This is a genomic window from Rhodoferax ferrireducens (assembly GCF_003347515.1).
In the GTDB taxonomy this organism is placed as follows: domain Bacteria; phylum Pseudomonadota; class Gammaproteobacteria; order Burkholderiales; family Burkholderiaceae_C; genus Rhodoferax.
Window position 1 is genome coordinate 1 of sequence record NZ_QEII01000259.1, and the last position, 57086, is coordinate 57086.

General features: G+C 61.9%; 50 protein-coding genes, 1 pseudogene and 2 riboswitches (1 of these 53 running past the window's edge). Of the genes and pseudogenes, 25 read left to right on the plus strand and 26 right to left on the minus strand.

Features of this window, described 5'->3' with window-relative positions; all coding sequences use genetic code 11:
- On the minus strand, positions 1-2488 hold a 2488-nt coding region (locus C5P05_RS34405; protein WP_232834415.1), incomplete at its 3' end, for a PAS domain S-box protein.
- Positions 2489-2922: 434 nt separating this feature from the next.
- Here C5P05_RS34405 and C5P05_RS35115 point away from each other — a divergent pair.
- Together C5P05_RS35115 and C5P05_RS09380 are read left to right on the plus strand one after the other, a co-directional pair.
- Positions 2923-3066, plus strand: coding sequence for a glycine zipper 2TM domain-containing protein (locus C5P05_RS35115; RefSeq protein WP_332871345.1), 144 nt, complete (start codon positions 2923-2925; stop codon positions 3064-3066).
- A gap of 90 nt (positions 3067-3156) precedes the next feature.
- The gene (locus tag C5P05_RS09380) at positions 3157-4035 is read left to right on the plus strand and encodes a transglutaminase family protein (protein WP_114969576.1); all 879 of its coding nucleotides are present in this window, start codon (positions 3157-3159) and stop codon (positions 4033-4035) included.
- 24 nt (positions 4036-4059) lie between these two features.
- On the opposite strand, the gene C5P05_RS09385 is transcribed toward C5P05_RS09380, so the two are convergent.
- Positions 4060-4635: a hypothetical protein gene (locus tag C5P05_RS09385; RefSeq protein WP_157979274.1), complete on the minus strand. Its 576-nt coding sequence runs from the start codon at positions 4633-4635 to the stop codon at positions 4060-4062.
- Between the two features lie 502 nt (positions 4636-5137).
- Here C5P05_RS09385 and C5P05_RS09390 point away from each other — a divergent pair.
- The 7 genes from C5P05_RS09390 (at position 5138) to C5P05_RS09415 (ending at position 18137) form a co-directional block, all read left to right on the plus strand.
- Positions 5138-6238, plus strand: coding sequence for an ice-binding family protein (locus C5P05_RS09390; protein ID WP_198674681.1), 1101 nt, complete (start codon positions 5138-5140; stop codon positions 6236-6238).
- Between the two features lie 141 nt (positions 6239-6379).
- On the plus strand, positions 6380-7534 hold the full coding sequence (locus C5P05_RS09395) for an outer membrane beta-barrel protein (RefSeq protein ID WP_114969579.1): 1155 nt from the start codon (positions 6380-6382) through the stop codon (positions 7532-7534).
- A gap of 271 nt (positions 7535-7805) precedes the next feature.
- Positions 7806-8048: a hypothetical protein gene (locus C5P05_RS33640; protein ID WP_157979275.1), complete on the plus strand. Its 243-nt coding sequence runs from the start codon at positions 7806-7808 to the stop codon at positions 8046-8048.
- Positions 8049-8050: 2 nt separating this feature from the next.
- On the plus strand, positions 8051-16744 hold the full coding sequence (locus C5P05_RS09400; protein WP_114969580.1) for a GH36-type glycosyl hydrolase domain-containing protein: 8694 nt from the start codon (positions 8051-8053) through the stop codon (positions 16742-16744).
- Between the two features lie 141 nt (positions 16745-16885).
- The gene (locus C5P05_RS09405) at positions 16886-17458 is read left to right on the plus strand and encodes a ferritin-like domain-containing protein (RefSeq protein WP_114969581.1); all 573 of its coding nucleotides are present in this window, start codon (positions 16886-16888) and stop codon (positions 17456-17458) included.
- An 88-nt stretch (positions 17459-17546) separates the two neighbouring features.
- On the plus strand, positions 17547-17861 hold the full coding sequence (locus C5P05_RS09410) for a BON domain-containing protein (protein ID WP_114969582.1): 315 nt from the start codon (positions 17547-17549) through the stop codon (positions 17859-17861).
- 54 nt (positions 17862-17915) lie between these two features.
- Complete coding sequence (locus C5P05_RS09415) at positions 17916-18137, plus strand: CsbD family protein (RefSeq protein ID WP_114969583.1); 222 nt, start codon at positions 17916-17918, stop codon at positions 18135-18137.
- Here the strand turns inward: C5P05_RS09415 and C5P05_RS09420 are convergent.
- From C5P05_RS09420 to C5P05_RS33645, 10 genes and pseudogenes are all read right to left on the minus strand, one after another.
- Complete coding sequence (locus C5P05_RS09420) at positions 18124-18771, minus strand: pseudouridine synthase (protein WP_114969584.1); 648 nt, start codon at positions 18769-18771, stop codon at positions 18124-18126. The genes C5P05_RS09415 and C5P05_RS09420 overlap by 14 nt on opposite strands.
- On the minus strand, positions 18758-20854 hold the full coding sequence (locus C5P05_RS09425; RefSeq protein ID WP_114969585.1) for a PAS domain-containing sensor histidine kinase: 2097 nt from the start codon (positions 20852-20854) through the stop codon (positions 18758-18760). Before C5P05_RS09425 ends, C5P05_RS09420 begins: the two co-directional genes overlap by 14 nt.
- Positions 20855-20900: 46 nt before the next feature.
- Positions 20901-21050, minus strand: coding sequence for a hypothetical protein (locus tag C5P05_RS34020; protein WP_198674682.1), 150 nt, complete (start codon positions 21048-21050; stop codon positions 20901-20903).
- A 54-nt stretch (positions 21051-21104) separates the two neighbouring features.
- Positions 21105-22742, minus strand: coding sequence for a bifunctional UDP-sugar hydrolase/5'-nucleotidase UshA (gene ushA, locus C5P05_RS09430; protein WP_114969586.1), 1638 nt, complete (start codon positions 22740-22742; stop codon positions 21105-21107).
- 43 nt (positions 22743-22785) lie between these two features.
- Positions 22786-24057 (minus strand): cytochrome c, encoded by a 1272-nt coding sequence (locus tag C5P05_RS35120; RefSeq protein ID WP_420130737.1) that lies wholly within the window; start codon positions 24055-24057, stop codon positions 22786-22788.
- Between the two features lie 48 nt (positions 24058-24105).
- Positions 24106-24714: pseudogene (locus C5P05_RS35265) on the minus strand (c-type cytochrome); the annotation flags it as partial.
- Between the two features lie 333 nt (positions 24715-25047).
- Complete coding sequence (ipdC, locus tag C5P05_RS09440) at positions 25048-26670, minus strand: indolepyruvate/phenylpyruvate decarboxylase (protein WP_114969587.1); 1623 nt, start codon at positions 26668-26670, stop codon at positions 25048-25050.
- 195 nt (positions 26671-26865) lie between these two features.
- Positions 26866-27231 (minus strand): ribbon-helix-helix domain-containing protein, encoded by a 366-nt coding sequence (locus C5P05_RS09445; RefSeq protein ID WP_114969588.1) that lies wholly within the window; start codon positions 27229-27231, stop codon positions 26866-26868.
- Between the two features lie 62 nt (positions 27232-27293).
- The gene (locus C5P05_RS09450) at positions 27294-27875 is read right to left on the minus strand and encodes a DJ-1/PfpI family protein (RefSeq protein ID WP_198674683.1); all 582 of its coding nucleotides are present in this window, start codon (positions 27873-27875) and stop codon (positions 27294-27296) included.
- 85 nt (positions 27876-27960) lie between these two features.
- A complete protein-coding gene (locus tag C5P05_RS33645; protein ID WP_157979276.1) occupies positions 27961-28110 on the minus strand; it encodes a hypothetical protein in 150 nt (49 codons plus the stop codon).
- 179 nt (positions 28111-28289) lie between these two features.
- Here C5P05_RS33645 and C5P05_RS09455 point away from each other — a divergent pair, with 179 nt between their 5' ends.
- The 4 genes from C5P05_RS09455 (at position 28290) to C5P05_RS09470 (ending at position 30940) form a co-directional block, all read left to right on the plus strand.
- On the plus strand, positions 28290-29303 hold the full coding sequence (locus C5P05_RS09455) for a M14 family zinc carboxypeptidase (protein ID WP_114969590.1): 1014 nt from the start codon (positions 28290-28292) through the stop codon (positions 29301-29303).
- A gap of 6 nt (positions 29304-29309) precedes the next feature.
- Positions 29310-30104, plus strand: a complete 795-nt coding sequence (locus C5P05_RS09460) for an alpha/beta fold hydrolase (RefSeq protein WP_114969591.1) — start codon at positions 29310-29312, stop codon at positions 30102-30104.
- The gene (locus tag C5P05_RS09465) at positions 30097-30342 is read left to right on the plus strand and encodes a hypothetical protein (RefSeq protein WP_114969592.1); all 246 of its coding nucleotides are present in this window, start codon (positions 30097-30099) and stop codon (positions 30340-30342) included. Before C5P05_RS09460 ends, C5P05_RS09465 begins: the two co-directional genes overlap by 8 nt.
- 70 nt (positions 30343-30412) lie before the next feature.
- On the plus strand, positions 30413-30940 hold the full coding sequence (locus tag C5P05_RS09470) for a GNAT family N-acetyltransferase (protein WP_114969628.1): 528 nt from the start codon (positions 30413-30415) through the stop codon (positions 30938-30940).
- On the opposite strand, the gene C5P05_RS09475 is transcribed toward C5P05_RS09470, so the two are convergent.
- On the minus strand, positions 30941-32059 hold the full coding sequence (locus tag C5P05_RS09475; protein ID WP_114969593.1) for a beta-ketoacyl-ACP synthase III: 1119 nt from the start codon (positions 32057-32059) through the stop codon (positions 30941-30943). It lies immediately after the preceding gene.
- A gap of 159 nt (positions 32060-32218) precedes the next feature.
- Here C5P05_RS09475 and C5P05_RS09480 point away from each other — a divergent pair, with 159 nt between their 5' ends.
- Both C5P05_RS09480 and C5P05_RS09485 read left to right on the plus strand, forming a co-directional pair.
- Positions 32219-33145, plus strand: coding sequence for a DUF808 domain-containing protein (locus tag C5P05_RS09480; protein ID WP_114969594.1), 927 nt, complete (start codon positions 32219-32221; stop codon positions 33143-33145).
- 142 nt (positions 33146-33287) lie between these two features.
- Complete coding sequence (locus C5P05_RS09485) at positions 33288-34463, plus strand: HD-GYP domain-containing protein (protein ID WP_114969595.1); 1176 nt, start codon at positions 33288-33290, stop codon at positions 34461-34463.
- Between the two features lie 35 nt (positions 34464-34498).
- Here the strand turns inward: C5P05_RS09485 and C5P05_RS09490 are convergent, their stop codons facing one another.
- Positions 34499-34969 carry an SRPBCC family protein gene (locus C5P05_RS09490; protein ID WP_114969596.1) on the minus strand — a complete coding sequence of 157 codons (471 nt, stop codon included), beginning with the start codon at positions 34967-34969 and terminating at the stop codon, positions 34499-34501.
- An 81-nt stretch (positions 34970-35050) separates the two neighbouring features.
- Between C5P05_RS09490 and C5P05_RS09495 the strand changes: the two genes are divergently transcribed.
- Positions 35051-35590, plus strand: coding sequence for a cyclic nucleotide-binding domain-containing protein (locus tag C5P05_RS09495; RefSeq protein WP_114969597.1), 540 nt, complete (start codon positions 35051-35053; stop codon positions 35588-35590).
- Here the strand turns inward: C5P05_RS09495 and C5P05_RS09500 are convergent.
- Entirely contained in the window at positions 35587-35973 is a 387-nt protein-coding gene (locus C5P05_RS09500) for a translational machinery protein (RefSeq protein ID WP_114969598.1), read from the minus strand. The two genes, C5P05_RS09495 and C5P05_RS09500, sit on opposite strands and share 4 nt — an antisense overlap.
- 113 nt (positions 35974-36086) lie before the next feature.
- On the opposite strand from C5P05_RS09500, the gene C5P05_RS09505 reads away from it, so the two are divergent.
- From C5P05_RS09505 to fghA, 3 genes are all read left to right on the plus strand, one after another.
- Positions 36087-37130, plus strand: a complete 1044-nt coding sequence (locus C5P05_RS09505; protein ID WP_114969599.1) for a tRNA dihydrouridine synthase — start codon at positions 36087-36089, stop codon at positions 37128-37130.
- A 169-nt stretch (positions 37131-37299) separates the two neighbouring features.
- The gene (locus tag C5P05_RS09510) at positions 37300-38418 is read left to right on the plus strand and encodes an S-(hydroxymethyl)glutathione dehydrogenase/class III alcohol dehydrogenase (RefSeq protein WP_114969600.1); all 1119 of its coding nucleotides are present in this window, start codon (positions 37300-37302) and stop codon (positions 38416-38418) included.
- 59 nt (positions 38419-38477) lie between these two features.
- Positions 38478-39353, plus strand: a complete 876-nt coding sequence (fghA, locus tag C5P05_RS09515; protein ID WP_114969601.1) for an S-formylglutathione hydrolase — start codon at positions 38478-38480, stop codon at positions 39351-39353.
- A gap of 118 nt (positions 39354-39471) precedes the next feature.
- On the opposite strand, the gene C5P05_RS09520 is transcribed toward fghA, so the two are convergent.
- From C5P05_RS09520 to C5P05_RS09540, 5 genes are all read right to left on the minus strand, one after another.
- Entirely contained in the window at positions 39472-39873 is a 402-nt protein-coding gene (locus C5P05_RS09520; RefSeq protein ID WP_114969602.1) for a phage holin family protein, read from the minus strand.
- 18 nt (positions 39874-39891) lie between these two features.
- Positions 39892-42798 carry an aminomethyl-transferring glycine dehydrogenase gene (gcvP, locus tag C5P05_RS09525; RefSeq protein WP_114969603.1) on the minus strand — a complete coding sequence of 969 codons (2907 nt, stop codon included), beginning with the start codon at positions 42796-42798 and terminating at the stop codon, positions 39892-39894.
- A gap of 87 nt (positions 42799-42885) precedes the next feature.
- On the minus strand, positions 42886-43257 hold the full coding sequence (gene gcvH / locus C5P05_RS09530; protein WP_114969604.1) for a glycine cleavage system protein GcvH: 372 nt from the start codon (positions 43255-43257) through the stop codon (positions 42886-42888).
- A gap of 42 nt (positions 43258-43299) precedes the next feature.
- Complete coding sequence (gene gcvT, locus C5P05_RS09535; RefSeq protein ID WP_114969605.1) at positions 43300-44457, minus strand: glycine cleavage system aminomethyltransferase GcvT; 1158 nt, start codon at positions 44455-44457, stop codon at positions 43300-43302.
- A gap of 81 nt (positions 44458-44538) precedes the next feature.
- Positions 44539-44674, minus strand: a riboswitch (glycine riboswitch).
- A 21-nt stretch (positions 44675-44695) separates the two neighbouring features.
- Positions 44696-44799, minus strand: a riboswitch (glycine riboswitch).
- Between the two features lie 52 nt (positions 44800-44851).
- Positions 44852-46546: an electron transfer flavoprotein-ubiquinone oxidoreductase gene (locus tag C5P05_RS09540; protein WP_114969606.1), complete on the minus strand. Its 1695-nt coding sequence runs from the start codon at positions 46544-46546 to the stop codon at positions 44852-44854.
- 150 nt (positions 46547-46696) lie between these two features.
- Between C5P05_RS09540 and C5P05_RS09545 the strand changes: the two genes are divergently transcribed.
- Genes C5P05_RS09545 through C5P05_RS09560 form a run of 4 tightly spaced genes read left to right on the plus strand, consistent with a single transcriptional unit; the run spans position 46697 to position 49391 of the window.
- Positions 46697-47479, plus strand: a complete 783-nt coding sequence (locus C5P05_RS09545; RefSeq protein WP_114969607.1) for an SDR family oxidoreductase — start codon at positions 46697-46699, stop codon at positions 47477-47479.
- Positions 47480-47485: 6 nt separating this feature from the next.
- Positions 47486-48385 (plus strand): DMT family transporter, encoded by a 900-nt coding sequence (locus C5P05_RS09550; RefSeq protein ID WP_114969608.1) that lies wholly within the window; start codon positions 47486-47488, stop codon positions 48383-48385.
- Positions 48386-48405: 20 nt separating this feature from the next.
- Positions 48406-48975: a chorismate--pyruvate lyase family protein gene (locus C5P05_RS09555; protein ID WP_157979277.1), complete on the plus strand. Its 570-nt coding sequence runs from the start codon at positions 48406-48408 to the stop codon at positions 48973-48975.
- Positions 48972-49391 carry an acyl-CoA thioesterase gene (locus C5P05_RS09560; RefSeq protein ID WP_114969610.1) on the plus strand — a complete coding sequence of 140 codons (420 nt, stop codon included), beginning with the start codon at positions 48972-48974 and terminating at the stop codon, positions 49389-49391. The genes C5P05_RS09555 and C5P05_RS09560 overlap by 4 nt, the downstream gene beginning before the upstream one ends.
- 19 nt (positions 49392-49410) lie before the next feature.
- On the opposite strand, the gene C5P05_RS09565 is transcribed toward C5P05_RS09560, so the two are convergent.
- The 3 genes from C5P05_RS09565 to C5P05_RS09575 are packed head-to-tail and all read right to left on the minus strand — an operon-like array spanning position 49411 to position 52216.
- Positions 49411-50403 (minus strand): Bug family tripartite tricarboxylate transporter substrate binding protein, encoded by a 993-nt coding sequence (locus tag C5P05_RS09565; RefSeq protein WP_114969611.1) that lies wholly within the window; start codon positions 50401-50403, stop codon positions 49411-49413.
- Positions 50400-51167: a DUF4286 family protein gene (locus tag C5P05_RS09570; protein ID WP_114969612.1), complete on the minus strand. Its 768-nt coding sequence runs from the start codon at positions 51165-51167 to the stop codon at positions 50400-50402. Before C5P05_RS09570 ends, C5P05_RS09565 begins: the two co-directional genes overlap by 4 nt.
- A complete protein-coding gene (locus tag C5P05_RS09575; RefSeq protein ID WP_114969613.1) occupies positions 51164-52216 on the minus strand; it encodes a zinc-dependent alcohol dehydrogenase in 1053 nt (350 codons plus the stop codon). The genes C5P05_RS09570 and C5P05_RS09575 overlap by 4 nt, the downstream gene beginning before the upstream one ends.
- Positions 52217-52339: 123 nt before the next feature.
- Here C5P05_RS09575 and C5P05_RS09580 point away from each other — a divergent pair, with 123 nt between their 5' ends.
- Positions 52340-53308, plus strand: coding sequence for a LysR substrate-binding domain-containing protein (locus tag C5P05_RS09580; RefSeq protein ID WP_114969614.1), 969 nt, complete (start codon positions 52340-52342; stop codon positions 53306-53308).
- A gap of 75 nt (positions 53309-53383) precedes the next feature.
- On the opposite strand, the gene C5P05_RS09585 is transcribed toward C5P05_RS09580, so the two are convergent.
- Positions 53384-53956 carry a peroxidase-related enzyme gene (locus tag C5P05_RS09585; protein ID WP_114969615.1) on the minus strand — a complete coding sequence of 191 codons (573 nt, stop codon included), beginning with the start codon at positions 53954-53956 and terminating at the stop codon, positions 53384-53386.
- A gap of 77 nt (positions 53957-54033) precedes the next feature.
- Here C5P05_RS09585 and C5P05_RS09590 point away from each other — a divergent pair, with 77 nt between their 5' ends.
- Positions 54034-54405, plus strand: a complete 372-nt coding sequence (locus tag C5P05_RS09590) for a carboxymuconolactone decarboxylase family protein (RefSeq protein WP_114969616.1) — start codon at positions 54034-54036, stop codon at positions 54403-54405.
- A 60-nt stretch (positions 54406-54465) separates the two neighbouring features.
- Here C5P05_RS09590 and C5P05_RS09595 read toward each other — a convergent pair whose 3' ends face one another.
- Complete coding sequence (locus tag C5P05_RS09595) at positions 54466-54831, minus strand: response regulator (RefSeq protein WP_114969617.1); 366 nt, start codon at positions 54829-54831, stop codon at positions 54466-54468.
- A 1-nt stretch (position 54832) separates the two neighbouring features.
- Positions 54833-57086 carry the 3' portion of a response regulator gene (locus C5P05_RS09600; RefSeq protein WP_114969618.1) on the minus strand. The gene runs 914 nt beyond the window's last position, so 2254 of the gene's 3168 nt are visible here — the last part of the coding sequence; its start codon lies off the right edge, out of view — the gene reads right to left on this strand; its stop codon occupies positions 54833-54835.

Consider the following 57086-nt stretch of genomic DNA (forward strand, 5'->3'; position numbering starts at 1 on the left):
AATCGAGCAGCACTTCGGGCAGCGATATGGGCTCCAGCGACAGCGACAGTTTGCCGGACTCGATCAGGGCCAGATCCAGGATCTCGTTAATCAACTCCAGCAGATACCAGCCGGCCTGCAGAATCTGCTCGATGCTGGCCCTCTGGCTGGGCGTGGGTGGGGGCGAACCCGACTCCATCAACTGGGCGAAGCCGAGGATGGCATTGAGCGGGGAGCGCAACTCATGGCTCATGCTGGAGAGGAAATCCGACTTCGCGAGGTTGGCTTTGTCCGCCACCTGCCGGGCACTCTCGAGTTCGACGTTCTTCTCCTGCAACACCTGATCCAGACGTCTGCGTTCCGTAACATCGCGCGCCGCAGCAAAAACACCTTGCAGCTTCCGATCGCGGTCATAGAAGGTGGTTGCGTTATAGGACACCACCGTTTCCTTGCCATCCCTGGCCCGCGCGGTGAGCTCGTAGTCAGTGACTTTCTTTTCACTCAGCACGAGCTTGATAGCGGCTTCGGCCCGCTCGGGATCGGTGAAGTAATTTTTGAATGGCGCACCGATTAACTCGTCACGCGTGCAACCCGTGAGCGCCTCCATTTGCTTGTTGACGTCGGTAATGATGCCGGACGGATCGGTGGTCATGATCGCATCGATGTTCGATTCGATCAGTGAGCGCGTGTAGAACTGCTGGTCGCGCAGACGCTGATCGAGCTTCTTCTGCTCGGCTTCAACCTGCTTGCGCGCCGTATTATCGGTGCCAATCAGCAGGTAGCCAATGATCGTGTTTTGAGCATCGCGCAAGGCCGTGACCGATACGACCGCCGGGAAACGGCTGCCGTCCTTGCGGATATACGTCAGTTCGTAGATGTCCTCGATGCCGCGCGAGGCCTTGAAGACCAAAGCCTCGAAGCCCGGTGTAATTGGCGTGGAGAGTTCCACGCTCAAAGCCTTGGCGCGTGCGATCACTTCCTGCGGGTCGGAAATGTCGGCCGGGGTGATTTTGTTCATCACGTCGGCGGCCGCGTATCCCAGCATGCGTTCCGCGCCAACGTTAAAGATCTGAATGACGCCTTTCGCGTCGGTGGCGATGCTTGAGAAATTGGCGCTGTTGAAAATCGCACTCTGCAACGCCCCGGCTTTGATCAGCGCCTCTTCGGCCTGCTTGCGCGCGGTGATATCACGCAAAATTCCGGTAAAGTAACGCTGGCCCCCCAGCCGCATCTCGCTGACCGCCATTTCCATCGGGAAAACGCTGCCGTCCTTGCGCCGACCCACGACCTCGCGGCCCAGTCCAATGGCCCGCGCCTCATCGCTGGCGCTGTAATATTCGAGCGAACCATTGCGCTGATCCTGATCAAGCTCGGGTATCAACAGACTGAAATTTTGGCCGACGACTTCTTCGGCGGTATAACCAAACATCCGCTCAGCGGCCGGATTGACCGTCTCGACGATGCCGCCGCGGGCATGCAAAGTGATGATTCCGTCCACCACGGTATTGAGAATCGTCTGGATGAGTGCCGCACTGTCGCGCAAGGCCTGCTGCGCGGCGTACTCTTCGGTGACATTGCGAAACACAAGCACAGCACCAACCACCCGACCATCGCGGTCACGAATCGGTGCGCAACTGTCGGCGATAGCGCACTCGCTGCCATCGCGCGCAATCAGTACGGTGTGGTTGGCCAGGCCCTGTATGGTGCCATGCGTCAAAGTTTCCATCACCGGGATGGCGGCGGGTTGACGGGTTTCCTGGTTGATAATTTGAAAAATTTCTTCCACCGGGCGACCGGTGGCTTGGGCCTGGGTCCAGCCGGTGAGTTTCTCGGCAAGGGGATTCAGCAGCGTCACACGTGCTTGCGCATCCGTGGCTATCACAGCATCGCCGATGGAGTTGAGCGTCACGGCAAGCTTTTCTTCGCTGTCCCGCAATGTGACATTGGCCTGTTGCAGTTGTTTATTGGTTTCCTTTTGAATCTCCAGCAAATGCTGGCGTTCTGCTTCGACCTGTTTGCGCGCGGTATTGTCGGTACCGATCAACAGGTAGCCAATGATGCCGCCTTGAGCATCGCGAAGCGCCGTGACGGACACGATGGCCGGGAAGCGGTGCCCGTCCTTGCGGATATAAGTCAACTCGTAGATGTCTTCGATGCCACGCGAGGCCTTGAACACCAGTGCTTCGAAGCCCGGCCTGATCGGCGTGGAAAGCTCGACGCTTAATGCCTTGGCACGCGCTATCACTTCCTGCGGATCGGAAATGTCGGCGGGGGTGATCTTGTTCAGTACATCGACGGCCGCGTAGCCGAGCATGCGTTCTGCGCCGACGTTAAAAATTTGAATAACGCCTTTTTCGTCGGTGGCAATACTCGAAAAATTAGCGCTATTGAGAATCGCATTTTGCAAGGCCCCGGTCTTGAGCAGGGCCTCCTGGCGCCGCACTTCGGTGATGCCATCCTCCTTGCCCGCATCATCGACATAAGTGCTGGCAGTTCCTGTTTCGGACATGAATAGTTTCCGTGAAAATCGTATATCGAACCGGAGGAGGGCTGCGCTGGTGAATCGGCAGCCGAAGATTGCACCTCCACAGTCGAGGTCGAGCGCACCTCTGTTCGTGAGTGTAGATCATCACCGCCTAATCGACGAGCGTCTGTGCGCTAACGAACATAAGCCGTTCGATGAGCATGTTTTTGCTTGAATCGATGGCTTGTCGGACTGGTCGATTCTTCTTGAAAATTTCGTCATGTGTGCGCCGACGCACAGAATGACTCGATCAAAGAGGCAAGAATGAGATCTCGCCCGTGCCTGCGCGAATTGCGCTCCACGCCTTGAATCTTAGTATTGATTTGGAGAAATTTATCATGAACCAACTTAAACACCTCATCTCGGTTTTTCCAACTACCATACTGGTGTCAGTCGTGGCTCTGGGTGGTTGCGCCGGGATGACCGCGCAGGAGAAAGGGACTGCCACTGGCGCGGTTATAGGGGGCGTTGCGGGCAATGTCGTTGGTGGCGGCGTGCTGGGTACCGCAGCCGGGGCAGCCGTGGGAGGTGTCATTGGTCACGAGGTCACCAAGCAAAAGTAATGCGCTGGCTGCGACGCAGCCGGCAGCGGCCGGCGTCGCCACTTTCCTTGGACTGGCGCCCGGTCTTGACCCATAGTATGGAGTAACACCGTGTCCATTTTCTTCGATATTACCCACACCACCCATTATCGTTACGCGCAAGCGGTGAAGGTTGGCGAGCACCGGGTGCTGTTTCGTCCCCGCGACAGCCATGACCTGAGGGTGCTGGCGACCAATATGCAGGTCATCCCCACGCCGGTGGGCATCCGATTGATCCAGGACGCCTATTCCAACTCGGTTGCCCTTGTGCAACCTCAGAGTCCGGCCAACGAATTGAAAGTGGTATGTTTGTTTTCGGTTGAACATGCTGGCACACGTACGCTTGAGCTTCCGTTGAGTCCTGAAGCGATGAACTATCCGTTCGACTATGACGCCGAAGAACGATTGGTGCTTGCGCACTACCTGATGCCCTATTACGACGACCCCAACGGCGTGCTGCAGGCTTGGGCAAATCAATTTATTCGCGTCAGCGGTCTGACCGGGACGCGCGAACTGCTGGTGGAAATGACGCAATTCATCCGCGACACCCTGCAATACCAGGTCCGATTTGAAGAGGGGGTGCAAACGCCGCATGAGACCCTTGCGTTGCAGAGCGGCACCTGCCGTGATTTTGCGACATTGATGATTGAGGCGATTCGTCTTCTTGGCTATGCGGCACGTTTTGTCTCGGGCTATCTGTACACACCGTGGCTGGACGACGGCATGCAGCAAGGTGTGGGCGCCACGCACGCCTGGGTTCAGGTCTATCTGCCCGGGGCTGGCTGGATTGCGTTCGACCCGACCAATAATCTCGTCGGAGGGACGAATCTGATTCGTGTCGGCGTGGCGCGGCACGCCAGCCTGGCGTCCCCTGTCAGCGGATCGTGGCACGGATCGGCGAGCGACTACCTCGGCATGACGGTCGATGTGCAGGTGCTTCGGCGCCGTTGATCACATTGGTTTTGACTTACGGTCTCATCCCACGGCAATGAGTCGTTCGGCACGTGCGGCATGTAGTACCGCTGTAGCATCCAGCATCAGTGTCTCGGCCGGAGTGCGGTCGGCCAGCCACGGGTTGGATTGCGAAAACCAGTCCGCCAGTTCCCAAGCATCGTAAACGGAGTTCAATTCCGCCAGCACTTGGGCGAGTCCCGTTTGCGGTGTCATGTCGATACGATTGAACTGGAACAAAGGAAGCCACAACTCCGACTGCCACTCGAAGCTGATCACGTTTCCTTTGACAATCCATCGAGCCAGCGTTGCGAGATCGGACCCACAGTGGCGCTTGAATAGCGCGAGCACCTCCTGCGCGCGTGCCAGACCACCGCTGCATCGATAGGCACCGAGCATGGCGACGAACTGATGGTTGGCGCGAGACTCCTGCGCCCATTGAGAGGCAGAGTCTGTTGCGCAGGATCCATGCCTGTGCATGGTTCTACCTTGCGACGACATAGGTCTGAGTTCGAGAACGTTTTGCATGAAAGCTCCAAAATCGTAAGAACACGAAGTAAACATACTGATAGGACCAATCTGGCCGGCGTAGTACAGCATGACACCGTCCATACGGTAGGGGATGCCGGGGTGGTGGTCTGTGCGTTCGCGTACCAAATGTGTGAATAACGATCACCCAGGACGCGATCAGCCGACTTTTCGGATCCGGGTCCCTGCATGTATGAAAGGGTAAAAATTGTCTTGTGTGTGTTCGATAGCGCACAGAGCTTCTTGTGGTGAAACGCGACACTTAAATTAGTTAGGCGCTGCGCGAAAGCGTTTGCGCACAACGACCGCGTAAGCACTGACAGGGCGTCGGTTGGTTACATCGACAGTTTTTTGAATCAGACATAAAGTGAAACAAATGAACAAAATCAATAGTTGTTCCAGGGTCCTGCCATGGTTGATGGCATCGCTGCTAAGCCTTGTGCTTGCGGGATGCGGTGGCGGCGGTGGGCAAGACCCCATCCTGGGAACCGGTGCCGGAGTCAGCTTCGCTGCGCCCACCGGCGCAATCATTCCAGGCGCTGTATGTCCCGTCGCGAGCGCCACAAGTCCTGCCGTGATTACGTCGGACCCCACTGGGGGCAACCAGTTTGTGGCGACCAGCACCACGGGTGTTGCCAGCAATGGAAAATTGATCTCGGCCACCTTCAGTCTGGCAATGAACGCCGCAACGATCAATGCGGCAACATTTACTCTAGCGCCCTTGGGCGGCGCTCTCCTCGTTCCTGCGACGGTAAGTTACGACGCCGCCACCAAGGTCGCAACGCTGACGACTTCATCGGCTCTTGTTGCCTCCACTTCTTACACCGCAGTCATCCACGCCGGCGCCACCAGCGCGACGGGTACCCCCGTTGGCTGCCCCTTCGCTTGGACCTTCAAGACTGCCACAGTCGCCGTTGCAAGCCCCGCAGTGATAGGTCTTGGATCCGCCTCGACTTTCGGAACGTTCGGCGGCACTGCCGGCATAACCAACGCGGGACTGCTCACGGTTGTCAATGGTGACATCGGCACAACCGCGGTCTCGACTGCGGTGACGGGATTCCACGATGCCGGGCCGGGATGTACCTATACGGAAACGACGCTTAACAGGGGAACGGTCAATGGTTTGATCTACACCGCTGCGCCACCGCCTACGGTTGCCTGCCCGACAGAAGGTACTGCCACTACTTTCGCGATTGCCACTCAGGCCCGTGCTGATGCGCTGGCCGCCTACAACGCACTGGCGGCCATGCCAGTTGGTGCAAATCCTGGCGCCAACCTAGCTGGTCTGACGCTCGCTCCCGGCGTCTATACCGCGCCGAATGGCTCGTTCATGATGCAGGGTGGCGACTTGACCCTCGACGCTCAAGGTGATGCGAATGCCGTCTGGGTGTTTCAGATGGCAACCACGCTCACCGTGGGCGGTCCGGGCGCAGCAGCGCCGCAAAGCGTCATCCTGACTGGCGGCGCCCAGGCCAAGAATGTGTTTTGGCAAGTGGGTAGTGCCGCCACGATCAATGCAGGTGGCGGCGGCACCATGGTGGGAACCATCATCGCCCAGGCCGGTGCTGCGTTCTCCACGGCTGGCAATGTTGCCATCGTGACGCTTCAGGGCCGTGCCTTGTCCCTGGGCGCGTCGGTGACCCTTGTGAATACCGTCGTTAACGTGCCCCAGTAAAGACCGAAGCATCCAGCCAAAGTCGGTGGCTACATCTCTGCCGGCCTTGAATGCGCAGTCCAAACAAATTCAAGTCATTGAAACCATTCACCGGCACTCCGTCAGGTTAGGAGCGCCGGTGACTCCTCCAGGAGAAAGAACATGAAATTAGCAAGCGCCAAATTAGCAAGAGCCTCAGGGACGTTGGGTCTGCTGGCACTGGCTGTCATTGCCAGTCCATTCGCGGTAGCGCAAGACGATTCCGGCTGGTACGGAGGGGCCAACATTGGCCAGTCACGAGCGACGATTGACGACGCGCGGATCACCAGCGGTTTGCTGGGAGGCGGGTTTAGCACAAGTTCGATCATCGATGAAGACCGTGACCGTGGTTACAAGATCTTTGGTGGCTACCAGTTCAACAAGAATTTCGCCCTTGAAGGCGGCTACTTCGATCTCGGCAAGTTCGGTTTCACGGCGACCACGGTACCGGCGGGAAGCCTGAGCGGCAATATCCGGCTTAGAGGTCTGAATCTGGACGTCGTGGGCACGCTGCCCGTCAACGAAAGATTTTCTGTTTTTGGCCGCATTGGTGCCAACCATGCCGAAGCCAGAGATACCTTCGCTGGAATCGGGGCAGTCAGTGTGCTCAATCCCAACCCCAGCAAGCGCGATACGAACCTCAAGCTAGGTCTGGGGCTGCAATACGCATTCACGCCATCTCTCGCCATGCGCGCCGAGGTGGAGCGCTACCGCATCAACGACGCGGTCGGCAACAAAGGCGACATTGACCTGGTCTCCGTCGGCCTGGTCTACCGATTCGGCGCCAAAACGCAAGCGCCCGTCGCGCGCATGGCAGAGCCGGCACCGGCAGCTGTGGCGCTTGCCCCCGCAGCGCAGCCGGTCGTCGTCACGCCGCCTGCGCCTGTGCCCATGCCGATGAAAGTGACCCTCGCGGCCGATTCGCTTTTCGATTTCGACAAGGCGGTTGTGCTGCCTTCGGGCAAACAGCATCTCGACAAGTTTGTGGCCGACTTGCAGGGCGTTGACTTTGATGTCATCGCGGTCACGGGACATACCGATCGGATCGGTACCCATGCCTACAACCTCAAGCTCTCGACGCGTCGAGCCGAGGCGGTCGGTGCCTATCTCGTGGAATCTGCGGGAGTCGCCGCCAACAAGATCGTGACCAAAGGCGTCAACGGCGCCGAGCCTGTGACCAAGCCTGGCGACTGCGTGGGCAGCAAGGTGAGCAAGCAACTGATTGCCTGCTTGCAGCCTGATCGCCGCGTCGAGCTCGAAGTCACCGGTACGCGCTGATGCAGGTGCGGCGCGAACTAGCGGTCAGACCCGTTCGCGCCTTAACTGAAACTGAAACGCATTCGAAAAGGCCCATTTCATTGAGCCAGTCGTACATCGCATGGAACTATTCCTACATGTGTCGGCGTGGTATCTGACATACATACAAACGCGTTTTTCGTAACATATTTTTATCTTGTTGCCGCTTGATTCACGAGATGAAAGCTGCAAGAAAAGTGGTGCATTTTTTTACTATTGCGATTGACTGTTGGGTTAATCATCTGGAGTTTTTATGAACACGCATGTTGTGACTTCCCCGTCTTGGAGCACCGCATCGTTTGGTGATGCGGCGGACACATTACCACTGGATCTATCGGCGCTGGGAGAACATCTGGACCTTTGCAGGAGATCACGCGGTCGCCTGTTCGCCCTGCATTGCGTCGCGCAATCCATGCACGGCTTTGTGGCCGGGCGCTTTGTGACGACGGTGGTGGCGATGTCGCTGGTCATCAGCCTTGTCTCCATGGTATTTTAGGTATGGAACAACCGGCGCTGCAGCATCTGATACCGGATGCGCCGCAGGCCTTGCTTGATATTCTGGACGCTTCCCGCGGCGCGGTGCAGCCACCGATTCGCTCGGAGATTTTCGGTCTTCAGCGTTTTGCGCAGCACGGCCGCAGCCTCGGTGAAACCCACCGCGCAGCGAGGGCGCGATCCCGCGCGGGGACATTCTTTCCCCGTCTGCGCAGCAATATTCAGACGCTGCGCGAAGCGCATCACTACATCGGCGTGCAATCGGCGACCGGCTACGACATCAGCCCGGCGGCCGAATGGCTGCTCGACAACTTTCACCTGATTGAAGCGCAGCTTGAGGAAATTCACGAAGGCTTGCCCAAAAGCTTCTTTCGTTCCCTGCCTGTCTTGCTAGACGAGCCCTTGGCGGGTCTGCCGCGCGTCTATGGCGTCGCCTGGGCCTTTGTGGCACACACCGATGGCGCGTTCGACGAAGACCTTCTGATGCATTTTCTGGGTGCCTATCAGGAGGCCCGGGAACTCAATCTCAATGAAATGTGGGCCTTGCCCACCACTTTGCGCGTGGTGCTGATCGAAAACCTGCGTCGCCTGGCCGAACGGCTGGCCACCAACAAGGCGGCACGCGAGGTGGCTAACCTTTGTTGCGATCACATTGAAGCCTTCACCTTGGGGACGCTCGACAAGTTACTTGCCTTGCTCAATCAGCGTGGCGTGGGTCGGGTTTTCCTGGCCCAGATGGCCCAACGCTTGCAGGACCGCCGAACGACTGAAAACGTCCAATACCATGACTGGCTGAATAACGCGCTGCCTGACCTGGCAGCGACCCAGAGCCAGCAAAGTGCCGACCGGGCCGCGGATAACCTGAGCGTTAGCAACGCGGTCACATCCTTGCGTGTCATTGGCGACGCCGACTGGCCCGAGATCGTCGCCCGCACCAGTGTGCTGATGCAACTGATGCTGACCTTGCCGGTGTTTGAAGCCGAACATGCGGTCACGCGCGACCAGACACTGCATGGCATCGAGCTGTTGGCCAGGCGCAGCGGCCGCAGCGAAGTGCTGGTGGCGCAAACGCTAATTGATCTGATGCACTCCGCCGAACCCGCTGACAGCGCCAGTGCGCTGGCCAGCCACTGGCTTCAGGGCGCCGGGCGGCCCGCATTGTTGCGCGCGCTGGGCTTGCACGAACGCGTGGCGATTTCCTGGCACACCGTCGCACGCCGCGCGGCCTTGCCCGTCTACCTGAGTTCGCTGCTACTGGGCACCTTGGGCATCGTGGCGTGGTTGCTGCCGGGCCACGGTTCCGGGCTGACCGATGCCGGCGCTAACCTGTGGTTGACCCTGGCCGGCGCGGCGTTGATGATGTTTCCTGCGTCCGAGGCGGTGGTGGCGGTGATCAACCGGCTGATCAGCGAGTCGGCACGGCCCCAACACCTGCCCCGCCTGGCGTTGGCGCATGGCATACCGCCGGAGCACCGGGTGCTGGTGGTCATCCCGGCCATGCTGACCAGCCTTGAGTCGACCCGCGAGCTGGTGCATCGCTTGCAGTTGCACTACCTCGCCAACCCGGAACGCCATGCGCAGTTTGCACTGCTCACCGACTGGGTTGACGCCGACACGCCGCATTGCGCTGCCGACGCCGCGTTACTGGCGAGCGCGAGGCAACAGATCCGCGAGCTGAATACGCGCTATCCCGCTGAAGCCGAAGAGGTGGCCGGTGCACCGCGCTTCATCCTGCTGCACCGGGAGCGCCGCTTCAGCGACACGGAACAGCGCTGGATCGGCTGGGAGCGCAAGCGTGGCAAATTGGAGTTGCTCGTTGCTGCGTTGGCGGAAGGTGCGTCGGCGGCGTTTCTCGACTTGGGCGCGGACTCCCGCCTCGCAGCGAACATCCCCTACATCGTCACCCTTGACAGTGATACTCACTTGCCGCCTGGACGACTGCGTGAACTGGTGGGCGTGGCGGCGCATCCTGACAACATACCGCGACTTGACACGACCGGGCACAAGGTCGTGGGTGGCTACGGCATCTTGCAGCCTCGCGTCGCTACACCGCTGCCAGCGTCCAAAGACTTCACGCTCTACCACTGGCTGTTTGCCGGGCAGTGCGGTATCGACTCCTACAGCGTGCCCAGTTCGGAGATCTATCAGGATCTGTTTGGCGAAGGCACTTATACCGGTAAGGGCTTGCTCAACGTGCGCGCGATGCACGCCGTGTTGTCCGGGCGCTTGCCGGAGGACCAGGTATTGAGCCACGATTTACTCGAAGGCTCGTTGGCCCGTTGCGCCGCAGTCAGCGACATCACCGTCATCGAGGATGCGCCGTTTCATTCCGATGTGGCCGCCATGCGCGTGCATCGCTGGACTCGTGGCGACTGGCAGCTGTTGCCCTTTCTCCTCCAGCCCTTGCGCTATCGGTTTCGCATCATCAACCGCTGGAAGATGTTCGACAATTTGCGCCGTTCGCTCGTGGCGCCCATCTCCCTGGCCTTGCTGTTGCTGGCTTTGTCCGGCGCCGTGGTGTCGCCCTGGACGGCCTTGGGGCTGGTGATAGCCGCCTTTTCGGCTGGCCCCCTGATGGGTGCCGTGGCGGGCTTTTCCCCCAGTCGCGACGACTTGGCAAAACGCTATTTCTACCGTCAGGCGGCGATGGACCTGGCGCGCGCACTTTGGGGTGGTTTGTGGAATTTGGCGATGCTGTTGCAGCACGCCCTGATGGCTTCGGATGCCATTGGGCGGGCGCTTTACCGCATGACCATCAGCCGGCGCCACCTGCTGCAGTGGACCACGGCAGCGATCGCCCAGGCCCAGGTGAAAACCGGCTTCGCAGCGCTGGTGCGTCAGCATTGGAGCCTGCCCGTGGTGGCGCTGATGCTGGTCGCGCTGCTCGCCGCCGCCGCGCCGCTGTCTGGACTGGCGTTGGTGCTGGGTCTGGTGTGGGCTGCATCGCCGGTCTGGACATGGTGGGTCAGCCGACCGAGCCCGGCGCGCAAGGATGGGATATTGGCGCCTGACGATCATGCGTATCTTGAGGGAATCGCGCGCGACACCTGGCGCTTTTTCGAGCGTTGCGTAGGCGCTGAAGATAATCACCTGCCGCCAGACAATTTGCAGGCGACCCCCCATGACATGGTGGCGCATCGCACCTCGCCGACCAACATCGGCCTGTACCTGTTGAGCGTGGCCTGCGCCCGGCAGTTCGGCTGGATCGGCACGCAGGAGTTGTTGACGAGGATGGAGGCGACGCTCGCCACGCTGGCCACCTTGCAGCGCCATCGCGGCCACTTCCTGAACTGGTACGACACGCAAAGCCGGGAACCGCTGCTGCCGATGTATGTGTCTGCCGTAGACAGCGGCAATCTCAGTGGCCACCTGCTCGCGGTGGCCCAGGCCTGTCTGGAGTTGGCAGGCAATCCGTATGACAGGGGCGCGGCGAAGCGTGCCATCCAGGCGTCAAGTCTACGGCTCGCCCCCATGCTTGCGCAGTGGGCCGACTTGCTGCCGACCTTGCTGAATGACTCGGCACTGGCGCGCCTGCTGGCCTTGTCGGATCCGCTCGCCGAAGGCCACCGAAATCCGGTGCCGTTCGGGCGCCTCTTGCGCGAGGCCGCCGAAGAGTTGGACGCGTTGTCGTCCAACCCGATGGACGCTGGGCCGCCCGGCCGGCCAACACCCCGGGATGAACTGATAGGGTGCCTGTTCGATCACGAGGCGACACTGCGCTCCGCCTGGCTGGACACGCAAGCGGTAACCCTGATTCCCGCATCCGGAAAGTATGAAGCGACGCCGCGATTGCAGACGCTGGCCCATGACTTCAAAAAACTGGCTTGGCAGGCGGAATTCAGTTTTCTGTACCACCGCAAGCGGCACCTCTTTCACATCGGCTACCGGGTAGCCGAACAGGAGCTCGATGCGGGTTTTTATGACTTGCTGGCGTCGGAATCGCGGTTGACCAGCCTGCTGGCGGTTGCCAGGGGCGATGTGCCCGTGCGCCATTGGACATCCCTGGGCCGGCTGTTCTATGCCGTCGGCGCAACCGTGGGCTTGCGTTCGTGGTCGGGTTCTATGTTCGAATACCTGATGCCCAGTCTGGTGCTCGATGAGCCGTATGGCAGCGTGTTGCGTGAGGCCTGCAATGCCGCACTGCGGGAGCAGATTGCGTTCGCACGGGGGCTGGACGTGCCTTGGGGCATTTCGGAGTCGGCCTACGCGGGCAGCGACCACACGCTGGCCTACCAATACGCGCCCCAAGGGGTGCCGAGGCTGGCGTTGCGCCGCACGCCACCCGATGAACTGGTGATCGCGCCCTACGCCACGGCACTGGCGGCACAGATCGAGCCCCACCGCGCGCTGGTCAATTTCGCGGCGCTTGAAAAGCTCGGGGCGCGCGGCCGTTATGGTTTCATCGAAGCGCTTGACTTCTCCCCGGCGCGGCAGGCGAGTGGAGAGCTGTTCACACCGGTGAATACCTTCATGTCGCACCACCAGGGGATGAGCATTGTGGCGCTGGCCAATGTGCTGCTGGGTGGCCCGGCGCAGCGCTGGGGCATGGCCAATGCGCACATCGAAGCGGTCGCCTCGTTGTTGCACGAACGAGCGCCACGCGAGGTGTCGCTGCTGTATTCGCCCCCGGCGTTTCCATCGCTGCAGGCACGGCAAAGACGGCGTGTGCCGGGGCTGCTGCGCGAAGTATTGCCGGGCTCGACCGCGCTGGAGCCGACGCATGTGCTCTCAAACGGCCGCTATAGCGTGGCATTGCGCGCCAATGGTGCCGGCTCGAGCCGCTGGGGTCAGACCGGTATCACGCGCTCGCGCGACGACGCCTTGCGCGATGCCCATGGGAGTTTCTTCTACTTGCGTTGGAATCCACTGCAGCGGCCGGTCTCCATCACCCAGCATCCGGCACCCGACCCGGCCGCGCAGTACCAGGCGACCTACCATGCCGATCGCGCGTGTTTTGACGCAGCCTGGCCCGAGTTGCAGGCCCACGTCACGGTGTGGGTCAGTCCCGAAGATGACATCGAGTTCCGGCGGGTCGAGTTGCGCAACCTGAGTGATCGCCCGCTCGACATTGAACTGATCTCGGCCTTCGAAGTGACGCTGGCTGATCCGCGCGCGGATGAAGCACACCCTGCGTTTACAAATCTCTTCGTACGTGCCGAGTGGTTGGGAACGCACCAGGCGCTGTTGTTTGAACGCATGCCCCGCCTGCCGTCCGAGCAGCATTTGCAGGCCGCGCATTTCCTGGCCGAAACCGACGCCCAGGTGCTGGGGCTGCGTTTGTGCACGGACCGGCAGCAGTGGGGCGGGCGCAACCATGGCGCCAGCCAGCCGCTGGCCGCGTTCGCCCCTTTGCCGCAGACACCCCTTGATCAGTCTGCAAGACTGGATACCGGCCTCGACCCGGTTTGTGCCCTGGCGGTCCAGCTGCGCATTGCGCCCAACGCGAAAGCCCTGTTGACTTTCGCCACGGTGGCGTCAGATAACGGCGCTACCTTGCGTGCCGTGATCGACAAGTACCGGCAACACAGCCACATTCAACGTGCCTCGTTGATGTCCGCCACGCTGACCGGCATTCGGTTGCGCGCTCTGCGTATCAGCGGCGAGAATTTCGCGGCCATCCAGACGCTGACGACGGCGCTGGTGCTGAGCCTGACACGCCCGCATGTGAGCGACGCCCGCGTCGAAGGCGCACCGCCCGAGGTTTGTGACCGGCGCCTGCTTTGGCGTTTCGGCATTTCAGGTGATCGTCCGCTCATCCTGGTCAAGGCCGGCGTGATGGAGGGTTTGGGCTTGCTGCGCTCCATGGCGCAGGCCCTGAGCCTGTGGTCGTGGGGCGGCGTCGCCTGCGACCTGGTCATCGTGAATGCCGAGCCCACGTCCTACCTGATGGCGCTGCACCGAGAGATTGCGGCCTTGCGCGAGCGCCATGTGGCCGACAGCGGCGTGCCCGCCGGCCCGGCTGTCACCGGCTTTCATATGCTGCGCGCTGAGGAGCTCTCGCCGGATGAACTGAGCACGCTGCAAGCCCATGCGCGCATCCGGCTTCATGCTGACGGGCGCCCGCTGGTACGCCATGTGCAGGAATGGATTGCGTTGCATGAGCAGGCCTTCGAGCAACGCCACGACCAATCCACCACGGCAGTCACCGTCGCGTCGGGCGCTGTCGCAGCCGCTGCTGCACCGAGCGGCGAGTTTGATGCCGCCACGGGTGAATTTTATTTTGATGTCAGCGCCCATGTGCGTCCGACGCGGCCCTGGATCAATGTGCTGGCCAACCCGGCTTTCGGCGCCCAGATTTCGGAAGCTGGTGGTGGCTACACCTGGGCGCTGAACAGCCGTTTGAACCAGTTGACCACGTGGTCGAACGACCCGGTGGCCGACCCGTTGTCCGAATGGTTCCTGTTGCAGGATCGCAAGACCATGGAGGTGTGGAGCGTGGCGCCAAACGCCTGCGGCGACGACGGCGCAAGCTACCGCGTGTCGCACGGGCAGGGCTACAGTGCCATCAGCCACCGCCGGGGGGATGTCGAGGTCACGGCGTCGTGGTGTGTGGACGCACAGACATCCGTCAAGCAAGTCCAGCTGCAGCTGGTGAATCGCGGCTCCAGGACGCTGCAGTTGCGCGTGGTCGGCATCGCCGAATGGATGATGGGCGCGAACCGTGCCGACCGCAGCACGGTCCATACGGCCTTGTACCGTCAGCGCCTGCCCGACGTGCAGGATCCGATGATGAAGCCCGGTGTCATGCGCGGGCAGAAACTCACCGCGCTCCTTTGCACACAGCGGGAACGCTCGGCTGGCTTCGGCGACGGAACCGCATTTTTCGGCCTCGCCGGTGCAGCCGGCGAGACCGAGGACTGGACTTGCGACCGGCGCGAGTGTTTTGACGCACGCGGCCGCCTGGTTCTGCCAGACCACTTTGACCAGCGCAGCGGCAAGGGGCTCGATCCGTGCGCGGCGCTCTCGACGCGCATTGATTTGATCGCCGGCGAGTCGGCCGAGTGCGTGTTCCTGCTGGGTTATGCCGAAAATGAGCTCGCGGCCCGCCAGCTAGCCACCATGGCCGCGGTAACAGCCGCCGATCAGCGGGTGGAGCAGTTGCGCCGCACTTGGGATCAATTGCTGGGCGCCACCACCGTGAAGACCCCGGACCCCTTGTTCGATGCGATGGTCAACCGCTGGCTGCTGTACCAGACGGTGTCATGCCGCTTGTGGGCCAAGGCTGGTTTCTACCAAGCCGGGGGGGCCACCGGTTTTCGGGACCAGCTGCAGGATGCGATGGCCCTGGCCTGGGCTGCACCCGAGATGCTGCGCCAGCAGATCATGGTGGGCGCGTCACGTCAGTTCGCCGAGGGCGATGTCCAGCATTGGTGGCACGCGCCCTTGGGCGCCGGGGTGCGTACCCATTTTTCCGATGACCTGCTGTGGCTGGCGCACGCCTGTGTGCACTACCTGCGAGTGACCGGCGACGCTACGCTGCTCGATCAGCGGGTGCCTTTCATCGAAGGGGCGGCTATTCCCGAAGGCGCCGAGGATGCGTACTACACGCCGACCGTCAGTGCCCAGGAGGCCTCGGTTTTTGAACATGCCGCATTGGCCATCGATCGGAGCTTGCGTGTGGGTGCGCATGGCTTGCCCCTGATGGGCACGGGTGACTGGAACGACGGCATGAACCGCGTAGGCAGTGAGGGGCGCGGCGAGTCGGTATGGCTGGGCTGGTTCCTGGTTCAGTTGGTCGCTGACTTTGCGCCGCTGGCGCGCGCACGCGGCGAGGAGGAGCGCGCGCTTCGCTGGGAGCTTGCTGCCCAAGGCTGGAAGGCGGCATTGAATGGCGTTGCCTGGGACGGGCAATGGTTCAAGCGTGCGTTTTTCGACGACGGTCAAGCGCTGGGTTCGCAGGTCAATCCGGAGGCCCGTATCGACTTGATCGCGCAGGCCTGGGCGGTGCTGTCCAAGGCGGCACCCCCCGACTTGCAAGGCATGGCGCTGGCGGCGGTGGAGACGCATCTGGTGGACCATGAGGCTGGGTTGATCAAGCTGCTCGACCCGCCACTGGCGCATGCGGTCCCGAGTGCCGGCTATATCCAGGCTTACCCGCCGGGTGTGCGGGAAAACGGGGGGCAGTATTCGCACGCCGGCGTTTGGGCGCTGATGGCCCAGGCCCAGTCCGACCCGGCGATCAATGGCGCAGGTTTATCCCACGGTTGCGAGGTCGCCTACCGCTACTTCACCTACCTGAGCCCGGCGCATCGTGCCCAACACCCCACGCATGGCGCGGCGTATGGCATCGAACCCTACGTGATGGCTGGCGATGTGTACACCCAGCCACCCTATGTCGGACGGGGCGGTTGGAGCTGGTACACGGGTGCTGCGGCATGGATGCACCGCGCGGCCATCGAGTCGATTTTTGGCTTGCGGCAAGGTCCGCAAGCCTTGAGTTTTGTGCCTTGCCTGCCGTCGCATTGGCCCCAGGCCGAACTGACACTGGAGCGCGAGGGTCGCACCATGCGTTTCATCCTGATCCGCGCCGGCACAACGGCGGCGCTGGCAGCAACTGCCCACTTGCAAGCCCGGCTATTGCACTCCGGCCAAGCCTTGCATTGGCTTGATCTTGCATCGGACACCTGCTTCGTGATTCCCCTGTTGAATGAAGTCGCCTCGCCGGATGTGGGCGCTACCGCTGCCGTGCCCGCATGACCTTCCGACAAGGCCGCGCGGCGCCGTCCTACATTGGAAGGCGGTGGGCTCCGATAGGGGCCGGGATGCCGTGCTTTTACAGTTGTTACATCAGCTTGATGCGCCAGCGCAGCAGGCAAGTCACATTAACGAGGAAACCCCATGGTCGCGAAAAATGAACCCACCAACATCAAGCACCTTGCAGCGAACGACACTAAGCGCATGGTGTTGAATGATGCGGCTATCGATGCCGCAAAACGCAGCCTGGACCAGGGCGCCGTGACACCCAGCTACGGTCCGTGGCGTGAGGACATCATCAAGCTACTCAACGATTCTCTGGCCACTGAGCTGGTGTGCGTGCTGCGCTACAAGCGGCATCATTTCACCGCGCAAGGCTTGGCGTCAGCGAAGATCGCCGAAGAGTTTCTCGTTCATGCGAACGATGAGTCGGCCCATGCGGACCGGCTGGCCCAACGCATCGTGCAGCTCGGTGGTGAACCTGACTTCTCGCCGGACTCGCTGACCAAGCGCAGTCACGCCGCCTACGACGATTCGCCGGACTTGAAAGCAATGATCAAAGCCAATCTGATTGCCGAGCGCGTGGCCATTGAGAGCTACAGCCAGATCATTGCTTTGATCGGCGACAAGGACTCCACGACCCGACGCCTGCTCGAAGACATTCTGAGCGTTGAACAAGAACATGCCGAAGAGCTGAAGGACTGGCTTGCCGACTGAAGCTCTCGCAACTTTCCGCCCAGGGGTGGTGGGGTCCTTCACCATCCGCTTGAATTCAAGCAACTATCAACTTTAACTGGAGATTTTTATGTACATCCGAACCACACTTGCCGCCGCCATGACTGCCGTCGTTTTGCTTACCGCCGCCGGCTGCGCCGTCACGCGCGGCCAGGAAACCGTTGGTGCGTACGTTGACGACACCACCATCACAACGCGCGTCAAGGCGCGTTTTGTCGAAAACACCTACGTTGACGCATCCAGCATCCGGGTCGAAACCCTCAATGGCACGGTCATGCTGTCGGGCTTTGCCAAGAGCCTGACTGAGAAAAATTCCGCCGAGGGCCTCGCGCGTGGCGTTCCCGGCGTGAAGGCGATCAAGAACGAAATCGCGATCCGCCCTTAAAGTTTTCGCGCCATCCAAGCCGTAATTCTTGATACATCCTCGAAGGAGATCTATATGAACTGGGACCAAATACAAGGTAACTGGAAACAAGTCATTGGCCAGGCCAAGGAGCAATGGGGCAAGCTGACTGACGATGACTTTGACGTCGTCGCCGGTCGCCGCGACCAACTCGCTGGCAAGATCCAGGAACGCTACGGCGTGGCCAAGGACGAGGCCGAAAAACAGGTTACCGAGTGGCAACGCAAGGCGAGCGATTCGTGGTTCAAAAAGGACTAGAACTGACGAAGCGCATGGGCTGGGCCGTCACCGGGTGACTCAGTTCAATTGAGCACGCATGCAGCAGCAAGCGGTCCGCCATGGCGTGGACTTGCTGGCTGCCGTACAGTGCATCCCCGAGAATCGCATGTCCCATGGCCAGCAAGTGCACGCGCAGCTGGTGGGACCGTCCCGTCACGGGTTCCAGTTCGACCCGGGTGGTATTCAGGGCCGTGTCATGTGACAGCACGCACCAGCGTGTCATGCTGGGCTTGCCGGTCTGGTGGTCAATCACACGGCGTGGCCGGTTGGGCCAATCCACGATGATGGGCAAGTCAATCACTCCCCAGGTTTCAGGGGGCGCAGCCAGATGCCCCTCCACAATGGCGATGTAGCGTTTGGTCACGGCACGGCTGGCAAAAGCATGATTCAAGATGCGTTGTACCGCCGCTCCACGCGCCAGCACCATCACACCCGAGGTCGCCATGTCGAGCCGGTGCACGATTAGCGCATCTGGGTGAAGACCCTGTGCCCGTGCACTCAGGCAGTCTTGTTTGTCCTCACCGCGACCAGGCACCGACAGCAGACCCGCGGGCTTGTCCAGCACCAGCATGGCGTCGTCGGCGTACAGGACCGTGAGCTCAGCAGGGTGCATCGCTGATTTGCAGGAGCCGCTGCAAGGTCTCACACATCTCGTCCACGTCGTTGGGTTTGTGAATCAGTGCCCGCGCACCTTCTGCCAGCGCGCTTTGCTCAATCTCGGGGGTGACATAGCCGGAAGCCAGTGCCACCGGAAGCTCGGGGCGAATCAGGCGCGCCTCGCGTAAGAGTTCGACGCCGCTGTAGCCCGGCATGTTGTAGTCGGTCACCACCAGGTCGAAGTCCAGCGGGTGAGCCCGCAACGCGGCGACCGCGAGTCGGGGGTCCGTGAAGGTGCTCACCTCGAAGCCCCGTCGCGTGAGTGTGCGGTCCACCAGAAACACCAGCGCCTCGTCGTCATCAACATACATGACGTGTTTGCCCATGCCATCCACGGTCTTCGGCTTCGGTGTTTCCACTGGAACGGGTAGGACAGCGTCGCTGGCGACAGGAAAATAAAGGGTAAAAACGCTACCTGTATCGGGTGTGCTCTGCACGTCAACCGTGCCCTGGTGGGTGCGCATGACACCGTGAACCACGGCCAGACCCAAGCCCGTTCCCTGTCCCACGGGCTTGGTGGTGAAGAAGGGCTCGAAAACACGTTGCAGCGTATCGGCGTCGATGCCGCTGCCGGTGTCACGAACCGACAACCTGACATGCGGGCCCCGGGCTCCGCCCCGGCGCTCGACTGCCCCGGCACCCGTCGGCAGGTAGTAGCCGAGCTCGATGCTGACCGTGCCCCGGTGGGCGCCAATCGCGTGGATGGCGTTGGTACAAAGATTGAGCAGCGCCTGTTCCACCTGCGTGGCATCGGCCAGTACCGGCGGCGTGTCCGGGTCAATACTGACCAGCATTTCCACCGTCGGTGGTAGGGCAACCTTCATTAAATTGACAGTTTCTGCCACGACATCCGCCAATTGAATCGGAACCCGTTTCGGTGACTCATTGCGGCTGAAGGTCAGAATTTGCCGCACCAGATCGCGTGCCCGCCGACCGGCCTTGTCGATCTCGTTAAGGCTGACAAGCGCTGGTGACTGCGCTCCGGCGTCCTGCCGGGCGAGTTCCACGTTGCCAAGAATGGCGCTGATGATGTTGTTGAAATCGTGCGCGATGCCGCCCGCCATGGTTCCCACGGCCTGCATCTTGTGGGACTCCCGTAGCTGGGATTCCAGGGCATTGCGATGCGCCTCAATTTTTTTGCGGGCGGTGAGATCGCGGGCAAAAATGGTGGTGGTGTCGCCCTCCGGGTGATGCTCGAACGACACACTGGCTTCAATGGTGACTGTTCTTCCGCCCGCCGTGAGGGCCGTCATTTCGCCCAGCTGCGCATGGGTGGTGAGTTGGGCGTAGGTCAGTGTTCGAGGCGCGTCCGGCAGGAATCGTTCAAGTTGACTGCCCAGCGCTTCGGCGGGCGTGCACTGGAACAGCGCCGCAGCGGTGGGGTTGAAGATGGTGATGCAGTTTTCCTGGTCCACGCAAATGATCGCGTCGAGAGAGGAATTGATGATGGACGCCAAGCGGTTTTTGCTGAGCTGGAGTTCCTCATTGCGTTCCTGCAACTCTACTGCGCTGGTCTGCAAGGCGCGCCGCTGGGTCAGCAAGGGTCCCTGGTCAATGATGGCGCAAATAAAGTGCGCCAGTTCGTCTTGCGCATTTTCGATTCGGGCGATATGCAGGTCCCCGGTGAAAACACCGCCAGAACCACACGAAAATACCACTTCGGTGGTTTCACTGGTTCCCGCATCTTTGGCACTGGAGAAAGCCTGTGCGACATTGTCGACTTGCTCGGCGCTGACCAGTGGCAACAGGAAATTCAGCGGCGGATCATGCTCGAGAGGGCGAAAAAGACGCAACGCCATGGCATTGCTCTCCAGTACCAAGCCGTTTTCGTCCACCACCATCAGGGCCAGAGGCACGTTGGAAAAAAGGGTCAAGAAGCGTTCGGATGCGCCTTCTGCTGCGACCTGGCTGTACCGCAGTGCCTTGTTTTGTGACTCCAGTTCGGCCTGGTAGCTGCGCAGATCCTGAACGATTTGCGGCAGTGGCGACTTTCTACCCTTGGCCGGACTCCTCTTGGATGCAATCGCTTTCGGTTTCAAGCCTTAAACCTCAAACCGACTGCATTCAATTGACCGCTTGCTGCTTTTAGCGGGTTGGGGCATTTTTCAGCTTCCCGCGCACCGGCACCACCGTGGTAACAGTGGGGCGCACCGCGTCAGGCGACACCGGTTTGGGCGGGGCAGTGTCCTTTTTTGGCTTTTTGACCATCTTGTTGCTTTGCTGACCTTTTGCCATTTTGGGCTCCTAAGTTACATGCCCAGCCATTCGAATTGAGACTGGAACACATGATTATCTACGCACGACGGCGTCGCCTGGTTCCAGGTCAGATGCCTTTAGCGGACTGTTGGCCGTGACGTAGGCACGCAGCACATCGGCATCCACGAAGCCGCTGTTCACAAAGCTCGGGTGACCTGTCAGCTTGGGGTAACCGTCACCACCTGCTGCCTGGAAGTTGTTGACCGCCATGCGGTAGGTCTTTGTCGCCTCTAGGGGGGCATTCCTGATACTGGCGCTGCTGACGGCGCCAGCCGTGATGACCAGTTTGATGCCTGCGAACTGGGGGAAGGCCCCCGAGCCGGCTGACATTTTGGCGGCTGCGTTCAGATAGTCCATCACCTCGGCGCCGGACAAGTCGACGGTGACCACGGTGTTGCCGAAGGGCTGCACCTTGAGCACATCCTTGTAGGTGATCTTGCCCGCCGCCAGCGAGTCACGCACGCCGCCGGCGTTCAGCACGGCAAAGTCGGCCCTGGTTTTATCCATCATGGCGCGAGCAATCAAGACCCCCATCGCGGCAGGCTTGGCGCGCACCACGGCGCGGTCGCCTTCCAGTCGGGCGTCGGTGGCGCCGATTTCCATGCCGAGCTTTTCCTGACCAAAGGACTGGTAGGGCGACAGCAGCGCCAGCATCTCCTTGTCTTCGACAATTTCCTGGGCATAGGGCAGCAAGCTGGTCTTGCCGTCCGCCGCCTTGACCGGTTTTTTCAGGTTGATGGGGATGAGCGCGTATTTCACCAGTTTGAACTCGCCATTGCGGTATTCAAAGTCGGCCCGACCCACATACTTTCCCCATTCATGGGCCTGCACAATCCAGGTCCCATTCTGGCGGTCAGGCTGGCAGGGCGTGCCCGGTACATAGGCCCGGTCCAGCACATTCTCGGCCTTCATGCAGGCCGGATTCTGGGTGTGGCCACCGACCACCAGGTCGATGCCCTTGACGGTGCGCGCCATCTCCACGTCGCCAGCGGACTGGGTGCCATGCCTGCCGTCTTCATAGTGGCCCATGTGCGTGGCGGCAATCACCACATCGGCCTGGCGGCGCAGCTCCGGCATCACCTTGGTGGCTTCGGCAATCGCGCTGCGAAACTCGATGTTTTTCACGTTGTCCGGGTGCACCAGCTTGTAAGTGTCTTCGGTGGTCAGGCCCATCACACCGACGCGCACGCCGCCCAGTGAGAAGACCTTGTAGGGCGCAAACATGCGTTCGCCGCGCTCGTAGATGTTGGCCGACAGCATGGGGAACTGGGCCAGGTCGCGCTGCATCTTCAGCACCGGCAGCGGTTTGTCGAACTCATGGTTGCCGACAGCCATGGCCTGGTAACCGAGCAGGTTCATGCCCTTGAAGTCGGGCACGGCGTTTTGCAGGTCCGACTCGGGCACGCCGGTGTTGACATCGCCACCATCGAGCAGCAGGCTGTACCCGCCACTGGCGGCAACTTCATTTCGAATGCCGTCAATCACCGTTTTGCGCGCCGACATGCCATATTCGCCATCGCTGTTTCTCCAGAAGCGGCCATGGTGATCATTGGTGTGCATCACGGTGATGCGGTAGGTTTTGTCTTTCTCCGGGCCCGCAGTGGGGGAGATGGCACAGCCTGCCACGGAGGCAGCAATGAGCAGATAGACGGCGGGCCGGGAGAAGTTCATGGAGCATCCTGTTGTCGGTGGGGGTGGGACGGGGTGAGGACGATTATGGCTGCCCACGCGCACGATTAACGTTGAGTTCTGTCACCTGCGGCGCGGTATTGCCCCAGGCGTTGCGGATGTAAGTCAACACGGCGGCCGTCTCTTTGTCGTTCAGTTTCAGAACAAAAGGCGGCATGCCAAAGGGGCGTGGGTTGCCCGCCGTGGCAGGCGCATAGCCGCCAAACAAGAGCATCTGCACCAGGTTGGATGTATCGGCCAGGGTCACGGCGCGGTTGTTAGCCAGCGGCGGGTAGGCGCCATTGACCCCTTCTCCCTGCGCGCCGTGGCATTGCACGCAATGGGTCTCGTAAAGCTTGGCGCCATTGCCCGGCACCGGCCTGGCCGTCTCGCTGTGGGGCGCCGCCGGCCTCGTGTCTTGAAGCGAGGGAGTTACCAAGGACTTCAGATAGACTGTCATCGCGCTCAGGTCACTGTTGGACAGGTATTGCGTGCTGTTGCGCACCACCTCCGCCATGGGTCCCGTGGCCGATCCATTTGGCGACAGCCCCGTCTTGAGCAGGGCCACGACATGCTGCGTGTTCCCGCCCGCCACGCCGGCTTCAAGCGGGGAGCGCAATGAAGGGGCATAGCCGTTTTGCATCGGCATCATGCCGCCCGCCAGATCAAACCCACTCTTGGCGGCCCCCAATGCGTTTCGCGGGGTGTGGCAGGCACCGCAATGGCCCAAACCGCGCACCAGGTAGGCGCCCCGGTTCCAGCTGGCGGGCTTGGCGGTGTTGGCCTGGTAAACCCCCGGCGTGAAGTAGAGGGCGCGCCATATGACCAAGGCTGTCTGCGTCCCAAATGGCCAGCGCAACGCGTGGTCGGCATTGGGTTGCCGGCTGGGCGGCAGCGATTGCAGGTAGGCGAAGAGGGCGTCCGAGTCCGCCCGCGTGACTTGGGTGAAGCTGGCGTAGGGAAAAGCCGGATTCAGCAAACGCCCATCTTTGGCGCGGCCGTCGTGCATGGCCTGCCAGAAATCATTCGACGACCAACTGCCAAGGCCCGTGCTTGTGTCGGATGTCAGGTTGCTGGAATACACCGTGCCAAAGGGTGTCTCGATGCCGCGCCCGCCCGCAAATGGAGTCCCGCCCCGCGCCGTGTGGCAGGCCATGCAGTTGCCGGCCCGGGCCAGGTAGGCACCCTGGGCGACCTGCGCAGCCGCCGGGCCGACCCGGTTTGCTGGTATGGGCGTTGTCGCTGTTTTGTTCGTCGCCACAGGGACGGGGGCGCTGCCGCAACTCTGGCGCTGTGCGCCCGGAGGCACGGGTGGCAGGCTGGAGGCCGGTTTGGTGTTGGCCGGCAAGGCTTGCGAGGCCAGCCAGTGCGCCACGGCCGCCACGTCCTGGGGCGTGAGTTGCCCCGCGATGTGCGCCATGCAGTCGGGTGCCTGCGCGCGGCGCTGTCGGGTTTGCCAGGCCCCGAGCTGGGCGTTCAGGTAGTCGCGCGACAGCCCCAGCAGGCCGGGGATGTTGGGCGTCACGCCCGTCAGTGCCTGGCCATGGCACTGGCTGCAGGCGGGTATTTTTTTGCCCGCGTCGCCCTGCGTCACCAGCAGCTGGCCCCGCGCCAGCAGCTCTTTCGGCGCCAGGGCGGGCTGGGGCGGCGGATAGGGCAGGTCCAGCCGGGAGAAGTGCTGTGCGATCTCCATCAGATAGGCATCCGTCAGCGGATCGACCAGGCCCGTCATCAAGCCATAGTGGCGCCTGCCATCCCGAAAATTGAGCAACTGGTTATAGAGGTAGCCGGCCGGCTTGCCCGCCAGTCGCGGGTAGTAGCCGTCCGGGCCGGCCCGACCTTCTTTGCCGTGACAGGCGACACAGGCGAGGGTGCGCTGGGCCATGGTGTCTTCAAACTGCGGAGCCGCCGAGGTGTGTAAAGGCAGCCAGCCGAACAGGGCGATGGTCAGGAGGCGAGCGAAAAATGGAAACATGGGCAGGACGTGAATGCTAAAGGGGCACGTTCCGCAGCATAAAGAATGACGGGGGGCTGTTAAACGCGATTCTGGAATCGAAGGATTATGAGCGACGTGCAGCCACCCAGTCCTGGCCTCACCTGAGGCTCGACAACAACTTCTCCCTCGTTCCCCGCAACACTGTCCCTGCGTTTGAATTTATTCAATAATTTGAACAAAACAAGCCTCTAGCCCTCGTGGCATAAGCGCATGAAGCTATTTAATATATAGCAAATAAATGCGCTGTCCATGAGGGACAGCGATCCGGTCTGGCGATTCAGGCGCTTTTGAATGTGTCTGCGTGGCATCGCGTCATTTGACGGCGTTGAGCCGTTTGACACCCGCAACAAAACGCACCAGCGTCGCCGAGAGTACGCCGCGCGGGATTGTCGCCTCGATCAGCTGGAAACGCCCCCTCGTGACCCTGGCCTTGTCCAGCGCTGCCTTCAGTTCGGTCCGCGTTCCCACCCGAATGCCATCGCCACCCAGGCCTGCCGCCATCTCGGCAAAGCCCCAATGCCCCAGGTCGGTGAACGTGGACTCCGGCTGGAAGGTGCGCAGCATCTCCCAGCTGGCGTTGTTGAACACCAGCACGATTGGGTCCCAGCCGTAGCGCTTGCAGTTGCCCAGCTCCCAGCCAGTCATCTGAAATGCGCCGTCACCCACCAGAATCAGCGGGCGCTGACCGGTGGCGGCCTGCAGACCCAGGCCGGCCGGCACGCCAAAGCCCATGGTCGCGTAGTAGCCCGGTGCCACCAGCGCCGTGTGCTCGATCTCCATCGCCGTGAACAGGCAGTCGCCCATGTCCGAGGCAATCGGCATCTTGCCGTGTTCGAGCATCAAGTCATTGACCGCGGTGGCGATGTCGGTTGGCGTGATCGTTGCCGAATCGGCCACCATGCCATACGCAAAAGCCTGGCGCTTCACGGAAAACACCTTTTCTTCGGTACCAAGACACAGCAGCAGGCGATCAACCACCGCGGCCAGCGGCAATTGCGAGTAGGTGTGATAACCGATGGAGACCCGGCCATCGAGCGCCTGAATCGTCTTGCGCATGTCGATCTTGGTTTCGGACACGGCGAAATTGGTGTCGCAAATAATCTCGCCGAGCAGGAACAGCCCATCCGAGCTTTCGACCAGTTGGGTCACTTCCGGAAAACCGGCGACACCCATGTAGGTGCCAAGCAGTGGCGCATCCTGGTCGGCCAGCAAACCGCGGCCCATGAAGCTGGTCACCACCGGAATGCCGAGGCGTCGTGACAACACCGCGACTTTGTCTTCGAGTCCGTAACGGCGCACTTCGACGCCCGCCATCAATACCGGTGACTTGGCCTGGGCCAGTCGTTGAAGAATCTCATCCACGCAGGCATTGAGCGCGTCCTGATCAACCGGCAGGGCGAGCTCGGCTAGCACTGGCTGACAGGGCACAGCCACCATATCGCGGGGAATCTCGATGTAGACCGGTTCGGATTTACGCAGGCAACTGGCCAGTACGCGGGCGATGTCCGCGGGCGCGCGCTCGGCGTCATCGAGTCGCACCTGATCGCAGGTGATTTCCTTGAAGATCTGAAACTGCGAATCGAGTGTCTTGGCCTGATGGTGTAGCAGCAGGCCGGAACGCGACTCGCCCTTGCCGGGTCCGCCGGAGAGCACGACCAGCGGGGACTTCTCGGCAAAGGCCGCAGCCACCGCGTTGACCATGTTCAGCGCACCGGCGCCGTAGGTCACAGCGGCCACACCGAGACCGCAGTTGATGCGCGCCGATGCGTCGGCGGCAAAACCAACACCGGGTTCGTGCGACAGGGTGTAGAGCGGCAGAATCTGCGATTCTTCGATGACGCGGAAATAAGGCAGCGCGAAGTCACCGGGGATGCCAAAGATTTGGCGCGCGCCGTGCGCCTTGAGGGCGTGCAGCAAGGATTCAGTGAGATTCATGCGCGGGTGCTCCGGGTTCATGTGATGAAAAAATTATGGAGCGAACCCGTCGCACGAAGCCGTCGAAATTCAGCCTGTCACGGCCCCGCTGCACACGTTTCGTGCGCTTTCCCGGCGCGGGTGCCGGCACACCCCGAAAACCCTGACCACGCAGCAGACCTCAAGGTCGCGCGATATTCTCTCGGGCGGAGAAGGCTAGCCAGCGTTGGCGTCGACCAGGCCAGGTCGCAGCCCCCGCAACACGGCATGTGCGTTGAGTGAGCGGATCGGGATGCTGACATCGCTGGGGATGCGCTGCTCCACCTGCAAGGTCCGGTAACGTAGGCAGGACACGCGCAAGAAACTTGAAAAATTGGGGATATCGCCGCGGTGTTCCAGCAGTTCATCGTAGAGCCTGGAGAGCAGTTGCGGCACCGTCATGCCGTCGCGGGCGCCGATTTCCTCCAGCGTGTCCCAAAACAGGTTTTCCAGCCGGACACTGGTGACCACGCCGTGCAGGCGGATGCTGCGCGTGGTGGCTTCATAGCTTTGCGGATTGGCGCGGACAAAAATTTGACACATGCCGGTCTCCTTCGCGTATCAAAAAAGTAGCCCCAAAGCATAAGCGCCGGGGCTGCTTGTGGCTAGTGGGTAATTTTCGTACCCAGCAAGGCCATGAACTGCGACAGCCAGGCGGGGTGCGCCGGCCAGGCGGGCGCGGTGACGTATTGACCGTCGGTGACGGCGGCGTCGATGGCAATCTCGGCAAAGATGGCGCCCGCCAGCTCTACCTCCGGCCGGCAGGCCGGGTAGGCGCTGATGCGCTTGCCCCGGATGATGCCGGGCACGGCGGCCAGCAGTTGGGCGCCGTGGCACACGGCCGCAATCGGCTTGCCGGCGTCGGCAAACTCTTTGGTGATCGCCAGCACACGGGGGTTGAGCCGCAAATACTCGGGGCCGCGTCCGCCGGGGATCAGCAGCGCGTCATAGTTGGCGGTGTTGACCTCGGCAAAGCTGAAGTTCAGGCCAAAGTGGTGGCCCGGTTTTTCGCTGTAGGTCTGCGCCCCTTCGAAGTCGTGAATTGCGGTCATGACGTAGTCGCCGGCTTTCTTGTCCGGACACACCGCGTGCACGGTGTGGCCGACGGCGAGCAGGGTCTGGAAGGGCACCATGGTTTCGTAGTCTTCACCATAGTCGCCGCACAGCATCAGAATTTTCTTGGCCATCACAGTCTCCTTGAAAGTTGGAGCGGCCAGTGTGCGGCGTCGGCTCCCCGTATGGGTAACAGCGCATTACTACGGCACTAAGCGTTTACCCCAGTAGCACGCTGTGGGCTTCGCTTTTGGCGTTTGTGCGCCGGCCCAGCAAGCGGGAGCGCTGCAGGGCGAAGAATTCGAGCACACCCCAGACCAGGCAGGCCGGAATGGCGAGTGCGCGAAAAAAAGCGGCTTTGTGCAACATGGTGTGAGAGCCTGAAGGCCCGTAGTTGGATGAACAGACAAGTTAGTCGCATCCTGTGACAGCTTCGTGTCAGTGCCGAATTACGACGCCGGCATACGCACGAGTTGCGCTTGCGGTGTTACCGACGGTATGCTTGCCCGCGATGCTTTTAGCCCTGCAACCACCGCCCCAAGGTCGTCGTGACCGCACTTAAGTTGCCCGAACTGGACGCGCTGGAGCGCATCATTGAATTGGGCGCCGGCCGGTTGGAGTCGCGCGTGGTCTGTGAAGTGAATTTGCCGGGCGGCGGCGCCTACCCGGTGCATGTGATCACGCTGGGCAACCCGGCGCGCGAGGTGCCGGCCGTGGGTTATTTTGGCGGTGTTCATGGCCTGGAGCGCATCGGTGCCGGTGTGGTGATTGCCTACCTGCAAAGCCTGGTCATGCGCCTGCAATGGGACAGCACGCTGCACAAACAGCTCGAATCGGTGCGGCTGGTGTTCATGCCCATTGTCAACCCCGGCGGCATGGCGCTCGGCACGCGGGCCAATCCCCACGGCGTGGACCTGATGCGCAACGCGCCCGTGGAGGCAAGCGATCCCGTGCCTTTTCTGGTGGGCGGTCAGCGCCTCAGCGCCGGCTTGCCCTGGTACCGCGGCCCCAAGTCCAAACCGATGGAAATCGAGAACCAGGCGGTGTGTGATGTGGTGAACACCGAACTGCTGTCGCGTGACTTCAGCCTGTCGGTGGACTGCCATTCGGGCTTCGGCGCCCGCGACCGTATCTGGTTTCCCTATGCGCACAAGCGTGCGCCCATCACGCACCTGGCCGAGATGCATGCGCTGAAGAGCATTTTTGTCCAGTCGAACAGCCACCACCGCTACATCATCGAGCCGCAAAGCCTGCAGTACCTGGCGCATGGCGATATTTGGGACTATTTGTACCTGCAATCCTGTGTCCAGCCGCAGCGCGTGTTTTTGCCGCTCACGCTGGAGATGGGCTCCTGGCTCTGGGTCAAGAAGAATCCGCGTCAGCTGTTCACGCGCCACGGCATTTTTAACCCCTTGATTGAACACCGGCAGCAGCGCGTGTTGCGCCAGCATCAGCTCTTGCTGGATTTCCTGTCGCGCGCCGCCTGCGGCCACCCGCTTTGGTTGCCGGGGAGCGAAACCCGCGCCCAGCACCATGCGCAGGCGCTGCAAGACTGGTACTGAGGTCGCATGAACGCCGATAGTTACACCTCATTCACCTGGATTTTCCTGCGCGGCTTGACACGCGAGAGCCGGCACTGGGGCGACTTTGTCGGGCAATTTCAGCAGGCGCTGCCGGACAGCCGGGTCGTGACGCTGGACCTGCCCGGCAACGGCCAGCTGAACCAGCAACGCAGCCCGCTGCGCGTGCAGGACATGGTGGCCCACTGTCGCGCCCAGCTCGCCGCACGCCAGATCGCGCCGCCCTACCATGTGCTGGCCATGTCGCTCGGTGCCATGGTGGCCGCGGCCTGGGCGCAAGCATATCCGCAAGAGTTGGCTGCCAACGTGCTCATCAATACCAGCATGCGACCCTTCAACCCGATTTGGCAGCGCCTTCGTCCCTCCAACTATGGCGTTTTGGCGAAACTGGTTCTGTTGGGCGGAACGCCCGAGGTGTGGGAGCGCAGCATCCTGCGCATTACGAGCAACCACGCCATCGACGACGTATTGCCACGCTGGCTGGCGCTGCGACGAGACCGGCCCGTGTCACGCGGCAATGCGCTGCGGCAACTGGTCGCCGCCGCCGGTTTTCGTGCGTCCGGCGTCAAGCCGCTGGTCCCCACACTGCTGCTGGCCAGCGCGCAGGATCATCTGGTTTCGGTTGAATGCTCCAAAACGCTGGCTCGGCACTGGCAGTGCGATCTGCGCCTGCACCCCAGCGCGGGTCACGATCTGCCGCTGGACGACGGTCCGTGGGTGGCGGCGCAGGTTCGGGTCTGGCTGTTTGACAGCGCCGCGTACACTGCCAGCGCCCATGAATGAACTCAAGTCTCTGGAAACCCTCGGCATCACCCTGCCAGGCCCGATGTATATGCTGGGCGCCATCGTCTTTGGCATCGTGGGTTATGCGGCGTACCGGTACGGCAAGAAAGCCGCGCTGCCCGCACCCAAATGGATAGGGGTCGCACTCATGCTCTACCCGTATGCCATTTCAGCGACCTGGTTGCTGTATGCCGTCGGGGCTGCCCTGTGCCTTGGGCTCTACGTTTACCGGAAATAAAGGGCATGGGGATTGCGGCGACAATCTAGCTCCAATTTTCACTATTCGTTTGGCCCACCAAACATTTTTCATGTCCAGTACGTCCAACTTTGAGGTCCGGCCCGCAACACTGCGCGATGCCAAGGCAATTGCCGAAATTCATGTCAGTGCCAGCCAGGCTGCATTCAAGAGCGTCGTTCCCGGTGAACAGATGCCTGCCATCCCCGTCGACAAAAGCCAGGCCTACTGGCGCGACGCCATTGAGTTCAACGAACCCCAGGTTTATGTAGCGGTCGATGAGGGGCAAGTCGTCGGCTTTGTCGGTTTCGACCGTTCGCGTGACAAGGGCACGCCCAACACCATGGGTGAAATCTGGGCGATCTATGCCGCCACGTCGCATTGGGGACAGGGCGTTGGCCTGGCACTGTGGGACGCCGCCCGCGACGGTTTGCTGGAAGAGGGCTGCACCAAAGTCACGCTGTGGGTCCCCTTGGGTAACGAGCGCGCCCTGCGTTTTCACGATCTGGCCGGCTTCAAACGGGAGATGACCAGCATCAAGACCGTGGCCATCGGCACCGTCAAAGTGGAAGAAATCCGGATGAAACGCGACCTGAGCTGATCAAGTGCGGCGCAGCACCACGCTGCCTATCGAATAGCCGGCCCCGAAGGAGCAGATCACGCCCACTTCGCCGGCCTGGATGTCATCGTGGTGGCGGTGAAAGGCGATGATCGAGCCCGCTGAGGCCGTGTTGGCAAATTCGTCCAGAATCACCGGTGCGTCGTCGCGCGAAGCATCGCGTCCCAGCAGTTTTCGGCCAATCAGCTGGTTCATGGCCAAGTTGGCCTGATGCAACCAGAAGCGGCGTACCCCGGCGGGCGTCAGACCATGTTCCGCGAGGTGATGGGTGATGTGCTCGGCCGCCATCGGACACACTTCCTTGAAGACTTTGCGGCCCTCCTGGTAGAACAGCTGATCGCGGTCCTCTGGATTCCGGTCTTCACTGCGCGACATATAGCCTGCGTTGTTGCGAATGTTGTTGGAGAACGTGGTGAGCAAGCGTGTGCCGATGATCTCAAACGCGCCGGCGGGCGCGTTCTCCAATCGCTCAACCAGGATGGCGGTACAGACATCGCCAAAGATGAAATGGCAGTCCCGGTCTTTCCAGGCCAGATGGGGCGAGGTGATTTCCGGATCAACCACCAAAATGGCGCGGGCCGAGCCGGTCTTGACGGCGTTGACCGCCATCTCAATGGCAAAGGTGGCCGATGAACAGGCCACATTCATGTCAAAGCCGAAGCCCTTGATGCCCAGCGCCGTCTGGATTTCCACCGCCATGGCCGGGTAGGCCCGCTGCATATTGGCGCAAGCGCAAATCACGCCGTCAATATCCTCGGCCTGTTTGCCAGCGCGTGCCAGCGCATCCCGCGCCGCAGCCACGCCAATTTCAGCCATCAGGGAAATTTCGGTATCGGGGCGGGCTTGCAGGCGCGGCCGCATGCGCTTGGGATCGAGTACACCGGTTTTTTCCATCACGTAGCGTTGCTTGATGCCCGAGGCTTTCTCGATGAACTCGACGCTTGAGGGCGGGATGGCGCGGCGCGTGCCTGCTTCAATGTCGCCCGCATGGCTGGCGTTTTCCAGCTCGGCGAAGCTGTTGAAGGCTGCAACCAGCTCTTCATTGCTGATGACCTCAGGCGGGGTATAAAGTCCGGTACTGCTGATGGCGACACGATGCATAGCGATTGTCCTGAAAAGTAGGGGGTTGGAGCGGTCCAACAAAGCGGCGATTATCGGCCGAGTCGCCCTGGCTTCCCGGCCATGGATGTTCGACCCGCCTGGACTGCGGCGACAATCTCGCTTTGCCCGATGGCACCCAACCCCAGAAAGCTCCAACCTATGGCCAGCAGCCTGCTCGCACTGATTGACGACATTGCCACCGTACTGGACGACGTGGCCCTTTTGACCAAAGTGGCCGCCAAGAAAACCGCCGGTGTACTGGGGGATGATCTGGCCCTGAACGCCCAGCAGGTCGCGGGTGTCAAAGCCGACCGTGAGCTACCGGTGGTCTGGGCGGTGTGCAAAGGCTCATTCGTCAACAAGGCGATTCTGGTGCCGTCGGCGATTGCCATCAGCGCGCTGGCGCCCTGGGCGGTGACGCCGCTGTTGATGGTGGGTGGCGCTTATTTGTGCTTTGAGGGTTTCGAAAAACTGGCGCACAAGTTCTTGAGCAACAGCGCCGAGGAGGCGCGTCACCGTGCCCAACTGGTGCAGGCGCTGGCCAACCCGTCGATCGACCTGGTGGCGCTGGAGAAGGAAAAAATCAAGGGCGCCGTACGAACCGATTTCATCCTGTCGGCCGAGATCATTGCCATCACGCTGGGCACGGTGCAGAGCAGCCCGCTGGCCACGCAAGTAAGCGTCCTGAGTGGCATCGCCGTGCTAATGACGGTCGGCGTCTATGGCCTGGTGGCGTGCATTGTCAAGCTGGACGATGGCGGGCTCTACCTCAGTCAACAAGCGGGTGACGATGTCGCGGCTCGGATTCGGCGCCGTGTGGGGCGGGGCATTCTCAGGTTTGCACCTTACCTCATGAAGGGCTTGTCTATTGCCGGAACCGCGGCCATGTTTCTGGTTGGGGGAGGCATCTTGACGCATGGTATTCCCGCGGTGCATCATGCGATTGAGCAATGGAGCTCGGGCGTGGGCACAGCCCTGCAATCGCTTGTTCCCTTGCTGCTGGATGCGGTCGCCGGCATTTTGGCCGGCGCGGCGGTATTGGCCTGCGTGGCAGTGGTGAAACGGGTGAGGCAAGGTTTTTCTTGATTATTCTGGCCACTAGCCCATATGGAATAAGCGCTTTAAGCTATTGAATATATAGCAAATTGAATGTACTGACGGAAGTGGATTGTTCTTGTTTCACAGCATCACATGAACGCCCTGAGACCCGATTGGAGGCGGATTGATTATGAAAATGTTGAGACTGCCGCGCTCGAAAGTCCAGATCGGTACGCCCTTGCCATGGAACGTGCGTGACGCCGAGGGCCTGCTGTTGCTGTCGAGGGGGCATGTCGTCGAGAGCGAGCATCAGCTTGAACTCCTGCTCCAGCGTGGCGCCTTTGTGGATGCGGAAGAAGTCAGGCTGGTAGAGCGCAATGCCGAGCCAGAACAAGCCAAGGCCCCCGTAGCACCGCCCAATCTTTTTGGTTTGTGGGAGCAGACGGCGGAAGGTTTGAAAAAACTGCTGACTGACGTGACCCAACAGCCTGATTTTGCCGAACGTGTGGATCAGTTTGCGCATCACGTTCTGGAACTTGTCGACCTCAACCCGGACGTCGGCATTTACCGCAGTGTGCGCCAGGACAATGCCAAGAATTTTTATTACGGTTACAGCCATTCGGTGCATACCGCCGTGCTGTGCATTTTGATGTCCCGTCATCTGCGCTGGCCCACGGAGCGCGTGATGAGCCTGGTCAAGGCGGCGCTCACCATGAACATAACGATTCTGGACCTGCAGGGACAAATGGCGGGGCAGGATGTACCCATGAAGGACAAACAGCGGGCCGCCATTCAAGCGCATCCCGCTCAATCCGTTGAATTGCTGGAGAAGGCCGGTGTGACCGATAGCGACTGGCTGGCCGCCGTCGCGCAGCACCATGAGCGACCCGATGGAAGCGGCTATCCGCTTGGGCGCGAGGATGTCTGCGAGATGGCCGTCGCGCTGCGGGTGGCGGATGTGTTCATGGCAAAAATAAGCCCTCGTGCCCTGCGCGCGGCATTGTCACCGCAAGAGGCGGTTCGTGAGCTCTATCGCGAGGACAAGGGCGGTGTCCTGTCGACAACCGTCATCAAAGAGTTTGGAATCTATCCGCCCGGTGATTTTGTCAAACTCGCCTCAGGCGAGCTGGGCGTCGTGGTTCAGCGGACCGGGAACGCACGGGCACCCATCGTGGCCGCCATCACGGACACCGCCGGGCGTCCCGTCGCCCGGACCGTACGTCATGACACGGGACAAGCTGCCTTTGCAATTGTGGGCAATGTGGCTGACAAAGCGATGCTGATGCGTTTGCCGCCTGAACGTTTGTACGGCTTCTCCGCCGCACCGCCTGCCCAGGAGACGCCGCCTACCGCCCAGTCGCATTGAGCCGTAAGCGCTGGCGCCCTGCAGTCGCTGCCGGATCAGGCCTCGCCACCAAAGCGCTGGGTCAGATTGTCGATGTACTGCTCAATCATTTTTTCGAACTCCGACTCCACCACGGGCGCCACCACCATTTTCATCAGGCCGGGCAGGGGAATGCTGAGGTCACCCGTGATTTGCAGCACGATGTGTGTGGATTTCTTCTTGTCGCTAATCTTCCAGCTGCCCGACACCAGTGCGTTTCCTTCGCCTTTGACCGGTGTCCAGACGACCGTGCCTTTGGCGCTGTCGGACACATACTTCGACGCGTAGATGGTTTGCAGGTGGATCTGCGCGATCCCGATTTTTGCCATTTCCCAACGATAAGTGCCGTCCCCGAGGTCGACCAGTTTGTCCACCTTGGGAAAGAAGCTGGCCGAGGTGGGGACATCAGAAAGAACGTCAAAGACGTCTTTGGCACTGGCTTTGACTTCAAATTCGTAGCCAAGATCGATGTTTACGTTGATGGTCATGGGCAGCTCGCGTGAGTTATTGATGGGCAGTCGCGAGGCAATGGTACACGCCTGAAATCAAGCCGTGTACCATCCGCTGTCATGAAAGTTGATCCCGCCATTGTTCAAATTTTTGCCGAAAACGTTCGGGCAGAAATTATTGTGCGTCCGACAGGTATCAAGCTTGACCCGGCCATCATTCAAAAAATCAAGCAACAGGTTCCGATTTTCAAGGGCATGACGCCCGACTGCCTGATGCGAACCCTGGCGGTCGCCGAATACTATCCGGTCAAGGCTGGGGAGGTCGTTTTCAACGAGCGGGACATTGGTGATTCTTTTTTTGTCCTGATCGCCGGTGAGGTGCTGGTTGAAAAACTCAGGAATGGCCAGGTGGTTGAACTGGCCCGGCTCAGCGCGGGCCACTGTTTTGGCGAGATGGCGCTGGTCGGCAACCACCTGCGATCTGCCACAGTGCGCGCGACGCGTGACGCCATGACCATGCGCTTTTACAGGGAACTCATTGATGCGCACCCCGAAAGTGCGCATGTCATCTACCGCAATATTGCCAGCATTCTCGCCAATCGTCTGGACGAGTCCAGCGTGATGCTGGCCGACCTGGTCGGGCAGACGAGGGTCACTTAGGTCAGCATGCGGTCTTTTGCGACGAAATATTTGCGTGCGTAGGCGACCAGTTGTCCATCACTCGGATGGTCCACGGTTTCCACGCCGACCACCTTGTCCGACATGGCGGGGTCGTGCGTGTGAATATGTTTGACTAGCTGCAATTTTGCCTGCGCCGGGCCGACCACCAGAATCTCTTGTGCGCCTTTCAATGCCTCGACGACGGCGTGATAATAGTCTTTGTCTTCGGGTTGGCGTCCAGAGCCTATGCTGCCACTTTTGGCGTGCAAATGAGCATGCGGCTTGGTGGGGAGAACAAGCGATTTCTCCACCTCTCCCGCTGTGATGTGCATGACATGGGCTTCAGATTGGTCGAGCCAGACAACAGCGTGATAGTGCGACATGTTTTCCTTTTGGGTTTGTTAAGCCATCAGCTTATGCTCTTGCCTAAGGGCATATATTGATGAAGGTCAAAATTGCCTGATTCACACCCGCCATTGCTTTTGCCGCATTTTTCATGACCATTCTTCTCGCGCCCATGGAGGGCCTGCTGGACTTTGTGCTGCGCGACATTCTGACCCGGGTGGGCGGGGTGGACCGCTGCGTCTCGGAGTTCATCCGCGTCACCAATACCTTGTTGCCTGATCGGGTTTTTTTCCGTGTCGTGCCTGAGTTGCTCAATGGCGGGCGCACTTTCGCCGGCGTCCCGGTGCGGGGGCAGTTGCTGGGTTCAGACCCGGTCTGCCTCGCGGAAAACGCCGCCTGCCTGGCGGCCCTGGGGCCCACCGGCGTTGACCTGAATTTTGGCTGCCCGGCCAAGGTGGTGAATCGCCATGGCGGCGGCGCCGCCTTGCTGGACGACCCCGAGCTTCTTTTGACCATCGTGTCGGCGGTACGCCGCGCCGTGCCGGCCCACCTGCCGGTGTCGGCCAAGATGCGCCTGGGCTTTAACGACGATTCGCGTGCCGTGGAATGTGCGCTGGCCATTGAAGGCGGTGGCGCGACCGAGCTGGTGGTGCACGCTCGTACCAAGGCAGATGCTTACCGCCCTCCGGCCTACTGGGAACGCATTGTGGATATTCGTGCGGCGGTGCGCATTCCGGTGGTGGCCAATGGCGAGATATGGACAGTGCAGGACGCCTTGCGTTGTCGCGAGGTGTCAGGCTGCGACACGCTGATGCTGGGTCGCGGTATGGTCACCGACCCGGGACTGGCGTTGGCGATCAAGGCGGCCATCGCCCACCCTGAGCGCCAGCCGTGGGGGACTTCACTGCTGGATTCGCCGTCCAGTGCCGGTGCGTCCATGCATCCTGCCGTGTCCTGGCAGACGCTGCTGCCGCTGATTTCCGATTTCTGGCGCCTGGTGTGTGCCCGGCTGGAGCGCCGCCAGCAGGCCGGGCGACTCAAGCAGTGGCTCAATTTTTTGCGTCGCAGTTACCCGGAAGCCGAGCTGGCCTATATGGCCTTGCGCACCCTCAACGAACCGGCGGCCATTGACCAATGGTTGGCCTGCGCCGGCTTTTGTGCCGATGTCCGCGTCGACTTATGGGAACCTCTGTAAATTCACATTTTTGTCATTGCGAGCGCAGCGCGGCAATCCAGGGGACTTGGATTGCCGCGCTGCGCTCGCAATGACGAACTTATAGTCATGTCCTTATGCTTCGAATCGGGCGACTCCAATAGCTGCTCTCAGCGTTACAGTATTTTTATTTTTGATCGAGGAAACTTCCATGAAAACCAAAGCCGCCGTCGCCTGGAAAGCAGGCCAACCCCTGACCATCGAAACCGTGGACCTGCAAGGCCCCAAGTTTGGTGAAGTGCTGGTCGAGATCAAGGCCACCGGCATTTGCCACACCGACTACTACACGCTCTCCGGCGCCGACCCGGAAGGCATCTTCCCGGCCATCCTGGGCCATGAAGGCGCCGGCATCGTGGTCGACGTCGGTCCCGGCGTCACCACGCTGCAAAAAGGCGACCACGTCATCCCGCTCTACACGCCCGAATGCCGGCAATGCAAGTTCTGCCTGTCGCGCAAGACCAATTTGTGCCAGCTGATCCGCGGCACCCAGGGCAAGGGCCTGATGCCCGACGCCACCAGCCGCTTCAGCCTGAATGGCGAGCCGATCTTTCATTACATGGGCACCAGCACCTTCAGCAACTACACCGTGGCGCCCGAGATTTCGCTGGCCAAGATCCGCAAGGACGCGCCGTTTGACAAGGTCTGCTACATCGGCTGCGGCGTCACCACCGGTATCGGCGCCGTGCTGTTCACGGCCAAGGTCGAGGCCGGCGCCAACGTCGTGGTGTTCGGCCTGGGCGGCATCGGCTTGAACGTGATCCAGGGCGCGAAGATGGTGGGCGCCGACAAGATCATCGGCGTCGACCTGAACCCGGCGCGCGAAGCGATGGCGCGCAAGTTCGGCATGACGCACTTCCTGAACCCGAAAGACATCGAGGCGGCGGGCGGCAACATCGTGGACGCTATTCAGCAGCTCACCGACGGCGGCGCCGACTACAGCTTTGAGTGCATCGGCAACACCCGGGTCATGCGCCAGGCGCTGGAGTGCACGCACAAAGGCTGGGGCCGCTCCATCATCATCGGCGTGGCCGAAGCCGGCGCCGAGATCAGTACCCGGCCGTTCCAGTTGGTGACCGGGCGCAAATGGGAAGGCTCGGCCTTCGGCGGTGCGCGCGGGCGCACCGATGTGCCAAAAATCGTGGACTGGTACATGGAAGGCAAGATCAACATCGACGACCTGATCACCCACACCATGCCGCTGGAAGACATCAACAAGGGCTTCGAACTGATGAAGAGCGGCGAATCCATTCGTGGTGTCGTGATTTATTGATGAAATTGGCCTCTATCGCTCTAGGAATAAGCGCTAATAGCTATCAAATAAGTAGCTAAATGAACACTGCTTCCCTTGAAATTCTGAGCGAGCATGCCTGCTTTGGCGGTGTGCAGCGCTTTTACCAGCACGCCTCCGTCGAGATCGGGCTGCCGATGCGCTTCTCGGTTTACCTGCCACCGCGGGCGGCGATCGACCGGGCTGGCGGTAAAGTGCCGGCCCTGCTGTATCTGGCCGGGCTGACCTGCAATGAAGAAACCTTCATGGCCAAGGCCGGGGCGCAACGCATGGCGGCCGAGCTCGGCCTGGCGCTGATTGCCCCCGACACCAGCCCGCGCGGCGCCGGTGTACCCGGCGAGACCGAGAGTTGGGACTTTGGTGTCGGCGCCGGTTTTTATCTGGATGCGACGCAAGCGCCCTGGTCACAGCACTACCGCATGGAGAGTTACATCGTCTTGGAGCTGGTGCCGCTGCTGGCGAAAACCTTACCCGTTGACGTAGAGCGGCTGGGCATTTTGGGTCATTCCATGGGCGGCCATGGCACCTTGACGCTGGCGCTCAGGCATCCCCGCCTGTTCAAGTCAGTGTCCGCGTTTGCGCCGATCTGTGCGCCCACCCAATGTCCGTGGGGGCACAAGGCGTTCTCGGGTTACCTGGGCGCCGACACGGCGCAGTGGGCGATCCACGATGCCAGCGCACTGATGGGCAAATGCGCCAACGCGCCGTACCCGGCCGGCATCCTGATCGACCAGGGACTGGCCGACAAGTTCTTGCCCACGCAACTGAATCCGCAGCTGTTTGAAGCCGCCTGCGCCCAGGCAGGGCAGCCATTGACGCTGCGCCGCCATGCCGGTTACGACCACGGGTATTACTTCATCTCGACCTTCATGGCCGACCATCTGGCGCATCACGCGCAAACGCTGCTGGCCGGTTGAACCCCAAGCCAGGGCGCTGCCGCCATGGAGCCGCCACGCGCGGCGCCGGATGGGTAGTGACCTTTGCGCAAAAACCTGCCCCCACGATGCCCGGTGATCGCCAGGCTTAACGTGAAAGTCAGAGCCACATGCCGCTGTGGGGCATGTGGATGGTTTGCGACGGACTGCCGCTGAGCACGAACGAGCCGATCACAAAGCTGAGCACGGCGATGAAAATGCTGGCAAAAAAGGCGGTCCAGAAACTGGAGACCGTGAAGCCCCGGACCACCGACGAGACCAGCAAGATCATCAGGGCATTGATCACCAGCAGGAACAGTCCGAAGGTCAAAAATGTCAGCGGCAAAGTCAGGACGACGAGCAACGGCTTGATGATGGCGTTCGCAAAGCCAAGCAGCAGCGCCGAGATGATCAACGATGCCGTGTCGGTGAATTTGATGCCGCTGAAAATGTGACTGGCCACCCAGAGCGACAGCGCGGTGATAGCCCAATGCAGAACGAAGGGCGTGAGGTTATCAAGCATGTCAGGTGGCCTGGTGTGTTACCGGTAATCGCTGACCGGCACGCAGGAGCACTGCAGATTGCGGTCACCGTACACGTTGTCCACGCGGCCCACCGGCGGCCAGTACTTGACCTGTTTCAGCGTCGCCAGCGGGAAGCCGCCGACTTCGCGCGAGTAGGGTCTGTCCCACTCGGTCCCCATCAAGGAAGCGGCGGTATGCGGTGCGTGCTTGAGCGGGTTGTTGTCCTGCGGCCATTCACCGCGTTCGACTTTGGCAATTTCCTCGCGGATGGCGATCATGGCGTTGATGAAACGGTCCAGCTCGTCCAGTGTTTCGCTCTCGGTCGGTTCCACCATCAGCGTGCCGGGCACCGGAAAACTCAACGTCGGCGCATGAAAACCGTAGTCCATCAGGCGCTTGGCCACATCTTCGGCCGAAATGCCGTTGGCGCCGCCACTGCTTTCCTTCAAGGGCCGCAAGTCCAGAATGCACTCGTGCGCCACATGGCCGTTGGCGCTGGCGTAGAGGGTGGGGTAGTGGTCTTTCAGGCGAGCGCTGATGTAGTTGGCGCTCAGGATGGCGACCTCGGTCGCCGCCTGCAGGCCCTCGGCGCCCATCATGCGGCAGTACATCCAGCTGATCGGCAGCACGGCCGCATTGCCCAAGGGCGCGGCCGAGATGGCGCCCACGCCATTGACCGGAAGTCCCCCCGTGGCGTGGCCCGGCAGGTAAGGCACCAGGTCAGCCACCACACAGACGGGGCCGACACCGGGGCCGCCACCGCCGTGCGGAATGCAGAAAGTCTTGTGCAGGTTCAGGTGGCTGACGTCGCCGCCGAATTCGCCGGGGGCGGCCACGCCGACCAGCGCATTCATGTTGGCGCCGTCCACATAGACGCGGCCACCGTGGGAATGCACCAGGGCGCACAGCTCCTTGACGCTGGTCTCAAATACGCCGTGCGTGCTGGGGTAGGTGATCATCACCGCCGCCAGATGCTGGCTGTGCTGTTCGCACTTGGCCTGCAGGTCGGCGATGTCGACATTGCCTTGCGCGTCGCAGGCCGTGACCACCACGGTCAGGCCCGCCATGTGGGCGCTGGCCGGGTTGGTGCCGTGGGCGCTGGAGGGAATCAGGCAGATATTGCGGTGGCCCTGGCCATTCGCTTCATGGTAGGCCTTGATCACCAGCAGTCCGGCATATTCGCCTTGCGAACCGGCGTTGGGCTGCAGGCTGATGCCGGCATAACCCGTCGCCTGGCACAGCCAGGCGCGCAATTGCTCGTCCAGCTCGCGGTAGCCTTGCAACTGCTCGTGCGGCGCAAACGGGTGCAGGGATGCAAACTCCGGCCAGGTGATGGGGATCATCTCGCTGGTGGCATTGAGCTTCATAGTGCAGCTGCCCAGCGGGATCATGCTGCGGTCCAGCGCCAGGTCCTTGTCGCTCAGGCGCCGGATGTAGCGCAGCATGCCGGTCTCGGAGTGGTGCGTGTTGAAGACTGGGTGCGTCAAAAAGGGGCTGGCGCGGCGCAAGGCGGTGGGGATCAGGGACTCCACGCCCATCTCGAAATCGCTGACCTGCGGCAGCGTTTGCCCGTCCTTGGCGAAAAAGCCCCAGAGTTGCTCCAGGTTGTCGCGGGTGGTGGTCTCGTCCAGCGATACGCTCAGGCTGGTTTTTGAGGTAAATCGGAGGTTAGCCCCCGTAGAACGTGCGCGAGTAGCTATTGAATCTGTAGCATCTTCGGTGTTGACGGTCAGGGTGTCAAACGCACTGGCGTTGCCGAGGGCGTAACCCATGTCCTGCAGACCGCGCGCCAGGATCGCGGTGTAGGTCGCGACGCGCTGGGCAATGCGTTTGAGGCCTTGCGGGCCGTGGTAGACCGCATACATGCTGGCCACCACCGCGGGCAAGACCTGCGCGGTGCAGATGTTGGAAGTCGCTTTTTCCCGGCGAATGTGTTGTTCGCGCGTTTGCAGCGCCAGCCGGTAAGTGGGCTGGCCGTGCACGTCGATGCTCACGCCCACCAGACGGCCGGGCATGGAGCGCTTGAATTCGTCACGGCACGCCAGGTAGGCCGCGTGCGGGCCGCCGTTGCACATCGGCATGCCAAAGCGCTGCGTGGTGCCGACCACGATGTCGGCATTCCATTCACCGGGAGGGGCCAGCAAGGTCAGCGCCAGCAAATCGGCGGCCACGATGAAGGCCGCCTGTTTGGCGTGCACCGTGGCCACGTCGGGGCGCATGTCTTCAATCGAGCCGCTGCTGGACGGGTACTGAATCAGCACCGCAAAGTAGTCGCGATTCGCCAGCCAGCCATTCCACTGCTCGGCTGACTGCGCGACCAGCACCTCAATGCCCAGTGGCGCCGCGCGCGTCTGAATGACTTCAATCGTTTGCGGATGGCAGTCGCCGGCCACGATAAAAGTGTTGCTTTTGCTCTTGACGCTGCGTTTGGCCAGCGTCATGGCTTCGGCCGCTGCCGTGGCTTCGTCCAGCATGGAGGCGTTGGCCATCGGCATGCCGGTGAGGTCCGCGATCATGGTCTGGAAATTCACCAGCGCTTCCATGCGGCCCTGACTGATCTCGGCCTGGTAGGGCGTGTAGGCGGTGTACCAGGCGGGATTTTCCAGAATGTTGCGCAGAATCACGCCCGGCGTGTGGGTGTCGTAATAACCCTGGCCGATATAGCTTTTGAAAACCTGATTTTTGGATGCAATCGCCTTGAGCTCAGCCAGTGCCGCTGCCTCGGTGATCGCCGCCGGAATATCCATGCGGCTGTGGCGGGCGATAGAGCGGGGCACGATACCGTCGATCAGCTCGCGGCGTGAACTCGATCCCACGACCTTGAGCATCAAGGCCTCGTCGGTCTCGTCCACGCCAATGTGGCGGGCGACGAATTCGCTGGCGTTCTCCAGCTCGTCCAGGGGTTTGGCGGATTGCATCAACATAATTTTTTCCAGCTAGAGGGGAGGATGGGGACGGCAATTTTTCGACGGGCCGCCCCTAGAAAAATTAGCCCCCTCGGGGGCACATCTTTAGGCGTTGGCGGCGAAGCTGGTGTAGCTGGTCTCGTCCATCAGGGCGTCCAGCTCGGCGGGGGCGGCCAGTTTGACCTTGAAGAACCAGCCCGCGCCCAGCGGGTCGGAGTTGGCCAGGGAAGGGTCAGCGCGCAGGGCCTCGTTCACCTCGGTGACTTCGCCGCTGACGGGCATGTAGACGTCAGCAGCGGCCTTGACCGACTCGACCACGCCGGCGATGTCTTTGGCCGCCAGGGTCGCGCCCACTTCCGGCAGGTCCACAAATACGACATCGCCCAGGGCGTCTTGCGCGTGGTGGGTGATGCCCACGATGGCTGTGTCGCCGTCAACTTTGAGCCATTCATGGTCGGGGGTGTATTTGATCGTCATGAGGTGTTCTCCTGAAAAAGTTATAGCAATGAAATTAAAAAATTAACCGCGGTAGTAGCGGGTGGGCACAAAAGGCATGGCCACCACTTCCATCGGCACCGGTTTGCCGCGCACGATGGCGTTGATCCGGGTGCCCAGTGTCGCCAATTCAGGTGTCACATAACCCATGGCCACCGGCTGGTTGATCGTGGGCCCAAGCAGGCCGCTGGTGACTTCGCCGATGCGCTGGCCGGACAGGTCTTGCAGCTCGGTATGATCGCGCACGGGAATCCGCTCCAGCGCCACCAGTCCAACACGTTTTCGGGCTATAGCCCCCGTATCACCTGCGAGTTTCGCTAGTATTTTCGTAGCACCAGGATAACCGCCGGCACGCGCGCCGTCGGCCCGCCGCACTTTCTGCAGGGCCCAGTTCAGGCCGGCTTCAACCGGTGTGGTGGTTGTGTCAATGTCGTTGCCGTACAGACACAGGCCGGACTCCAGGCGCAGCGAATTGCGGGCACCCAAGCCGACTGGTTTGACTTCGGGCTGTGCCAGCAAGGCCTTTGCCAGTATTTCGGCCTGCGATGCCTCCACCGAAATCTCGAATCCATCTTCACCGGTATAGCCGCTGCGGGTGATAAAACACGGCACGGCATGTCCGTCGCAAGCCACATCAAATTGCCCGCCGGTCATGAACACCAGTTTCTCGATGCCGGGACACAGGCGCTGCAGTGCCGTCACGGCTTGCGGACCCTGCAATGCCAGCAAGGCTTTCTCGGGCATGGGGATGACCTGGCAGCGCGCACCGATTTTGGCCTGGATGTGCGCAATATCACCGACCTTGCAGGCGCCGTTGACGATCACAAAAATGTCGCCGCCGTGGGCATAGTCGCGGTTCACGAACATCAGGTCGTCGATGATGCCGCCGTCCTCATTGAGCAGCAGGCCGTAGCGCTGCTTGCCGACGGCCAGGTCGATCACGTCCACCGGCATCAGGCTCTCAAACGCGGCCGCCGCATCGGGCCCGACCAGGCGCAACTGGCCCATGTGCGACACGTCAAACAGGCCGGCGGCCGTGCGCGTGTGCTGGTGCTCGGCCATCAGGCCAGCGGGGTATTGCACCGGCATGGAATAGCCGGCAAACGGCACCATGCGGGCGCCCAGCGACACATGCAGATCGTTGAGCGGTACTTTGAGAAGGTTGTCGGGCGTGATGGACATCAGCGAACTCCAGAGAGAGAAAAGGGTAAAGCGCAGGAGGCAAGTCAAATTCCATGAGCTTGAGCGACGTCAAAATCATGGCTTGCCCCCGCTGTCCGCTTTACCTGAGAGATTCGCCGGGTCTGCGTGGCCTTGCTGGCTGCAGACTGCGGTTTGCTCCTTCGGTGGGTCAAAGCGGTTGTAAATGCCGGCTTGACCTCTCTCCAGTGGGGATACGTTGGGTGGTCTTGCGACCGGCCAACGTTTGTCAGTCCTTTTGCCTGAGCGTTCAAACTGCTGCAATCAGCAGTCCTGCGCCTTCGGCGGCCTCCTCAAGGGGAGGCTCTCTCCTGAACAAATCAATTCTACTATTTCACGCCAAGCCCATCGCGCAGGCCCCGGCGTCCGTCCGGAATTACATGCCGGCGTAATTCGGTCCACCCCCGCCCTCAGGGGTTACCCAGACGATGTTCTGGGTCGGGTCCTTGATGTCGCAGGTCTTGCAGTGCACACAGTTCTGCGCGTTGATCTGCAGGCGGTCGCTGTTGTCCTCGTTCTTGACAAACTCATAAACCCCGGCCGGGCAGTAACGGGCTTCCGGGCCGGCGTACTTGGCCAGATTGATGAGCACCGGTACGGCAGCGTCCTTCAAGGTCAAATGCGCGGGCTGCTGCTCTTCATGGTTGGTGTTGCTGATGAACACGCTGCTCAAACGGTCAAAGGTCAGCTTGCCGTCCGGCTTGGGGTAGGTGATGGGTTGGCACTCGGCGGCCGGCTTCAGGTAGGCGTGGTCGGGCTTGTCGCGTCGCAGCGTCCAGGGCACGTTGCCTTTCAGCAGATACTGTTCCACGCCGGTCATCAAGGTGCCCACGGTCAGGCCTTTCTTGAACCAGGCCTTGAAGTTGCGCGACTTGTTGAGCTCGGTATAGAGCCAGCTTTTCTCGAAGGCGGCCGGGTAGGCGCTCAGTTCGTCATGCTGGCGCCCGCCGGTGACGGCGTCATAGGCGGCTCCGGCCGCCAGCATGCCGGTCTTGATGGCGGCGTGGCTGCCCTTGATACGGCTCACGTTCAGGTAACCGGCGTCACAGCCGACCAGGGCGCCACCGGGGAACACGGTTTTTGGCAGGGACAGCAGGCCGCCGGCGGTGATGGCGCGGGCGCCGTAGCCCAGGCGTTTGGCGGGTTTGAGACCCTGCTCCTGGCCTTCAAAGTAATAACGGATATTGGGATGGGTTTTCCAGCGCTGGAACTCTTCAAACGGGCTAAGATAAGGGTTGGCATAGTCGAGCCCGGTGATGAAGCCCAGGGCGACCTTGTTGTCTTCCATGTGGTACAGGAACGAGCCGCCATAGGTGCTGCTGTCCATCGGCCAGCCGGCGGTGTGCATGACAAAACCGGGCTGATGGCGGGCCGGGTCGATCTCCCACAGCTCCTTGATGCCCAGGCCATAGGTTTGCGGGTCGCAACCCTCGTCGAGTTTGTACTTGGCAATGATTTGCTTGCCCAGATGGCCACGCGCGCCTTCGGCAAAAATGGTGTATTTGCCGTGCAGCTCCATGCCGATCTGGAAGTTTTCGCCCGGTTCGCCGTCCTTGCCGACACCCAGATTGCCGGTGGCGACGCCCTTGACAGAACCGTCTTCGTTGTAGAGCACTTCGGCAGCGGCGAAGCCGGGGAATATTTCCACCCCCAGGTTTTCCGCCTGCTGCGCCATCCAGCGCGTCACCGCGCCCAGGCTGACGATGTAGTTGCCGTGGTTGTGAAAGCATTCGGGCAGAAAAAACTTGGGTGTGCGAAAGCCGGTGTTTTCACCCAGAAATACCATGGCGTCGTCGGTTACCGGCTGGTTCAGCGGCGCACCCATGGCTTTCCAGTCGGGAAACAGCTCGTTCATGGCGATCGGATCCATGATGGCGCCCGAGAGAATGTGGGCGCCGGGCTCGGAGCCTTTCTCCAGCACCACGACCGAGACATCCTTGCCTTTTTCAACGGCCAATTGTTTCAGGCGGATGGCGGTGGCCAAGCCGCCGGGGCCGCCACCGACGACGACCACGTCGTATTCCATCGCTTCACGGGGGCCGAACTGGGCCAAGATTTCCTGGTTGGTCATGGTGTGTCTCGTTTGAGGGGTGTCACTTGATAATGGAGTTGTGGCCGGTATTCAAACCATGACCAGGGGCTGTCAGCCGTGCGGCCGATTTTATTCGGTGAATTGGCACAATCAGACGGTCGTACTTCTTGTTTTGTGGAGACTCTCAAAATGGCTTACAGCATTGATCTTTCCGGCCGGGTGGCTTTTGTTACCGGTGCGTCCAGCGGCTTGGGCGCCCAGTTTGCCAGAACCCTGTCGCGCGCGGGCGCCGCCGTGGTGCTGGCGAGTCGCCGGGTTGACAGGCTAAAGGACCTGCGCGCCCAGATTGAAGGCGAGGGCGGTGACGCCCATGTGATTGAGCTGGATGTAACCGACATCGATTCCATCAAGTCGGCGGTGGCGCACGCCGAAACCGAAGTCGGCTCGATCGACATTCTGGTCAACAACGCGGGCGTGGCCAGCACGCAGCGCATCCAGGAAGTGTCGGAAGACAACTACGACTACATGTTCAACGCCAACGTCAAAGGCGCTTTTTTTGTCGCGCAGGAGGTTGGCAAGCGCATGCTGGCGCGGGCCAAAGGCGCTGCGCCCGGTAGCTATACCGGTGGGCGCATTGTCAACATTGCGTCTGTGGCAGGCTTGCGGGTGTTTTCCCGCAACGCGGTCTACGGCATGAGCAAGGCAGCCGTCGTACATATGACCAAAGCCATGGCGCTGGAGTGGGGCAAGTACGGCATTAACGTCAATGCCATTTGCCCGGGCTATATCGATACTGAAATCAACCACCACCACTGGCAGACCGGGCAGGGCCAGAAGCTGGTGCAGATGTTGCCGCGCAAACGGGTCGGCCAGCCCAAAGACCTGGATGCTGTGTTGATCATGCTGTGTGCCGACGAGAGCCACTTCATCAACGGGGCCGTGATTTCGGCCGACGATGGCTTTGGTGCCTGAGCGGGCATGCTGACGGGAATCCTGGCCGGACTGGCCGCCGGCGCCCTGTGGGGACTGGTCTTTGTGGTGCCGCGCATGACACCCGGTCTGTCGTCGGTGGACCTGACCGCCGGCCGTTTTGTCAGCTACGGCGGCATGGCTGTGCTGGTGATGCTGTTCAGCTGGCGATCACACCGCTTGCCCACTGCCCGCCAAGCGCTGACGGCCCTGGGGCTGAGCCTGCTGGGCGCGACCGGCTACTACCTGCTGCTGGCCTTGGCGATTCAAAACGCCGGCACCGAGGTGCCCACGCTCATCATTGGCACCATTCCCATCTGGGTGACCTTGCTGGGCAAGCCCATGGGCCTGAAATGGTCAGCGCTGTTGCCCGGGCTGGTGCTGACCAGTGCTGGTCTGCTGCTCATGATGAACGCCATGGAATCGAAGCTGTTGGCGGTTGAAACCGGGGGTGCTCACTTCTGGTGGGGTGTGGCACTCGCGACGGCTGCCATGGTGTGCTGGACGGCATTCGCCATCCTCAATGCGGCCTGGCTCAAGCGCCACCCCGAGGTGAGCGCCACCGAATGGTCGAACTGGATCGGCATTGCGACGGGCCTGGGCGCCGTAGCCCTCTGGCTGGTCGCGGGTTCGGAGTCAAAACAGCTTCTAGCCCTCGATAACATTGCGCTTCTAGCTATCATTTGTATAGTAACTGGCGTTGGCTCGGCGTGGGCCGCCAGCATTTTATGGAACATCGCCAGCCAACGCCTGAGCGGCAGCCTGTGTGGCCAGCTGATTGTGAGTGAGACCTTGTTTGCCTTGCTGTACTCCTTCGTGTGGGACCAGGCCTGGCCCGGTGCGCTCCAGCTGCTCGCCGCCGGGCTGTTCACGCTGGGCATTCTGGCGTCCATCCGGGCGCATCGCTGATGCGGTGGACGACGCGAAACATGTACCGCGGCGATGTGCGGCGCTGGCTGGGCGCTTCCGGCTCGCTGAGTGCGCGGCTGGCCGGCGCGGGGCAGAAATTCAGTGTTCAGGTGCTGGCCCAAGGGCGGCAAAGACTGCATCCGGAAGAGGCCCGGGCCCTGGGCTTGCCCGGAGGTCAGTCCGGCTATGTGCGCGAGGTGTTGCTGCGGGTGGACGGTATTGCCGTGGTGTTCGCCCGCAGCGTGACGGCGCATGCCCACTCGTTGGGGCCGTGGCGCTCGATCCGGGGCCTGGGCACGCGGCCACTGGCCGATGTGCTGTTCAAGCGCATGGGGCTGGCACGCACACCTTTGGAGTTTTGCAAATTGAAGCCTGCCAGCCGTGTGCGACGCCATGCAGCACGGGCGTGGCAACAAGCGACCGGCGAGGTCGTGGCGGCAAGGTCTTTGCCGGCGCGTCGATCGGTGTTCACGCGGCGCGGTGCGCCTTTGCTGGTGATGGAAGTGTTTGCGGACGGGCGCCTGCCCTGGTGCTGGCCCGCAGGCCACCAAGCTGACTGGACCCTCCCTGTTTTCAAGGAAAAAGAATGAAGATCGAGATTCCCGAGAAGAAAAAACTGGTCTACCAGATGGCTATCCCCATTCGCTGGGGCGACATGGACGCCATGAACCACGTCAACAACACCGTTTATTTCCGCTATCTGGAGAGCTGCCGCATTGACTGGATGCACTCCATCGGTTGTCTGCCCGACCCCCAGGGTGAGGGTCCGGTGATCGTCAATGCGTTTTGCAACTTCTACAAACAGCTCGAATATCCCGGCGACGTGCTGGTGAAGATGTATGTCAGCGACCCCGGCCGCACCACCTTCGAGAGCTGGGGCACGATGGAGCGGGCCGACCAGCCGGGCGTGGTCTACGCCGCCGGCGGCGCCACCACCATCTGGGTCGATTTTCCGAAGCAGAAGGCGACGACGCTACCCGACTGGATGCGGGAACTGGTGAGCTGACGGTACCGGCGTTGCGCCCTTATTCGAGCTTGATCCCCTTCTTGGCGATCAGGTCGCCATAGATGGCGGTGTCGCTCTTGATGCGTTGCGCCAGGGCGGCGGGAGAGCTGTCGTCAACCTTCCAGCCCTGCAAGAACAGCTTTTGCCGGATCTCGCGCGAGCCGAGGATCTTGCCCAGCTCGCTGCTCAGGCGCGCCTGGTGGGCGGCCGGCATTTTGGCCGGCGCCATGAAGGCGTTCCACACTTCGATGTTGACGCCGCTGGCGCCGATCTCCTGCATCGAGGGCAGGTCGGGCGCCAGCGGACTGCGCTTGGCCGAGGTCACTGCCACGGCCGTCAGTTTGCCGGCCTGCACCAGCGGCGCGACGGTCACGGCCGGCAGCAAGGTCATATGGACCTGGCCGCCCATCATGGCGTTGAGGATGGGCGGCCCCCCGTTGAAGGGCACATGCAGCGGCTTGATGCCCAGCTGCTCCTTGACCAGTTCCATGCCCAGATGGCCACCCGAGCCGGCACCGACCGAGCCGTAGGCGAGCGTGTCACCGCTGGCACGCGTCTGTTTGATGTAGTCGCTGACCGAGCCCGTGACCGCCGACTTGGGTGCCACCCAGACCAGCGGCGCGGTGCCGATGAGGGCGATCGGCGCCAAATCCTTCAGCGGGTCGTAGGGCAGTTTGGCGTAAAGGAATTTGGAGCTGGTCAGCGGGCCATTGCCGATGACGCCGATGGTGTGGCCATCGTCGGCCTTGGCCGTGATGTCGGCGCCAATGTTGCCGCTGGCGCCGGGTTTGTTGTCCACCACGACCGGCTGGCCCAGTGCCCGGGCCAGGGGCTCGGCCAGCAGGCGCGCCTGGACGTCGGGCGACGAGCCGGCCGGGTAGCCGACCACGATGCGCAGCGCCTTGCTCGGCCACGGTGCCGGCGCCTGGGCGCTGGCCGCCAGTGGCAGCAGGGCGAGGCTGAGGGTGCTCAGCGTGGCGCGGGCGAGGAAGGAACGTTTGGTGGGGGTCATGCGATGTCTCCGGTTTGGTATGTTTTAAATAGATCCAGGCGTGCAGGTTGGCGCGAGCTTAAGGGGTGGCTCAGTTCGTCCTGGCGGACCTGACTCAGCAGTTCGAAAAACACCGGGCTTGAGACCGCCGTGGCCACCGGTGCCAGCGCCTGCACCAGCGCCTGCGTGTGACGGCGCAGGGCGTCGCGGTCCAGGCCCTGCAGCATCAGGACAAAGTCGCGCGTCGGGCGTTCGGACGTGCTGGTGGGCAGGGCGGCCGTGGTGTGGTTGGCAATCGGAAAATCTTCCAAGACTTCGGCCGTTCCCCAGTGGCCGCAGAGGATGGCCGCCTGATGTACCAGGCGCGCGATCCGGGCGTCGGCCTGGGTCGCAAAACGGGTCGCGTCGCCGCGCAAGTGCACGGTGGCCAACTGGCTGGCCGTGGACTGGCCGCAGGCGCCGGACAGGGTGCAGGGCAGGCGCACGAACTCGCGCAGCTCCGGGCGCATGCGCGCCGACCAGGGCGTGGGATGGGCCACCACTTCACGGTACTGCGCCGTGTTCAGGGCCTGCAGAGAACTCAGCCAGTAGCAGGTGAAGTAGCGCGGCGGTTGCCCGGCCGGGTCCGCGTGCGTGCGGTAGCGCCGCGCTTCGATGAAGCCCGGCAGGCCCACGCGCTCAGGCACATGCTCGACGCTGTGCCAAGTCTCGTACTCCGGCTGCAGCGGCGCACTGCTGATGCTGTTCCACAAGACCAGAAAGGCCTGGGCGGTGGGGCGTGTCATGGGGTAGTTTCAGGTTCGGCTTGCACCATGACCTTGGTCGCCACCTTGCTGCGCGCCAGCGCGAAGCCTTCGTAGGCTCGGGCCAGCGGCACCCGGTGCGTGATCATGTGGCGCAGGGTTTCCTGATGGCTGCGCATGAATTCCACCACCTCCGGCCAGGCGCGCTCCGGGGCGCGGTAGGAGCCGCGGATCTGCTGGTGCTGGCGCACCAACGCGGTCAGGTCAATGGCCACCGGTGCGGCATGGATGCCGGTGATCACCAGAATGCCGTGTGTCTTGAGGGCGCGCAGCGCCGGCTCGATGACGGCGGCCGCGCCCGTGGCCTCGATCACCACATCGAACTTGCCGCTCTGCAGATAGGGTGCCAGGCCGGCTTCCATGCCGGTGGCGGCGAAGTCAATCAGCTCCTTGAAACCCATCTTGCGCAACACCTCGAAGCGCGCCGCGTCGCCATGGCCCGCCACCACCACCTGGCGCGCACCGGCGGCGCGGGCGAAGATGGCAATGCCCTGGCCGATGTTGCCGGGGCCCAGCACCAGCACGCGGTCACCCTGCTGCACGTTGCCGGTGCGCACCGCCTCGTGGCTCACGGTCAGGGGTTCGGTCAGGGCCGCCACCTCGGCGTCCACACCGGCGGGAATGGGCACGCAGTTGCGCGCCGGCACCAGCACCCAGGGTGCAAAGCCGCCGTCGCGCGTCACGCCAATGCCGCGCCGCGTGACGCAGGCATCGGCTTGTCCGGCCCGGCAGGCCTCGCACTGGCCGCAGACCACCGAGGGCCGCACGGCGACCAGCTGCTGCACGGTCAGCCCGGCCACGCCCTCGCCCAGCGCGGCGATCTCGCCGCTGAACTCGTGGCCGACGGTGACCGGCAGCGCGGCCGTGACAAAGTGGTAGCTGGCGGTCCATTCGTCGATGTGCAGGTCGGTGCCGCAGACGCCGGTGGATTTGACCTTTAGCAGCACCTCGCCCGGGCCGGGGGCACAGGGAGTGGCGACGTCCTGGAGGTCGAGGCCGCGGCCGGGGTGGAGCTTGCGAAGAGATTGCATGGTGGGCGCATCGGGGTGAGTGGAGCCTGCAGTGTCGGCGCCCGAGACGCATACGTCAAAGACTGTATTGGTATCTAAAATATATTTATAAAATATGGCAGATGGCTTGAACAAGGACTGTCCATGGAACTGCGGCATTTGCGATATTTCGTTGGCGTGGCCGAGTTCGGCAGCGTCAGCCGGGCGGCCGAAAAATTGTTCATCGCGCAACCGGCGCTGTCGGCCCAGATCCGCCAGCTCGAAGAAGAGGTGGGCGCCAGCCTGTTCGTGCGCCTGCCGCGTGGCGTGCGGCTGACGCAGGCCGGTGAGTCCTTCCTGGAAGACGCCCGCGCGATCCTGGCGCGCGCCCAGCAGGCCACGGTGCGTGCGCGTGAGCGCCAATCCGGCCAGCGTGCCACCTTGCGCCTGGGGCTGGTGCCGTCCACCACGCACTCGGTGTTGCCGGGTTTGCTCCAGCGCCTGCGGGACTCCGGCCTGAGCGCCCGTATTGAAGCGCGCGAGATGATCACCTCGCGCCAGCTGCAGGCTTTGCGCAATGACGAGATTGATCTGGGCTTCGCGCGCCCGGGCGAGGGCAGCACACCGGCGGAAACCGTCGCCGCCATTGACGACCCCTACTGCCTGGCCCTGCCGGCGGGCAACCCGCTGGCTGCGGCCAAGGGGCCGCTGGCGCTGAAGCTGGCCGCGCACGAACACTTTGTGAGTTTTTCGCGCTACCAGGAGGCCGACTACTTTGACCGCACCGCCGCGCTGTGCCAGGAAGCTGGTTTCACGCCCGACATTCGCCATGAAGCCGGCCAGTTTGTGAACGTGCTGGCCCTGGTCGCCTGTGGTCTCGGGGTGGCCATCGTGCCGGCCTCGTTTGCCACCCTGCCATTTGGCCCGGTGGTGTTCCGGCGACTCGGCGCGTCGCGCTTCAAGAGCCAGCTGGTCATCCTGCGCGCCCAGCGGCAGGTGCCGGACGACTGGTCCTTGCAGGTCAGCAGCCTGGCGGTGGCCGAACTCACGGGTCTGGCGGATCGGCTGGCGGCGGGACTCGATGGCAGCGAAGCCGGTGTTTTTGGCCAGTTTAATGGTGTTTTAGGCCTCTAGCCCTTATGGAATGAGCGTAAGTAGCTATTAAGGTAATAGCGAAAATGTTGTCCGTTTCAGGTATCTCCCTCCGATTCACTTCGGCTTCGGCACCCGCCCCATCAGATAGAACTCGGGATTCGGCAGCATGTTGCTGAACGAGGCCATGCGGTTGGACAGGCCAAAGAAGGCCGTGATGGCGGCGATATCCCAGGCGTCTTCGTCATTGAAGCCGTGGACCTGCAGGGCGGCAAAGTCGGCGTCTTCGATCTCGTCGGATTTCAGGCAGACCTTCATCGCAAAATCCAGCATGGCACGCTGGCGCGGCGTGATGTCGGCCTTGCGGTAGTTCACCGCTACCTGGTCGGCCACCAGGGGTTTTTTCTCGTAGATGCGCAGGATCGCGCCGTGCGCCACCACGCAATACAGGCACTTGTTGGCGGCGCTGGTGGTGGTGACGATCATCTCGCGGTCACCTTTGGTGAGGCCCGAGTCTTCCTTGAGCATCAGGGCGTCGTGGTAGGCAAAAAAGGCGCGCCACTCGGCCGGTCGGCGCGCCAGCGCCAGAAACACGTTGGGCACGAAGCCGGCCTTCTCTTGCACCTCCAGCACTTTGGCGCGGATGTCTTCGGGCAGGTCCTTCAGTTCCGGGGCAGGGTAGCGGGTCATGGTGTCTCCTGGTTGAATGGGATGTTGGCGTTATTCTGTGCCAATTTCGTCATTCATATTCTCAGGAGAAACAAGACATGGATTCCCAATTCGACAAGGGCCTGGCCACCCGCAAGCAGGTGATGGGCGAGGATTTTGTGGCCAAGGCCCTGGGCCATGCCACCGAGTTCACGCGGCCGATGCAGCAGTACATCACCCGCAATGCCTGGGGCGACGTGTGGCAGCGTGAGGGGCTGGATCTGAAAACCCGCAGCCTGATCACCGTGGCCATGCTCACCGCCTTGGGCAAACAGCACGAGCTCAAGGGCCATGTGCGCGGGGCACTGAACAACGGCGCCACCGTGGCCGAGATTCAGGAGGTGCTGCTGCACGCCAGCATTTACTGCGGCGTGCCGGCGGCGGTGGAGGCGTTTCGTGCGGCGGCGGAAATCGTGGATGGGCAGGGCTAAGCCCGAAATTGGCCTCCAGCCCGCGTGAAATATTCGCAGGTAGCTATCTAAAAGATAGTGCTACCCGACCAGCGTATCTCGCACCACCTTCAGGAACTCCTGGTAGCGAATCGGCTTGGCGACGTACCCGTCGCAGCCGGCAGCCTCGATCTTTTCGCGGTCGCCGTTCATGGCAAAGGCGGTGACGGCTACGACCTTGATATCGCGCGTCGCTGCATCGCCCTTGAGCAGGCGTGTGGCCGTCAGGCCATCCATGCCGGGCAGCTGCACATCCATCAGAATCAGGTCCGGCAGCCGTTCGCGCGCGAGGCGGATGCCCTCTTCGGCGTCAAGCGCCTGGAGAACTTCGTGGCCTTCCTTTCCCAGTAGAAATACTGCCAGTTTCATGTTGGGCGCGTTGTCCTCGATCACCAGGATGCGCGCCATGTCACTGACCCTTGCCGGTCATGGCCCGCCTGACCTCGCCGATGAAACGACCATGGTTGAAGTCCGACTTCTCGATCACCTTGAGCACGGCGCCGTTGAGCCGGGTGCGGTCCTCGGCGGTGATCTGCTTTGCCGTGACGACGATGATGGGTATGCTTGCCGTTGCGGCGTCCCGCTTCAAGGCCTCCACGACGTCGAAGCCGTTGACCTCCGGCATCATCAAGTCGAGCACGATCAGGTCCACCGGTTGGCGCCGCGCCACGTCGATGCCCTCTTGTCCGCCAAAGGCGGGGAGCACCCGGTAGCCGCCCGGATCGAGATAGGTGCTGATCAGCTGCACGGCCTTCGGGTCATCGTCCACCACCAGCACGGTGCGGTGCTCCCCGTCGGCGCTGGCGGGGAAACCGACCGCCGCCAGGGCGCGCGCCAGTTCCTCGCGGCCGACCGGCTTTTGCAGCACCTGGGCGGCACCCAGGGATGAGCCGCGATTGCGGTCGGCAACAATGGAAATGATCACCACCGGCACCGCGGCGAACTGGGGGTGTTGCTTGAAACGCTCCAGGAATTCCCAGCCATCCATGCCGGGCAGCATGATGTCCAAGGTGATCAGGTCAGGGCACTCCTGCGTTGCCAGCTCCAGCGCAGACTCGGCCGTGATGGCGCGAACGATGCGAAATCCGGCACCCACCAGTTGCAGGCGCAAAAGCTCCGCCGCCTTGTCGTCGTCCTCAATGACCAAGGCCAGGGGTTGTCCGGCGCCGACCGTGCCATAGGAAGCAGACGGGGCCGTGCCTTCGCGCATGCTCGTGGGCGCCAGCACCACATCGGAGGCCTCCGCCTTATCCTCTGCCGAGCGCCACGGCAGCCACACCGTGAACGTCGAGCCTTGGCCTGGCGTACTGTGCAGGGCCACCGTGCCGCCGTGCAATTCGGTCAGGCGCTTGACCATGACCAGACCGAGCCCGGTGCCTTCGTGGCGGCGTGCCAGAGTGCTGTCGATTTGCGTGAAGGGCCGGAACAGCTGCGCCTGATCCTCGGCGGAGATGCCGATGCCGGTGTCGCGTACGGCCAGTTCGAGGTAGTTTGCAAAGCTGCCGCCCGGCACCGCCTCGCGCGCGACGCGCCTGGCCGTGACATGCACTTCGCCGCCCTCCGGTGTGAACTTGACGGCGTTCGAGAGCAGGTTGTAGAGAATCTGTTTGACCTTGCGCGCGTCGAGCCAGACCTCGCCCAGATCGCTGGCGACCTCCACGGTCAGGCGCTGGCGGTTCGCCATGGCCTTCTCGCGCACCACTTGCAGGCCGGCCTGCACCAGCGTCGCCGCAGGTAGCGGTTCGAGCTCCAGGGTCATCCTGCCGGCTTCCACTTTCGAGAGATCCAGGATGTCATTGATCAGCGACAGCAGGTGGCCACCGCTGGTGAAAATATCGTTGACGTATTCCTTCTGCTGTGGCGACAGCTCACCCATCAGACCGTCCCTGAGAACTTCGGAGAAACCGATGATGGCGTTCAGCGGGGTTCTCAGCTCATGCGACATGTTGGAGAGGAACTCGGACTTCATCCGGCTCGCCTCCTCAAGTTGCAGGTTCTTGGCGGCAATGACATCGCTGCTGGCCCGCAACTGCTCCGCCAACTGCTTAAGATCGCTGTATTGGCGCAGGTTGTGCAGGGCGACACCGAGCTGCGCCGCCAGCCGGTCGAGAAACACCCGGTCACCGTCGTCGAGTGCGCTGCTTGCGGCCAGCACCAGCACCGCGAGACGCCGGTCCTGATAACTGACGGGAATCATCAGCACCTGCGTCGGCGTGAAATCGGCCAGCCCGGTTTGCAGTGTCAGGCTGGCGGCATCGAGCACGATTGTTTTCCCTGACTGCGCCGCCTGGCCGAGCAGGCCCTCGCCGAGCGCGAATTCGCGCGGTGCGGCGCCGTCCAGACCATGAGCCGCCTCGCGGCGAAAACGCCCGCTCCATTCGTCGAAACCGTACAGCGCAGAAACCGGGAACGCCTGCTGCTGCGCCAGCAGCGCCAACAGGCCATCGAGAATCCGGCGGCGGTCGAAGCTGGCGGCGAACAGGGCCAGTGCCTGCCCTTGCGTTTCGTCGAAGCGAGCCGCTGCGCGCAACTGCCGCTCAGTGCGCTTGAACGCGGTCACGTCCACATGGGCGACGACGCCGCCGACGATGCGACCCGCGACATCGCGGATCGGCATGGAGCTGTTCGTGATGGTCTTGCGGCTGCCGTCAAAGCAGCGGATG

Excerpts from the sequence above, each read along its gene's own strand:
- C5P05_RS35115 (WP_332871345.1), top strand. The coding sequence starts at position 2,923 with ATGACCGCGCAGGAGAAAGGGACTGCCACTGGCGCGGTTATAGGGGGC.
- C5P05_RS09385 (WP_157979274.1), bottom strand. The coding sequence starts at position 4,635 with ATGCTGTACTACGCCGGCCAGATTGGTCCTATCAGTATGTTTACTTCG.
- C5P05_RS09395 (WP_114969579.1), top strand. The coding sequence starts at position 6,380 with ATGAAATTAGCAAGCGCCAAATTAGCAAGAGCCTCAGGGACGTTGGGT.
- C5P05_RS33640 (WP_157979275.1), top strand. The coding sequence starts at position 7,806 with ATGAACACGCATGTTGTGACTTCCCCGTCTTGGAGCACCGCATCGTTT.
- C5P05_RS09400 (WP_114969580.1), top strand. The coding sequence starts at position 8,051 with ATGGAACAACCGGCGCTGCAGCATCTGATACCGGATGCGCCGCAGGCC.
- C5P05_RS09405 (WP_114969581.1), top strand. The coding sequence starts at position 16,886 with ATGGTCGCGAAAAATGAACCCACCAACATCAAGCACCTTGCAGCGAAC.
- C5P05_RS09410 (WP_114969582.1), top strand. The coding sequence starts at position 17,547 with ATGTACATCCGAACCACACTTGCCGCCGCCATGACTGCCGTCGTTTTG.
- C5P05_RS09415 (WP_114969583.1), top strand. The coding sequence starts at position 17,916 with ATGAACTGGGACCAAATACAAGGTAACTGGAAACAAGTCATTGGCCAG.
- C5P05_RS09420 (WP_114969584.1), bottom strand. The coding sequence starts at position 18,771 with ATGCACCCTGCTGAGCTCACGGTCCTGTACGCCGACGACGCCATGCTG.
- C5P05_RS34020 (WP_198674682.1), bottom strand. The coding sequence starts at position 21,050 with ATGGCAAAAGGTCAGCAAAGCAACAAGATGGTCAAAAAGCCAAAAAAG.
- ushA (WP_114969586.1), bottom strand. The coding sequence starts at position 22,742 with ATGAACTTCTCCCGGCCCGCCGTCTATCTGCTCATTGCTGCCTCCGTG.
- ipdC (WP_114969587.1), bottom strand. The coding sequence starts at position 26,670 with ATGAATCTCACTGAATCCTTGCTGCACGCCCTCAAGGCGCACGGCGCG.
- C5P05_RS09445 (WP_114969588.1), bottom strand. The coding sequence starts at position 27,231 with ATGTGTCAAATTTTTGTCCGCGCCAATCCGCAAAGCTATGAAGCCACC.
- C5P05_RS09450 (WP_198674683.1), bottom strand. The coding sequence starts at position 27,875 with ATGGCCAAGAAAATTCTGATGCTGTGCGGCGACTATGGTGAAGACTAC.
- C5P05_RS33645 (WP_157979276.1), bottom strand. The coding sequence starts at position 28,110 with ATGTTGCACAAAGCCGCTTTTTTTCGCGCACTCGCCATTCCGGCCTGC.
- C5P05_RS09460 (WP_114969591.1), top strand. The coding sequence starts at position 29,310 with ATGAACGCCGATAGTTACACCTCATTCACCTGGATTTTCCTGCGCGGC.
- C5P05_RS09465 (WP_114969592.1), top strand. The coding sequence starts at position 30,097 with ATGAATGAACTCAAGTCTCTGGAAACCCTCGGCATCACCCTGCCAGGC.
- C5P05_RS09470 (WP_114969628.1), top strand. The coding sequence starts at position 30,413 with ATGTCCAGTACGTCCAACTTTGAGGTCCGGCCCGCAACACTGCGCGAT.
- C5P05_RS09475 (WP_114969593.1), bottom strand. The coding sequence starts at position 32,059 with ATGCATCGTGTCGCCATCAGCAGTACCGGACTTTATACCCCGCCTGAG.
- C5P05_RS09480 (WP_114969594.1), top strand. The coding sequence starts at position 32,219 with ATGGCCAGCAGCCTGCTCGCACTGATTGACGACATTGCCACCGTACTG.
- C5P05_RS09485 (WP_114969595.1), top strand. The coding sequence starts at position 33,288 with ATGAAAATGTTGAGACTGCCGCGCTCGAAAGTCCAGATCGGTACGCCC.
- C5P05_RS09490 (WP_114969596.1), bottom strand. The coding sequence starts at position 34,969 with ATGACCATCAACGTAAACATCGATCTTGGCTACGAATTTGAAGTCAAA.
- C5P05_RS09495 (WP_114969597.1), top strand. The coding sequence starts at position 35,051 with ATGAAAGTTGATCCCGCCATTGTTCAAATTTTTGCCGAAAACGTTCGG.
- C5P05_RS09500 (WP_114969598.1), bottom strand. The coding sequence starts at position 35,973 with ATGTCGCACTATCACGCTGTTGTCTGGCTCGACCAATCTGAAGCCCAT.
- C5P05_RS09505 (WP_114969599.1), top strand. The coding sequence starts at position 36,087 with ATGACCATTCTTCTCGCGCCCATGGAGGGCCTGCTGGACTTTGTGCTG.
- C5P05_RS09510 (WP_114969600.1), top strand. The coding sequence starts at position 37,300 with ATGAAAACCAAAGCCGCCGTCGCCTGGAAAGCAGGCCAACCCCTGACC.
- fghA (WP_114969601.1), top strand. The coding sequence starts at position 38,478 with ATGAACACTGCTTCCCTTGAAATTCTGAGCGAGCATGCCTGCTTTGGC.
- C5P05_RS09520 (WP_114969602.1), bottom strand. The coding sequence starts at position 39,873 with ATGCTTGATAACCTCACGCCCTTCGTTCTGCATTGGGCTATCACCGCG.
- gcvP (WP_114969603.1), bottom strand. The coding sequence starts at position 42,798 with ATGTTGATGCAATCCGCCAAACCCCTGGACGAGCTGGAGAACGCCAGC.
- gcvH (WP_114969604.1), bottom strand. The coding sequence starts at position 43,257 with ATGACGATCAAATACACCCCCGACCATGAATGGCTCAAAGTTGACGGC.
- gcvT (WP_114969605.1), bottom strand. The coding sequence starts at position 44,457 with ATGTCCATCACGCCCGACAACCTTCTCAAAGTACCGCTCAACGATCTG.
- C5P05_RS09540 (WP_114969606.1), bottom strand. The coding sequence starts at position 46,546 with ATGACCAACCAGGAAATCTTGGCCCAGTTCGGCCCCCGTGAAGCGATG.
- C5P05_RS09545 (WP_114969607.1), top strand. The coding sequence starts at position 46,697 with ATGGCTTACAGCATTGATCTTTCCGGCCGGGTGGCTTTTGTTACCGGT.
- C5P05_RS09550 (WP_114969608.1), top strand. The coding sequence starts at position 47,486 with ATGCTGACGGGAATCCTGGCCGGACTGGCCGCCGGCGCCCTGTGGGGA.
- C5P05_RS09555 (WP_157979277.1), top strand. The coding sequence starts at position 48,406 with ATGTACCGCGGCGATGTGCGGCGCTGGCTGGGCGCTTCCGGCTCGCTG.
- C5P05_RS09560 (WP_114969610.1), top strand. The coding sequence starts at position 48,972 with ATGAAGATCGAGATTCCCGAGAAGAAAAAACTGGTCTACCAGATGGCT.
- C5P05_RS09565 (WP_114969611.1), bottom strand. The coding sequence starts at position 50,403 with ATGACCCCCACCAAACGTTCCTTCCTCGCCCGCGCCACGCTGAGCACC.
- C5P05_RS09570 (WP_114969612.1), bottom strand. The coding sequence starts at position 51,167 with ATGACACGCCCCACCGCCCAGGCCTTTCTGGTCTTGTGGAACAGCATC.
- C5P05_RS09575 (WP_114969613.1), bottom strand. The coding sequence starts at position 52,216 with ATGCAATCTCTTCGCAAGCTCCACCCCGGCCGCGGCCTCGACCTCCAG.
- C5P05_RS09580 (WP_114969614.1), top strand. The coding sequence starts at position 52,340 with ATGGAACTGCGGCATTTGCGATATTTCGTTGGCGTGGCCGAGTTCGGC.
- C5P05_RS09585 (WP_114969615.1), bottom strand. The coding sequence starts at position 53,956 with ATGACCCGCTACCCTGCCCCGGAACTGAAGGACCTGCCCGAAGACATC.
- C5P05_RS09590 (WP_114969616.1), top strand. The coding sequence starts at position 54,034 with ATGGATTCCCAATTCGACAAGGGCCTGGCCACCCGCAAGCAGGTGATG.
- C5P05_RS09595 (WP_114969617.1), bottom strand. The coding sequence starts at position 54,831 with ATGGCGCGCATCCTGGTGATCGAGGACAACGCGCCCAACATGAAACTG.